The following is a 57,442-nucleotide window of genomic DNA, read 5'->3' as shown; positions in this document are numbered from 1 at the left end:
GCGGCCGGAGTCGCTGCACGCGATGACGGTGGCGGCGGGCTCGCGCTCGGCGATCTCACTGGCCAGGTTGGGCCCCGAGATCACCGCGACCTGACTGGGGTCCACTCCCGTCACCGAGACGATGACCTGGCTCATCCGCATCAGGGTCCCGAGCTCGATGCCCTTGGCCAGGCTGACCAGGGTGGCGCCGGGCGTCAGCAGCGGCGCCCACACCTCGAGGTTGGCACGCAGGGTCTGCGCCGGCACACCGAGCAGCACCGTCGTCACGCCGTCCAGCGCCTCGGCGGCGTCGGTGGTCGCGCGGATGCTCGGCGGCAGCAGCGCGCCGGGCAGGTAGTCGGGGTTGTACCGGGTCGTGTTGATCTGCTCGGCGACGTCGGCGCGGCGCGCCCACAGGACGACCTCTGAATCGGTCGCGCCCGGCCCCGCCGCGTCGGCGAGCACCCGGGCCAGCGCGGTGCCCCACGCACCGGCGCCCATCACCGCAACGGCCATACGCGCTCCCAGGTGTCGTCGGATGTGCTCCCAGCTCGGCTGCCACGATCACGTTAGCGCGACGCTGGCAGGATGACCGCATGAGCGGCACACGGGGCGAGGGGGCGCACAACCTCGACGACATCGCCCTGATCATCGCCGTCAAGCGGCTGGCCGCCGCCAAGACCCGGCTGGCGCCGGTGTTCTCGGCCCGCACCCGGGAGAGCGTCGTGCTGGCGATGCTGGCGGACACGTTGACCGCGGCGGGACGGGTTCGCTGCCTGCACTCGATCACCGTCGTCACGCCCGACGAGGCCGCCGCCGCGGCGGCCGCCGACCTCGGGGCCGACGTGCTGACCGACCCGACGCCCGACGGACACCGCGACCCGCTCAACCACGCCATCGCCGCCGCGGAGCGCGCGCTCGCCGGCAAGGTCACCAATCTCGTTGTGCTGCAAGGTGATCTGCCAGCTTTGCAGACTCAGGAACTGGACGAGGCGATCGCCGCGGCCCGCCCACACCGGCGCAGCTTCGTCACCGACCGGCTGGGCACCGGGACGTCGGCCCTCTGCGCGTTCGGCACCGCCCTGGACCCGCAGTTCGGCGCGGATTCCGCGGCGCGGCATCGTCGTTCGGGCGCCATCGAACTCACCGGGGCGTGGCCCGGCCTGCGCTGCGACGTCGACACACCCGCCGACCTGGCGGTCGCCCGCCGCCTCGGCGTCGGGGCGGCGACCGCGCGCGCCGTCGCCCACCGATGACGAACCTGTCCGGCGAGTGAACGGAACCCCAACGAAATATGGATGTGCGTCGCGCGCTAGCAGCAGCCGCAGGTGATGAGCAATGATCGCAGGGTGACTGAAATCGAAGCCGAGGCGCGGCCCGACGAGAACCTCTGGACTCCGGGCGAATCGCCCGTGGCGGCGCCGCCCGCGGCAACCCCGGCCGCGATCACCGACCAGCTGCCGGAGGACCGCTACCTCAACCGGGAACTGAGCTGGCTGGACTTCAACGCGCGGGTTCTCGCACTGGCCGACGACAACTCGCTGCCGCTACTGGAACGCGCGAAGTTCCTGGCGATCTTCGCGTCCAACCTCGACGAGTTCTACATGGTCCGGGTGGCCGGCCTGAAGCGCCGCGACGAGATGGGCCTGTCGGTGCGCTCCGCCGACGGCCTGACACCGCGTGAGCAATTGCGCCGCATCGGCGAACAGACCCAGCAGATCGCCAGCCGGCACGCGCGGGTGTTCCTCGACTCGGTGCTGCCGGCGCTCGGCGAGGAGGGCATCTCGATCGTCACGTGGGCGGACCTGGATCAGGCTGAGCGCGACCAATTGTCGACGTATTTCCACGAGCAGGTCTTCCCGGTCCTGACCCCGCTCGCCGTCGACCCGGCCCACCCGTTCCCGTTCGTGAGCGGGCTGAGCCTGAACCTCGCGGTCACCGTGACGCAGCCCGAGGACGGCGGCCAGCACTTCGCCCGGGTCAAGGTGCCCGACAACGTCGATCGCTTCGTGGAGCTGGACGGCCCCGCGGGCGACACGGAAGAGGGCTCGCAATTCGAAGGTCCGGTTCGGGTGCGCTTCCTACCGATGGAGGAGTTGATCGCCGCGTTCCTTCCGGTGCTGTTCCCGGGCATGGAGATCGTCGAACACCATGCGTTCCGCATTACCCGCAACGCGGATTTCGAGGTCGAGGAGGACCGCGACGAGGACCTTTTGCAGGCGATGGAGCGGGAATTGGCGCGGCGGCGGTTCGGTAAGCCGGTGCGCCTCGAGGTCGCCGACGACATGACCGAAAGCATGCTCGAGCTGCTGCTGCGGGAGCTCGACGTGGATCCCGGCGACGTCATCGAGGTGCCCGGCCTGCTGGACCTTTCGTCGTTGTGGCAGGTCTACGGCCTGGACCGGCCGGCGCTTAAGGACCGGACCTTCGTTCCCGCAACCAATCCCGCTTTCGCCGACCGGGAATCGCCCCGCAGCATCTTCGCGACGCTGCGCGAAGGCGATGTGTTGCTTCATCATCCGTACGACTCGTTCTCCACCAGCGTGCAGCGCTTCATCGAACACGCGGCCGCCGACCCCAACGTGCTGGCGATCAAGCAGACGTTGTACCGCACGTCGGGTGACTCGCCGATAGTCCGCGCGCTGATCGACGCCGCCGAAGCCGGAAAGCAGGTGGTGGCAATGGTCGAGATCAAAGCGCGTTTCGACGAGCAGGCCAACATCCGGTGGGCCCGCACACTGGAGCAAGCGGGCGTGCACGTGGTCTACGGCTACGTCGGGCTCAAGACCCATTGCAAGACCTGCCTGGTGGTGCGCCGCGAGGGTCCGGCGATCCGGCGCTACTGCCACATCGGGACCGGCAACTACAACGGCAAGACCGCGCGGCTCTACGAGGATGTCGGCCTGCTGACCGCCAACCCCGACCTCGGCGCGGACCTGACCGACCTGTTCAACTCGCTCACCGGCTACTCGCGCAAGGTGTCCTACCGCAACATCCTGGTGGCGCCGCACAGCATTCGGACCGGGATCATCGAGCGCGTCGAGCGCGAGGCCGCCGCCCACCGCGAGAACGGCACGGGCCGAATCCGGCTGAAGATGAACGCGCTCGTCGACGAACAGGTCATCGACGCGCTCTACCGCGCCTCGCAGGAGGGCGTGCGGGTGGAGATCGTGGTGCGCGGCATCTGCGCCCTGCGTCCCGGCGCGGAAGGCTTCTCGGAGAACATCTCCGTCCGCTCGATTCTCGGCCGCTTCCTGGAACACTCGCGGATCATCCACTTCAGCGCGCTCGACGAGTTCTGGATCGGCAGCGCCGACATGATGCACCGCAATCTCGACCGCCGCGTAGAGGTGATGGCTCAGGTCAAGGACCCGAGGCTCACCGCGCAACTGGACGAGTTGTTCGAATCCGCACTGGATCCCGCTACCCGGTGCTGGGAGCTGGGGTCCGACGGACAGTGGACCGCGGCGCCTCAGGAGGGCGAGAACGTGCGCGATCACCAGGCGTCGCTGATGGAGCGGCATAGCAGCCCCTGACACGAGCCGCTCCCGACCGTCCCACCAAGCACGAGCCGACCTGCCCGAATTGACCTGCAGGAGTTAAGGTGTCGCCCCAGAACTCGTCCGCCCGACGGCGCTCGGGGAACCGGACCGTCTACGCCGCCGGTGCGGTGTTGTGGCGACCCGCCGGCACCAAGTCGGCCAAAGCCAAGAGCGCCAAGGGCGCTCCCGAGATCGCGGTGATCCACCGGCCGCGCTACGACGACTGGTCGCTGCCCAAGGGAAAGGTGGACCCCGGCGAGACCACACCGGTGGCGGCCGCGCGGGAGGTGCTCGAGGAGACCGGTCACCACGCCGTACTCGGCAGGCGGCTGGTCGCGGTGAGCTACCCGATCGAGCAAGGCGTCAAGAAGGTGTACTACTGGGCGGCGCGCAGCACCGGTGGGGAGTTCACCCCCGGAAACGAGGTCGACGAGCTGGTCTGGCTGCCGATCCCCGAGGCGATGAAGAAGCTGCAGTATGCGCAGGATCGAAAGGTCTTGCGCCTGTTCACCAAATACCCGCCGGACACGCACACCGTGCTGGTGGTCCGGCACGGAACGGCGGGCAGCAAGGCGCGCTACCACGGCGACGACACAAAACGGCCGCTGGACAAGAAGGGCCGCGCGCAGGCCGAGGCGCTGGTTGCGCAACTGCTGGCGTTCGGCGCCAGCCACGTGCATGCAGCCGACCGAGCGCGCTGCCAGCAGACGGTGCAGCCCCTCGCCGAGGAGCTGGGGGTGCGCATCCGCGACGAACCCAGCCTCAGCGAGGAGGCCTACGCCAAGAATCCCAAGCGCGGCCGAAACCGGATGCTGCAGATCGCCGCGCGGTCGGGCACACCGGTGATCTGCTCGCAGGGCAAGGTGATTCCCGACTTGATCGCTTGGTGGTGTGAACGCGACGGGGTGGTTGCCGACAAGGCCCGCAATCACAAGGGCAGCACGTGGGTGCTGTCGTTCGCCGCGGGGCGACTGGTGGCGGCCGACCACATCGGCGGCGCGCTGGCCGCCAACGTGCGGGCTTAACGCACAGATACCCTTCGGGGGCAGCTGCCGCCCGAAGGGTATCTGCGGTGAGATCTACTGCGTTACTTGCGGCCCCGACGTGCGGTCGTCGCCTTCTTGGCCGGAGCCTTCTTGGCCGGAGCCTTGGACGCGGCCTTGCGCACCGGCGCCTTGGCGGCCGCCTTCTTCACGGGCGCCTTGGTCGCGGCCTTCTTGGCCGGAGCCTTGGTGGCCGCCTTCTTGGCCGGAGCCTTGGTCGCGGCCTTCTTGGCCGGGGCCTTGGTGGCCGCCTTCTTGGCCGGAGCCTTGGTCGCGGCCTTCTTGGCCGGAGCCTTGGTGGCGGCCTTCTTGGCCGGAGCCTTGGTGGCCGCCTTCTTGGCGGGAGCCCGCTTCGACGCGGTCTTCTTGGCTGCGCTTGTCGCGACGCCTCGCTTCACCGCGGGACCTTCCGCCGGAAGCTTCTGTGCGCCAGAGACAACGGCTTTGAATTGAGCACCCGGACGGAATGCCGGGACGGAAGTCGGCTTCACCTTCACCGTCTCGCCGGTACGCGGATTGCGGGCCACCCGGGCCGCGCGGCGCCGCTGCTCGAACACACCGAACCCGGTAATGGTGACGCTGTCACCCTTGTGCACCGCACGCACAATGGTGTCGACGACATGCTCGACGGCGTTGGTCGCCTGCCGCCGATCCGAGCCCAATTTCTGTGTGAGCACATCTATGAGCTCTGCTTTGTTCATCCAAACCCTCCAGGCCAGTGGTCCACGTTTTGGAACCGACTAGCAGACACGGTAAACCCTCACCTGGCAAATTGCCAAGAGCCACGCGCAATTTCAGGCCTCAGCAACCGGCATTTCCGCAATCCGGTTGCCGCCCTTGCCCGGTGGCGCGGCCGGGAAATTGACCCGGCTCGACCGCGTCGTCGGCGGCGAAATTCCGCTTTTCGACGCGTCAGGAGGTGGGCAGGGTCCGCGGTTTCCAGAACGGATAAGTCGCCTCGAACGCCTCAATTTTGTCGAGTTTCCGCAGCGTAAGGCCTATATCGTCAAATCCCTCGAGCAGTCGCCACGCGGTGTGATCGTCAATGTTGAACGGCAGCACCACCGTTCCCGCGGTGATATTTCGATCTTGAAGATTGACAGTGATTTCCAATCCCGGACTCTGCTCGATGAGCTTCCAAAGCAGTTCCACGTCATCTTGGGCAACTTCGGCGGCCAACAGCCCCGCCTTGCCCGCGTTGCCCCGAAATATGTCGCCGAACCGGGCTGAGATAACCACTCGGAATCCGTAGTCCATGAGCGCCCAGACGGCATGCTCACGCGACGAGCCGGTGCCGAAATCGGGTCCCGCGACCAGAACCGAGCCCCTGTCAAAGGGGCTGAGGTTTAGCACAAATGACGGATCTGACCGCCAGGTCGCGAACAATCCGTCCTCGAAACCGGTTCGGGTGACGCGCTTCAAGAAGACCGCGGGAATGATCTGGTCGGTGTCGACATTCGACCGCCGCAGCGGTACTCCGATGCCGGTGTGGGTGCGAAAGGCTTCCATGGCTTGTCCCGTCCTCAAGGTCTGGCGTGGGCGTGAATTCAATTCAAATCCGCCGGAGCGGATAGCGTGCCGCGTACCGCGGTGGCTGCGGCGACGGACGGGGAAACCAGATGCGTGCGGCCCCCCTTGCCCTGTCGCCCTTCGAAGTTGCGGTTGGACGTGGCGGCGCACCGCTCACCCGGCGAAAGCTGATCGGGGTTCATACCCAGGCACATTGAGCAACCCGCCTGGCGCCATTCGGCGCCCGCGGCCGTGAAAACCTCACCGAGGCCTTCGGCTTCGGCCTGCGCGCGGACGCGCATCGAGCCCGGAACGACCAGCATCCGCACTCCCGGCGCCACCCTGCGGCCGCGCAGGATTCCGGCCACCACCCGCAGATCCTCGATGCGCCCATTGGTGCACGAGCCGACGAACACGGCGTCGACCGCGATGTCGCGCATCGCCATGCCGGGCCGAAGGTCCATGTATGCCAATGCTTTCTCGGCGGCTTGGCGCTCGGCGTCGTCGGTCATCAGCTCGGGATCCGGGACCTCCGCCGCCAGCGGCACCCCCTGGCCGGGGTTGGTGCCCCAGGTGACGAAGGGGCTCAACGCGGCGGCGTCGAGGTAGACCTCGGTGTCGAACACGGCTCCGTCGTCGGTGCGCAACTGCTGCCAGTAGGCCAGGGCCTCGTCCCACTGGGCGCCCGTCGGCGCGTGCGGGCGACCGCGCAGAAACTCGTAGGTGGTGTCGTCCGGCGCCACCATGCCGGCCCGGGCGCCGGCCTCGATGCTCATGTTGCAGACCGTCATCCGGCCTTCCATGGACAGCGATTCGATGGCGCTGCCCCGGTATTCGATGACGTGACCCTGCCCGCCGCCGGTGCCGATCTTGGCGATCAGCGCCAAGATGATGTCCTTGGCCGTGACGCCGGGGGGCAGCACGCCGTCGACGTTGACCGCCATGGTCTTGAACGGCCTTAAAGGCAACGTCTGGGTTGCGAGAACATGCTCGACTTCCGAGGTGCCGATACCCATTGCCAGCGCACCGAATGCGCCGTGGGTGGACGTGTGACTGTCGCCACAGACGATCGTCATGCCGGGCTGTGTGAGGCCCAGCTGCGGGCCGACGACATGCACGATGCCCTGCTCGATGTCGCCCATCGGATACAGCCGCACACCGAATTCCGCGCAGTTGCGGCGCAATGTTTCCACCTGGGTGCGCGACACCTCGTCGGCGATGGGCTTGTCGATGTCGAGGGTCGGCACGTTGTGGTCCTCGGTGGCCAGCGTCAGGTCTGGGCGGCGCACCGGACGGCCCGCCAGCCGCAGGCCGTCGAAGGCCTGCGGGCTGGTCACCTCGTGCACCAGATGCAGGTCGATGTAGATCAGGTCGGGCTCCTGGCCCGTCTTCGAGGCCTCGCCGCGGACCACAACGTGGTCGTCCCAAACCTTCTCGGCCAGCGTGCGCGGCGTGCCGGTAGTGGATTCCATCTCGAAGTCGCCTCTGTTCGGTCGTTCGCGGCTCGCCGAGCATCCGGGCTGTTATCTCAGAATGCGAGACGCTAGTATCTCTCTGTGAGACAGTCTAGCGGTATCGGCGTGCTCGACAAAGCCGTCGACATACTCCACACGATCGCGGAATCTCCGTGCGGTCTGGCCGAATTGTGTGAGCGAACCGGATTGCCCAGGGCCACCGCACACCGATTGGCCGCCGCCTGCGAGTTTCACCGCCTGCTGGGCCGCGACGACGAGGGCCGCTGGTGTTTGGGGCCCGCGGTCACCGAACTCGCGGCGCGTGTCGACGATCCGCTGGTGGCCGCGAGTACGGCAGTGCTGCCGCAACTGGGCCAGACCACCGGCGAGAGCGTGCAGTTGTACCGCCGCGAGGGCATTTCGCGGGTCTGCATCGCCGCCGTGGAACCGCCTGCGGGCCTTCGCGATACGGTTCCCGTCGGCGCGCGGTTGCCGATGACGGCCGGGTCGGGGGCCAAAGTGTTGCTGGCCCACAGCGACGCGGCCACCCAGGCCGCAGTGCTGCCGTCGGCGAAATTCAGCGGGCGGGTGCTGGCCGACGTGCGCCGCCGCGGGTGGGCGCAGAGCGTGGCCGAGCGCGAGCCCGGTGTCGCGAGCGTGTCGGCGCCGGTGCGCGACGGCCGCGGCGCGGTGATCGCCGCGATCTCCGTGTCGGGACCCATCGACCGGATGGGTCGACGCCCCGGCGCGCGGTGGGCCGCCGACCTGCTGGCCGCCTCCGACGCGCTCACCCGCCGGCTGTAACGCGGCATTGACTCTGCGCTGCCCCGGCGCGCCACACGCGGCCCGCCACACGCGGCATCGACTCTGCGCCCACCGCGGCGCCTTCTCGCACTTTCGCCGAGCAGACGCAGACTCAACACGCGCCCCGCCACACGCCGCATCGACTCTGCGCCCACCGCGGCGGCTTCTCGCACTTTCGCGCAGCAGACGCAGACTCAACACGCGCCCCGCCACACGCCGCATTGACTCTGCGCCCACCGCGGCGGCTTCTCGCACTTTCGCGCGGCAGACGCAGACTCAACACGCGCCCCGCCACACGCGGCATCGACTCTGCGCTCACCGCGGCGGCTTCTCGCACTTTCGCGCAGCAGACGCAGACTCAACACGCGCCCCGCCACACGCGGCATTGACTCTGCGCCCACGACGTGGATTTCAAACGTCCACACGCCCTCACCGCAGGCTCGACGCCACCACCGCAGACTCGACGCGAGCGGGCCTGACAGACTGACGCCCATGGGAACCAACCAGCGCGCGAGCATCGTCATGTCCGAGGCGGAAATTGCCGATTTCGTCGTCAAGAGCCGCACCGGGACCCTGGCCACCATCGGACCCGACGGCCAACCGCACCTGACGGCGATGTGGTACGCCGTCGTCGACGACGAGATTTGGCTGGAGACCAAGGCGAAGTCGCAGAAGGCGGTCAATCTGAAGCGCGACCCGCGGGTGACGTTTTTGATCGAGGACGGCGACACCTACGACACCCTGCGCGGGGTCGCGTTCGAGGGCGTGGCCGAGATCGTCGACGATCCCGACGCTCTGCACCGGGTCGGGGTCAGCGTGTGGGAGCGCTACACCGGCCCCTATACGGATGACGTGAAGCCGCTGGTGGACCAGATGATGAACAAGCGGGTCGGCGTGCGCATCGTCCGCCGGCGCGCGCGGTCCTGGGACCACCGCAAGCTGGGCATGCCGGCGATGCCGGTGGGCGGGTCCACCGCGCCCGCCGCAAGCCGCTAGCCGCGTCCCCGCGACCAGACGCAAAAGCACCCATTTCGGCACGAAATTGGGTGCTTTTGCGTCTGCTCGGCGGTTTTGTAGCCCCGATGGGATTCGAACCCACGCTACCGCCGTGAGAGGGCGGCGTCCTAGGCCGCTAGACGACGGGGCCAGAACCGAACCGAGCAGTCAGCATATCTCACCCCCGAAGGGCCGCCTAATCGCTGACCTTGCTGGGGTACCAGGACTCGAACCTAGAATGGCTGAACCAGAATCAGCTGTGTTGCCAATTACACCATACCCCATTGGCTGCCTATAACCGCTGGTCAGACCGCTTTCGCAGACCTCGTACACGTCCTGCGAACGCCGCTACCCGCCGTTGTGGGCCTTTAAGAGCCGGTGTGCACACTACCAAAGACTCGACGCGCAATCGTCATCAGTCGCCGGCACGGGCGGCGCGCAGCCGCTGCAGGCTGCGGTCACGGCCCAACAGCTCGAGCGACTCGAACAGCGGCGGGCTGATCGTCGTTCCGGTGGCGGCAACCCGGATCGGGCCGAACGCCTTGCGCGGCTTGAGACCCTGCCCCTCGATGAGCGCGGACTTGAGCGCTTCCTCGATGTGTGCCGTGGTCCACTCCGCCACGCTATCCAGCGCGGCCAGCGCGGCCGCCAGAACCGCCTGCCCGTCGGGCCCGAGCTCCTTGGCCGCCGCTTTCTCGTCGATCGCGTAGGCGTCGTCGTTGAGGAACTTCAGCAGGTCCCACGCGTCGCCGAGGACGACGATGCGGGTCTGCACCAGCTCGGCCGCAACGGCGAATCGCGCGTCATCCAACTCGATGTGGTGGCTATGCGTGTCCAGGTAGGCGCGCAGCCGTCCGGTGAAGTCTTCAAGGCCGAGCATCCGGATGTGCTCGGCGTTGAGCGCGTCGGCTTTCTTCTGGTCGAACCGGGCCGGGTTGGAGTTCACGTCGACGACGTCGAACGCGGCCACCATCTCGTCGAGGCTGAACAGGTCGTGGTCGTCGGCGATCGCCCAGCCCAGCAGCGCAAGGTAATTCAGCAGCCCCTCGGGGATGAACCCGCGGTCGCGGTGCGCGAACAGGTTCGACTGCGGGTCGCGCTTCGAGAGCTTCTTGGTGCCCTCCCCCAACACCGTTGGCAGGTGCGCGAATTGCGGGACGCGCTCGGCGACCCCGATTCGGATCAACGCCTCATACAGCGCGAGCTGGCGCGGCGTCGACGGCAGCAGGTCCTCGCCGCGCAGCACGTGCGTAATCTTCATCAGCGCGTCGTCGCACGGGTTGACCAACGTGTACAACGGATCTCCACTGGCACGGGTCAGCGCAAAATCGGGCACCGAACCGGCCGTGAACGTGGTGGTGCCCCGCACCAGGTCATCCCAGGCCAGGTCCGCGTCGGGCATCCGGAGCCGCACCACCGGCTTGCGCCCCTCGGCGAGGTACGCCGCGCGCTGCGAGTCCGTCAGCTGACGATCGAAATTGTCGTAGCCCAGCTTGGGATTGCGGCCGGCCGCGACGTGGCGCGCCTCCACCTCGTCCGGCGTCGAAAACGCGTAGTAGGCCTCCCCCGCCGCCAGCAGCCGCTCGACCACGTCGCGGTAGATCTCGGTGCGCTGCGACTGCCGGTACGGCCCATACGGTCCGCCGACCTCCGGCCCCTCGTCCCAGTCGAGGCCGAGCCAGCGCAGCGCGTCGAGCAACGCCAGATAGCTTTCCTCGCTGTCGCGTTCGGCGTCGGTGTCCTCGATGCGGAACACGAAAGTGCCGCCGGTGTGACGTGCGTACGCCCAGTTGAACAGCGCGGTGCGGACCATCCCGACATGTGGCGTGCCCGTCGGCGACGGGCAGAAGCGTACCCGGACGGGTGCGAGTTCGGTCACGGCTTTCCTTTGCGCACTACGGGATTGGCGAGGGTACCGATGCCCTGCACGGTCACCGAGACGCTGTCGCCGTCCTCGATCGGACCGACGCCCGCGGGCGTTCCGGTGAGAATCAGGTCGCCCGGCAGCAATGTCATTACCGCCGAGATCCATTCGACGATAGCGCCGACGTCGTGAATCATCAGCGAGGTGCGGCTGTCCTGCTTGACCGCGCCGTTGACCTCGGTGCGCAGCGCGAGGTCGGCGGGGTCCAGATCGGTGACGATCCAGGGGCCGATCGGGCAGAACGTGTCGTGGCCTTTCGCGCGGGTCCACTGGCCGTCAGCCTTCTGCTGGTCCCGGGCCGACACGTCGTTGCCGATGGTGTAGCCGAGGATGCTCTCGGCGGCCCGCGCGGCCGGGACGTCCTTGCACGCCCGGCCGATCACGATCGCCAGCTCACCCTCGAAGTGCACGGGTGATGCGTTGGCGGGCAGGCGAATCGGCACGTTCGGTCCGATGATCGCGGTGTTGGGCTTCAGGAAGATCACCGGGTCCGCCGGTACCGGGCCGGTGGCGCCGCCCATCTCGGCGATGTGGTCGGCGTAGTTCTTGCCGACGCAGACCACCTTGCTGGCCAGTATCGGGGCGAGCAGCCGGACGTCCGCCAGCGGCCAGGAGCGGCCGGTGAACGTCGGCGTCCCGAACGGGTGCTCGGCGATCTCCCGGGCGGTCATGTCGGTGGGGCTGTCCAGGTCGCCTTCGATGCTGACGAAAGCGACTCCGTCAGGGCTGGCGATTCGACCAAGGCGCATTCGGATGAGCCTAAAGCGTGTCGGCGTCGGGCAGCGGATCGGGCCGGACACCGTGCGTCGGTGAACTGGGAGATAACTGGGCGCTAACAGAAAATGGCCGGGTCGGTCCGTTTCTGTGCAAGCATGGCGTGATGTCGACGGAGGCGGTCGGCGCGACGACGCGCTGGTCGATGGTCGCCGTCACGCTCCTGGTGACGGCAAGTTCGTTCGCCTTCATCAATGCGGTCGCGTTCTTGATACCCGCACTCGACTCTCAGCGCGGCACCCCGCTGGGGCAATCGGGCCTGCTATCGGCGATGCCGAGCATGGGCATGGTGGTGACGCTCTTCGTCTGGGGCTACGTGGTGGACCGCCTCGGGGAGCGATTCGTGCTTGCGGTCGGGTCGGCACTGACCGCCGCAGCGGCCTACGCGGCGGCCGCGTCCGATTCGTTGCTGGTGATAGGGACGTTCCTTTTCCTGGGCGGCATGGCCGCGGCAAGCAGCCTCCCGGCCGGCGGCCGGCTGGTCGCAGGCTGGTTCCCACCGCACCAGCGCGGCCTGGCGATGGGAGTCCGCCAGACGGCGCAGCCACTCGGCATCGGCATGGGAGCCTTGGTAATTCCCCGACTGGCCGAAAATCGCCCGCCCTCGGGCTTGTGGTTCCCGGCGCTGGCGTGCGCCGTGTCGGCGGTGGCCGCCGTCGCCATCGTGCGCGACCCGCCGCGCAATCACCGCGGGCCGATCGGTCACACGGAGCTGGTCAACCCGTATCTGGGTAATGGCGTGCTGTATCGAATCCACGCGGTGTCGGCGCTGATGACGATGCCGCAATACGTGACGGTGACCTTCCTGCTGGTGTGGCTGGTGAAGGGTCAGGGTTGGTCGGCGTCTTCGGCCGGCACGCTGGTCATGGTCACCCAGCTCCTCGGCGCGCTGAGCCGTATCGCGGCCGGCCGTTGGTCGGACCGCGTCGGCTCCCGGATGCGCCCGGTCCGGACCATCGCGCGCGCCACCGGCCTGGGCATGCTGGCGCTGGCGCTCAGCGATCAGCTGAACTCCCCGGCCACCGTGCCGATCATGGTCGCGGTTTCGGTAATCACAGTGATGGACAACGGGTTAGAGGCCACCGCCATCACCGAATTCGCCGGGCAGTTCTGGAGTGGACGCGCGCTGGGCGTCCAGAACACCGCTCAACGGGTCATGTACCTGGCCGGTCCACCGGTATTCGGTGCCCTGATCAGCATGACCGGCTATCCGCTGGCCTTCGCGCTGTGCGGGCTGTTCCCGCTGGCGGCCGCCCCGCTGGTGCCGACCGCTCTCGTCCCGCCCGGGCTCGAGGACCGAGCGCAGGCGCATGCCGTTGGCCGGAATCGCTGACGGCGAACCGTAGCATGAGCGGAATGCCGAAGGACCCGACCGACGCGGGTTCGTCAAGCGCGACTAGGCGCTGGCTGATCGTGGCCATCTCGCTGGTGGTGACGGCAAGTTCGTTCCTATTCATCAACGGCGTCGCCTTCCTGATCCCCGCCCTGGAGATGGAGCGCAAAACCCCGCTGACCCAAGCCAGTCTGCTGGCCTCCATGCCCAGCTGGGGCATGGTGGTCACGCTGGTCGCGTGGGGCTACGTGCTGGACCGCATCGGCGAGCGGATCGTGATGACGGTGGGCTCGGCGCTGACCGCGGCCGCCGCCTACGCCGCGGCGTCGATGCATTCGCTGGTGTGGATCGGCGTATTTCTGTTTCTGGGTGGCATGGCCGCGGCCAGCTGCAACGCCGCCGGCGGCCGCCTGGTTTCCGGCTGGTTCCCGCCCAGACAGCGCGGGCTGGCGATGGGGATCCGCCAGACGGCGCAACCGCTGGGCATCGCCCTGGGCGCGCTGGTCATGCCTGAGCTCGCCAAGGACAGCCCGCACACAGGTCTGCTGTTTCCTGCGACGGCGTGCACCGTGGCCGCGCTCATTGCCGTCGTCGGCATCAAGGACCCGGCACGCAAATCCCGCGAGACGGCCACGGAACTGGAGCTGGCCAGCCCGTATCGAGGATCGTCGGTGCTGTGGCGAATCCACGTGGCATCCGCCCTGCTGATGATGCCGCAGACGGTGACGGTGACGTTCATGCTCGTCTGGCTGATCAGAAACGACGGCTGGTCGATCGCGGCCGCCGGCGCCATCATGACGGTCTCGCAGCTACTCGGCGCGCTCGGCCGCATCCTGGTCGGCCGCTGGTCGGATCGGATCGGGTCGCGATTGCGGCCCGTAGCGCTCATCGCCGCCGCGGCCGCATGCACGCTGTTCCTGCTGGCGTATGCGGATCACCGGGGGTCGCGGTACGAGGTGCCACTGATGATCGTCATCTCGGTGATCGCGGTGCTCGACAACGGGTTGGAAGCCACCGCGATCACCGAGTACGCGGGACCGTTCTGGAGCGGTCGCGCGCTCGGCATCCAGAACACCACGCAGCGACTGATGGCGGCCGCCGGGCCGCCCCTCTTCGGCGCCCTGATCAGCGCCGCCAAGTATCCGCCGGCGTGGGCGCTGTGCGGGCTGTTCCCGCTGGTGGCGGTGCCGTTTGTGCCGATCCGCGTGGTCCCGCCGGGCTTGGAAACTACAGCGCGGCTGCAATCCGTTCGCCGATGGCGGTTGTGGAGAGCCGTTCGTCCCCGCGACTAGCCAGATAGGCCGCGACGGCCCGGTCCACGCGAGCCGCCGCCTCGTTCTCGCCGAGATGGGACAACAGCAGCGCCACCGACATGATCGCCGCCGTCGGGTCCGCGATGCCCTGACCGGCGATGTCCGGGGCGCTGCCGTGCACCGGCTCGAACATCGACGGATTCGTTCGGGTCGCGTCGATGTTTCCGCTGGCGGCCAAGCCGATTCCGCCGCAGACCGCGGCGGCCAGGTCGGTGATGATGTCGCCGAACAGGTTGTCGGTGACGATCACGTCGAAGCGTCCGGGGTCGGTGACCAGGAAGATGGTCGCGGCGTCGACGTGCTGGTAGGCCACCTCCACGTCGGGATAGTCCGCGCCGACCTCGGCGACGACCCGCGACCACAGCTTGCCGGCGAAGCTCAGCACGTTCGTCTTGTGCACCAGCGTCAGGTGCTTGCGGCGCTGCTGCGCCCGCGCGAACGCGTCGACGACCACGCGGCGCACCCCGAACGCGGTGTTCACGCTGACCTCGGTCGCGACCTCGTGGGGGGTGCCGACGCGGATCGCGCCGCCGTTGCCGGTGTAGGGACCCTCGGTGCCCTCGCGAACTACGACGAAGTCGATGTCCGGGTTCCCCGCGAGCGGGCTGCTCACCCCGGGATAGAGCCGGCCGGGCCGCAGGTTGACGTGGTGGTCGAGCTCGAAGCGCAGGCGCAGCAGCAGACCTCGCTCCAGCACGCCGCTGGGGACCGACGGGTCGCCGATCGCGCCGAGCAGGATCGCGTCGTGCTGGCGCAGTTCCGGGACGACGGACTCGGGCAGCACCTCGCCGGTCGCGTGGAAACGCCGCGCTCCCAGGTCATAATCGGTCTTTTCCACGCCGGGCAGGACGGCGTCGAGCACCTTGAGCGCCTCGGCGATCACCTCGGGCCCGATGCCGTCGCCGGCGATGACGGCCAGCTTTGTCATGGGCGCCACTCCTTCTCATAGTCAGGCTTCGCGAGCGTAACGGGGCCGCGAAAAACGGCGCCGCAACTCGCAACGGCGTTACGCTCGCGAACTACCTGGTTAGCTCGCGGGCGCACGTCATGACAGGTCGACCACTTCGAGCTTGTTGGCGCCCACCGCGGACCCGATCTCGGAGCGCACGTCGGCCGGCACGTCGCGGTCGAGCCGCAGCAGTATGGTCGCGCTGGGGCCCTCGGCATCCTCGGACAGCTGCGCTGCCTGGATGTTCACCCCCGCCGCGCCCAACAGGGTGCCGATCTTGCCCAGCGCGCCGGGCTGGTCGGCGTAGTTGATCGCCAGGTTGGTGCCCTGGGCGCGCAGATCGAAGTTGCGGCCGTTGATCTGGACGATCTTCTCCACGAAATGCGGCCCGGACAGCGTGCCGGCGACATTGACCACCGACCCGTCGGCGGCGACGGCCCGCACGTCGACGACGCTGCGGTGGTTGGGGCTCTCGGTGGCCTTGGTGATCTCGGCGGTGACGCCGCGCTCGGCGGCCAGCGCCGGCGCGTTGACAAACGTCACGGCGTCCTCGATGACCGCCGAGAACAGGCCGCGCAGAGCCGAAAGCTTCAGCACCTCAACCTCTTCGGCGGCCAGTTCGCCGAGCACCGCCACGGTGACCGAGACGGGCAGCTCGTCGGACAGGGCGGCGGCCAGCAGGCCCAGCTTGCGCACCAGGTCCAGCCAGGGCGCCACCTCCTCGCTGACGTGCCCGCCGCCCACGTTGACCGCGTCCGGCACGAACTCGCCGGCGAGCGCCAACCGCACGCTCTCGGCGACGTCGGTGCCCGCCCGGTCCTGGGCCTCGGCCGTCGACGCGCCCAAGTGCGGGGTGACGACGACCTGCGGCAGCTCGAACAGCGGGCTGTCGGTGCAGGGTTCGGAGGAGAACACGTCGAGGCCGGCGGCGCGGACGTGGCCGCTGGTGATGGCCTCGGCCAGCGCGGCCTCGTCGACCAGGCCGCCGCGCGCGGCGTTGACGATGATGACGCCTGGCTTCGTCTTGGCCAGCGCCTCCTTGCCGATCAGGCCGGCCGTTTCGGGCGTCTTGGGCAGGTGTACCGAGATGAAGTCGGCGCGGCCCAGCAGTTCGTCCAGCGACAGCAGCTCGATGCCCAGCTGGGCGGCGCGGGCCGCCGACACGTAGGGGTCGTAGGCGACGATGTGGGTGCCGAACGCGGCCAGCCGCTGGGCCACGAGCTGCCCGATCCGGCCCAGGCCCACCACACCGACGGTCTTGCCGAAGATCTCCGTGCCGGAGAACTTTGACCGCTTCCAGGTGTGTTCGCGCAGGGTGGCGTCGGCGGCGGCGATCTCGCGGGATGCGGCCAGCAGCAACGCGATTGCGTGCTCGGCGGCGCTGTGGATATTCGACGTGGGGGCGTTGACCACCAGCACGCCGCGCGCGGTGGCGGCGTCCACGTCCACGTTGTCCAGCCCGACGCCGGCGCGGGCGACGATCTTCAGCTTGGGGGCGGCCGCCAGCACCTCGGCGTCGACTGTGGTGGCCGAGCGCACCAGCAGCGCGTCGGCCTCGGGCACCGCGGCCAGCAGCTTCTCCCGGTCGGGACCGTCTACCCAGCGCACCTCGACCTGGTCACCCAGGGCTGCGACGGTTGATTGGGCGAGTTTGTCGGCGATCAATACAACAGGCAAGTTCACGCGGACAGCGTAGTCGGGGATCGCGAGCGCGGCGGAGTCGGGCGAAGCGGGTCGCCGCCATCGGACAAGTCGGGTGTAATCAGAGCGTGGACGTCACCATCGTCGGCAGCGGACCCAACGGGCTGTCCGCGGCCGTTATCTGTGCTCGCGCGGGATTGAAAGTCCAGGTCATCGAGGCGCAGCCCACGTTCGGCGGCGGCGCCCGCAGCCATGCCGACTTCGAATTTCCCGGAGTCTTGCACGACGTGTGCTCCGCGGTGCACCCGCTGGCGCTGGCGTCACCGTTCTTCGCGGAGTTCGACCTGCCCGCGCGGGGCGTCCAACTGGCGGTGCCCGAGATCTCCTACGCGAACCCGCTGGCGGGCCGCCCCGCGGCGATCGCCTATCGGGATCTGGACCGCACCTGCTCCGAATTGGGCGACGGCGCGTCCTGGCGGCGCTTCCTCGGTCCGCTGGTGCCGCGCGCCGACGACGTGGTTGATTTCCTGCTCGGTGACAAGCGCTCGGTTCCGGGTTCGGTGCTGACCCCGGCGCGGCTGGGCCTGCGGATGCTGGCCCAGGGCACCCCGGCGTGGGGGTCGCTGGGCGGCGACGACGCCCGCGCGCTGTTCACCGGCGTTGCGGCCCATGCGATTACGCCGTTGCCGTCGCTGGCGTCGGCCGGCGCCGGGCTGATGCTGGCCACCCTGGCCCATTCGGTCGGCTGGCCCATTCCGGTGGGTGGCACCCAGGCGATCTCCGACGCGCTGATCGCGGACCTGCGCGCGCACGGCGGCGAATTGATCGCCGGCACCGAGGTCACTTCCCCGCCAGCCGGTGTCGCCGTCTTCGACACCGCCCCGACCGCGCTGCTTTCGATATACCGCGAGTCGATCCCGTCGAACTACGCTAAAGCATTGCGCCGCTACACGTTTGGGTCAGGCGTCGCGAAGGTTGACTTCGTGCTCAGCGACGACATCCCGTGGTCGGACCCGCGGCTTTTGCGCGCGCCGACGCTGCATCTCGGCGGCAGCCGCGCGCAGATGGCGCGCGCGGAGGCGGACATCGCGGCCGGGCGGCACGCCGAGTGGCCGATGGTGCTGGCCTCCTCACCGCACGTCGCCGATCCCGGCCGCATCGACGACGCGGGCCGACGACCGTTCTGGACCTACGCCCACGTGCCGTCGGGTTCCACGCTGGACGCGACCGAGGCAGTCACCGGCGTCGTCGAGCGGTTCGCGCCCGGCTTCCGCGACGTCGTCGTCGCGGCCCGCGCCGTGCCCGCCGCGCGGATGAGCGACCACAACGCCAACTACGTCGGCGGCGACATCGGCGTGGGCGGGGCCTCGGTGCTGCGCGCGACCTTAGGACCGACACCGCGGTTAAACCCTTGGAGTACACCGATTCCCAAGGTGTACCTGTGTTCGGCCGCCACACCACCCGGCGCCGGGGTGCACGGGATGGCCGGGTATTACGCCGCCCGAACGGTGTTGCGTCGCGAGTTCGGCATCACCGAGATGCCTAGGCTGGCGTCATGACGAAACTCGCGATCATCTACTACTCCGCCACCGGCCACGGCACATCGATGGCCAAGCGCGTCGCCGCGGCGGCCAAGGCGGCCGGCGCCGAGGTCCGGGTGCGCCACGTCGCGGAGACGCGCGACCCGGCGTCGTTCGCGAAAAACCCCGCCTGGACGGCGAACTACGAAGCCACCAAGGAACTTCCGGTGGCCACCGGCGACGACATTGTCTGGGCCGACGCGGTGATCTTCGGCTCGCCCACCCGATTCGGCTCGGTGGCCGCGCAGTTGCGCGACTTTCTCGACGGGCTGGGCGGGCTGTGGTCGGAGGGCAAGCTGGCCGACAAGGTGTACGCGGCGTTCACGTCGAGCAACACGCTGCACGGCGGTCAGGAAACCACGCTGCTCACGCTGTATGTCACGTTGATGCATTTCGGCGGCATCATCGTGCCGCCGGGATACACGGATCCGCTGAAGTTCGTCGACGGCAATCCCTACGGCGCCAGCCTGGTGTCCACCCACGACAACATCGCCGAATTCGATGAGCCGACGGCCGACGCGTTGGACCACCTGGCCCGTCGCGTCGTCGAGGTCGCCGGCCGGCTCGCGAGCTAAGTCGTATCTGACAAACGGATTGTGTATGTTCCGCTGTCACCTGCTCCGCGGTCGGCAGGCATGTGCGAGTTTGCCCGTCTATATGGGATTTGAGACCAATGCAGGACCGCGGCAGTTGCGGCGAGGCCGTCTGTCAGACACGACCTAGCCCGACACTTAAACCACGCACACGACACGCCGTAAAGCAGCGCCATGGTTTAAGTTTCGACGAAAGCCGACGAAAGCCGACGAAAGCCGCCGCCACAGCCCCCCGCGAGCAGACGGCAGGGAAACTAGGCAGTCTCGGTGATCGGGCGGTCCACCCAGCTCATCAGGTCGCGCAGCTTCTTGCCGGTGACCTCGATGGGGTGCTCGGCGTTCTCCTTGCGCAGCTGCTCGAGCTGCTTGTTGCCGCCCTCGACGTTGGCGACCAGCTTCTTGGTGAAGGTGCCGTCCTGGATGTCGCGCAGGATGTCGCGCATCCGCTGCTTGGTGTCGGCGTCGATGACCCGCGGGCCGGACAGGTACCCGCCGAACTCCGCGGTGTCGGACACCGAGTAGTTCATCCGCGCGATGCCGCCCTCATACATCAGGTCGACGATCAGCTTCAGCTCGTGCAGGACCTCGAAGTACGCCATCTCCGGCGGGTAGCCGGCCTCGACCATGACGTCGAACCCGGTCTTCACCAATTCCTCTGTGCCACCGCACAGCACGGCCTGCTCACCGAAAAGGTCGGTCTCCGTCTCGTCCTTGAAGGTGGTCTTGATGACGCCGGCGCGGGCACCGCCGATGGCCTTGGCGTAGGACAATGCCAGCGCCTGCCCCTCCCCCTTGGGGTCCTGGTCGATCGCGATCAGACACGGAACGCCCTTGCCGTCGACGAACTGGCGGCGCACCAGGTGGCCGGGGCCCTTCGGCGCGACCATGCCGATGGTGACGTTGGCGGGCGGCTTGATCAGGCCGAAATGGATGTTGAGGCCGTGGCCGAAAAACAGCGCGTTGCCGTCTTCCAGGTTCGGCTCGATGTCGTTGGCAAAGATTTCGGCCTGCGCGGTGTCGGGCGCCAGCAGCATGATCACGTCGGCCCACTTGGCGACCTCGGCAGGGGTGTCGACGTCCAGGCCCTGCTCGGAGACCTTGGCCCGCGACTTCGACCCCTCCTTCAAGCCGACCTTCACCTCGACACCGGAGTCGCGCAGGCTCAGCGAGTGCGCATGCCCCTGGCTGCCGTATCCGATCACACCGACCTTGCGGCCCTGGATGATCGAGAGGTCGGCGTCGTCGTCGTAGAACATCTCTAATGACACGGTTGAATCTCTCCTCGTTGTTTCTTGCTGCTGCTTATTTGGGTGCGATGCCGCGGCCGCCGCGGGACACCGACACCATCCCGGACTGGGCGATCTCGCGAATGCCGAAAGGTTCCAGCACCCGCAGGAACGCCTCGAGCTTGCCGCGGTCACCGGTGGCCTCGATGGTGAGCGCCTCCACCGATACGTCGATCACCTTGGCGCGGAACAGATTCACCGCTTCGATCACCTGGCTGCGGGTCCCGGCGTCGGCGCGCACCTTGATCAGCGCCAGCTCGCGCGACACCGAGTTGTCGTCGTCCTGCTCGACGATCTTGATGACGTTGATCAGCTTGTTGAGCTGCTTGGTGATCTGCTCGAGCGGCGTCTCCTCGGCGGACACCACGATCGTCATCCGCGACATGTCCTTCTGCTCGGTGGCACCCACCGCCAACGACTCGATGTTGAATCCGCGCCGCGAGAACAGCGCCGCCACGCGCGCGAGGACACCGGGCTTGTCTTCGACCAGCACTGACAGGGTGTGGGTCTTTTGCGCACCAATGCTCATCAGGCGTGTCCCTCGGTGATGTCGTCGAACAGCGGCCGGATGCCGCGGGCGTGCTGGATCTCGTCGTTGCTGGTGCCGGCGGCCACCATCGGCCACACCTGCGCGTCGGCACCGACGATGAAGTCGATCACCACCGGGCGGTCGTTGATGGCGCGCGCCTGGTTGATCACGTCGACGACATCTTCCTCACGCTCGCAACGCAATCCGACGCAGCCCAGCGCCTCGGCCAGCTTGACGAAGTCCGGGATGCGGTGCGAGTGCGTGGCGAGGTCGGTCTGCGAATAGCGCTCCTGATAGAACAGGCTCTGCCACTGCCGCACCATGCCCAGGTTGCCGTTGTTGATCAACGCCACCTTGATGGGCGCGCCCTCGATGGCGCAGGTGGCCAACTCCTGGTTGGTCATCTGGAAGCAGCCGTCGCCGTCGATCGCCCAGACCTCGGTGTCGGGGCGCGCCAGCTTGGCGCCCATGGCCGCCGGGATGGCGAAGCCCATGGTGCCCAGACCGCCGGAATTCAGCCAGGTGCGCGGGTTTTCGTACTTGATGAACTGCGCGGCCCACATCTGGTGCTGACCGACACCGGCGACGTAGACGGCGTCCGGCCCGGCGATCTCGCCGAGCTTCTCGATCACGTACTCGGGGCTGAGGCTGCCGTCGCTCTGCGGGCCGTAACTCAGCGGGTAGGTGGACCGGACGCTCTCCAGGTAGGCCCACCACTCCGCCATGTCCGGCTTAGTGGGGCTGCCGGTTTCGGCGTAGTGGCGCAGCATCGCGATCAGGTCGACGATCACGTTGCGGACGTCGCCGACGATCGGCACGTCGGCGTGCCGGTTCTTGCCGATCTCCGCCGGGTCGATGTCGGCGTGGATGACCTTGGCCTCCGGCGCGAACGATTCGAGCTTGCCGGTCACCCGGTCGTCGAAGCGGGTGCCCAGCGCGATCAGCAGGTCGCTGCGTTGCAGCGCCGCCACCGCGGCCACCGTGCCGTGCATGCCCGGCATGCCCAGGTTCTGCGGATGGCTGTCCGGGAAGGCGCCGCGCGCCATCAGCGTGGTGACCACCGGGATGCCGGTCAGCTCGGCCAGCTCGGCCAGCTGCTCGGTCGCCTCGCCGCGGATGACGCCGCCACCGACGTAGAGCACCGGCTTGTGGGCGGCCGCGATCAGCTTGGCGGCCTCGCGCACCTGCCGGCTGTGCGGCTTGGTGTTCGGCTTGTAGCCGGGCAGGTCCATCCGCGGCGGCCAGGTGAACGTGCACTGCCCCTGCAGCACGTCTTTGGGGATGTCGACGAGAACAGCGCCGGGACGTCCGCTCGCCGCGATGTGGAACGCCTCGGCCATGACCCGGGGGATCTCGTCGCCGGTGCGGACCAGGAAGTTGTGCTTGGTGATCGGCATCGTGATGCCGGAGATGTCGGCCTCCTGGAAGGCGTCGGTCCCGATCAGCCCGCGACCGACCTGGCCGGTGATGGCGACCACCGGCACGGAGTCCATCTGCGCGTCGGCGAGCGGTGTCACCAGGTTGGTGGCGCCGGGCCCCGAGGTTGCCATGCACACGCCGACCCGACCGGTGACGTGCGCGTAGCCGCTGGCGGCGTGTCCGGCGCCCTGCTCGTGCCGGACCAGCACATGGCGCAGCTTCTGCGAGTCGAACAGCGGGTCATACACGGGCAGCACCGCGCCACCCGGGATCCCGAAGATGACGTCGACGTCGAGTTCCTCCAGCGACCGGATTACCGCCTGCGCGCCGGTGAGTTGTTCGGGCCCAACGCGTTTCGGCGCAGCCACGCCTTTTTGGGCTGATTTCGCAGCGCTTGGCGCGCCATTGGCCCCGTGCGACTGGGCGGCTGGCTTGGTGGGTGCGCTCACTTGTCTGTTCGTCCTTTTTATTCTTCGGGTCTCATGGCAACAAAAAACCCCCGTCAGCTTTGGTGCTGCACGAGGGTCGCGTTGGTGCTCGATCGAGCTAGTCAGGCACCAACGCGCCGACTAATTACTACGAGCAGTCCGGTCTCCATAGCGTCCGACGGTAGCCTTCGCACTGCTCAGCCGTCAAATCCGGTGCCGCGCGCGAGATGCCGCAGTGCGATGATGCCAGCGTGGTTACCGAATCTCGGGTGGTGCTGCGGGTCTCGCCGATCGCGCACATCGCCGTCGCGTTCTTCACCCTCGGGCTGCTCATCCCGGTGCTGGCGTGGTCGCCGAGCGCGCCGCTGCTGATCATTCCGGTGCTGTTGTCGACGCTGATCGTGCGCCTGCGCACGGTCGCCGACGAACAGGGCGTGACCGTGCGCAACGTGCTGGGCAGCCGGAGGGTGAGCTGGGACGACATCGAAGGGTTGCGCTTCCATCGGGGTTCCTGGGCTCGGGCGCGGCTGAAGAACGGCCCCGATGGCGGCAAAGAGCTGCGGCTGCCCGCGGTGACGTTCGCGACCCTGCCGCAGCTCACCGAGATCAGCGCGGGACGGGTGCCCAACCCCTACGACTGACGGCCGTCACGAGACCCGCTGAAAACATTCGTCGCTCTTCTCCATGACGCCGGCCCGGAAGGCGAGCGCGCGGGTGAAGCCGGCGGGCATGTTCGCGCCGTTGACGTCGCTGGAGGCCACGCCGTTGACCAGCAGTCCGGTCAGCGCCTTGTCGAGGTCGCCACCGGTGAGCACGAGTTGCTTGCCCGACGGGATGCTGACGGGGTCGGCCATGCCGCGCTGACCGGCCCCGGTCAGGCACGCTGTCAGCACGCCCGTCGTCGGCGCGGTCAGTGACAGCCCGCGCTCCTTCTGGATCGCCAACACATACCTCGACGTGACGATGGACATCGCGGTGTTGTCGCCCTGCAGCATCTGCGGGTCGGTCATGCCCTTTCGGCCACCGGGTTTGCCGAGCTCTTGCAGGGTGGGCAGGTCGGCGATCACGGTGTTGGTCGACGGGCAGTACGAAGCGCCCCTGGTGGCCTTGGCGTCCGGGCACGAGGTGTTGTCGAACGACAGTTTGGGCGGCGACTTCGGGGAGAAGATCACGCCGAGGATGTCGACCAGCGTGGTGATGTTCTCGTTGTTGATCGGCACCTCGCCCGCGTCCGACCCGCCCGACGAATCTTCCTGCAGGGCCAGCGGCTCACCGGCCCGCCGCTGCTTGATTTCGTTCATGTCGATCTTGGCGCACGTCCCCGATCCGCTGACGAAGCCCATTTGGAACGCGCTGACGCGGTCCAGGCCGGTGCCATGGGCCGAGTTTTCCGCCTCTTGCAGCTCTTCCTCGGTCATGATCGGGTCGGAGATCTTGAGCATCCCGGCGATCACGTGGCTCAGGCCGTCCCCGGTGTTCAGCGTGAAGCGCGAAGAGTGCCCCTCGGCGACCCACTTGAGATAGACGCCGGCAAAACAGTCCGCTTGCTGCTCCATGACCAGGGTCGGCGTCGTCTTGGGGTTGACGAGTCCCCCGTTGAACTGCAACGAATGCCCGAACTCGTGGGCCAGAATCCCCACCACGGCCATGTCCCCGAAATACTTCTGCGCGGAGGCAAACAGCTGTCCCCGGTCCCAGTCGACGAGGTTGCAGCCGAAGAAGTACGCGGCGTTGATCACCCGGTAGGTCTTGGTGCGGCACACGTTCGGGCTCTGCGGATCGGTCGAGTCGTAGGACACGAAGGTGCTGACGGCCTTGAATGGCTTCTTGGTTGCCTCGGGCCAATTCTGCTTCCAGAATTCCTCGATGTCGTTCATCGCCAGCAGCGACAATTTGTCGATCGGGCCGTTGTTGGTGTTTTCGATCTTGCCGTTTGGCTGCGGCGCGTTGGGCCGGGGACCGCTGGGGCCGTCGGTCACGGGCAGCCCGCCCGCGTCGGCCGGGTCGAACAGCACCGACACCGCCCGACCGGGCACCACGCTCGTCGTTCCGCCGCCACCGCTGCTGCAGCCGGCCAGCGTCGTGAGCGTCAGCGCGGCGCAGGCGGCAACGACGAGCGCCTTGAGGGCGCGCGGCTTCACTTGCCACCGCTCAGTTGAGGCATGCCGACGACGTAGGTCCCGTTGTCGTCCCGGAAGGTCACCGTCAACTGGTGTTGCTTGCCCCGGACGGAGACGTCGCAGGTGAAGCTGCCACCCTTGCTGACCGTCGGGTCCTGACCCTTGTTGCATTTGACGTTCTTGATGTCGTCGGCGCTGTAGCCGGTGACCCGGTCCACCAGGATCTGCTGGACCTGGGTCTGGATGCCGGCGACGGCGACCTTCTTGGTGTCGTGCTTGATGGCTCCTGACATCAGCAGCACCGCGGCGGCCACCGCGAGCACCGCGACACCCAGCGCCACCCCGATCAGCAGCGGCTTGCGATTCGAGCCCTTCGACTTTGCCGGAGCCGGCTGCGGCGTCGACGGAGTCGGACTCGGCTGGGCCCACTGCGTCTGCGGCTGCCGATACTGATCCGCGCCGTAGGACGGCGCTGGGCGCTGCGGCGGCGGCTGCGATGGCCGGTAGACCGGCAGCTCATACCACGGTGTGCCGCCCTGCCTGGGAGTTTCGGCCGGCCGCGTCGGGTCCGGCCCATTCGGCCACTGCCCGCGTGGAGGCTGATTGAAGTCGCGGGGATTGCTCACAGTATGCCCCCTGGTCGAACAACGCCGACGGCGCCGATTGGACGCCTCTCAGGCTAGGTTATTCGGCCTGGTAGTGGCGACAAATATGGCAAAAGTCGCCCGCGCCCGAGCGAACGTCAGCTGACCGGATTCACACCGTTGAGCAGCATCCACACGGCCACCCCGCCCGCGATGCCGCACACCAGCGCCACGAACGACCCGATGAAGGGCCGGTGAGCCCAGCCCCTGCCGGCGTCCAGACCGTACCGGCCGGGCCCGCACAGGATCACGGCGACGGCGACGACGATCAGGGTGATCTGGTATTCGTGCCCGTCGGGCAGGAAGAACGCGTAATTGTGCGAATGCGGCTTGATGGAGCTGCTGGCGAGCAGGCCGTTGATCAGGAATGCCAGCGCTCCCGCGGCGGCCACCGGGGTGAACAGGCCGAGCACCAGCAGCACGCCCGAGACGATCTCGCCGCCGGCGCTGACGTAGGCCAGGACGTCGGCGTGCTGGTAGCCGGCGTCGGTCAGGGAGTTCTTGAACCCGGTCATGCCGTGGCCGCCCCACCAGCCGAACAGCTTCTGCAGCCCGTGCGCGCCCAGCACCACGCCGAGGCCGATGCGTAGCACCAGCAAACCCAGGTGCTGGGTGCCGCGGCGGCCGACCGCGTCGCGGTCTTCGTCGAGGTCGGGTTCGGTGGCGACGGGCTGGGCCTGCGGGACCACCGGCTGCGGCGGGTTGAAGGCGTACGGCAGCGGCTCCTGGGAGTCCATCAGGTTGTGCACCGAGCCGGCGGCCGTGCTGTTGTACGTCGGGATATCGGTCGTGGTGCCGAACTCACCCGGGTAACCGACCGGCGTCAGGTCGTCCTCCGGGTCGATCAGGCTTGCCGTGGCGGGTCGTCCCGGGATTGGTTCCGGGCTGGCACCCGGCCGCCGCCAACTCGAGTCATGCGATTGAGTGGTCACCCGTGCCAGGGTAAGGGCAATTTCGCCTGAATCTGGGATTTGAGCGGCGCTTTCGCCCGACAAATCCGCAGTTCGCCCGACGGACGCGGATCGCGGGGCCGCGGGGGCCGCCACACGGGTGCGAGACGGGTGCGAGACGGGTGCGAGACGGGTGCGAGACGGGTATGTGGCGGCTCCGTCGGCAATGTCCGTAGCCTGTCGGTCATGCGGTTACGGCGGTCGGTTCGGTGCGGACTCGCCGCGCTGTGTGCAGCAGCGCTGGTCCTGAGTGGTTGCGCACGGTTCAACAACGCCCAGTCGCAGCCGTTCACCACCAATCCGGTGCTTAAGCCCCAGCCCAGCTCGACGCCTCCGGTACCGCCGCCGCTGCCCGGCACGCCGTTCCCGAAGGCATGTCCGGCGCCGGGGGTCATGCAGGGCTGCCTGGAGAGCACCAGCGGCCTGATCATGGGGGTCGACAGCAAGACCGCGCTGGTCGCCGAGCGGACCACGGGTGCGATCAAGGAGATCGCCGTCAACGCCGAGCCGAAGGTGAAGATGGTCATCCCGGTCGACCCGTCCGGGGACGGCGGTCTGATGGACATCGTGCTGTCGCCCACCTACAAGCAGGACCGACTGATGTACGCCTACATCAGCACGCCCACCGACAACCGGGTGATCCGGATCGCCGACGGCGACATCCCGAAGGACATCCTGACCGGAATTCCCAAGGGCGCCACCGGCAACACGGGTGCGTTGATCTTCACCAGCCCCACCACGCTGGTGGTGCTGACCGGCGACGCGGGCAACCCGGCGCAGGCCGGCGATCCCAAGTCGCTGGCCGGCAAGGTGCTGCGCATCGAGCAGCCGACGACGGTCGGGCAGGCCCCGCCGACGACGGCGCTGTCCGGCGTGGGCGCCGGCGGCGGCCTGTGCACCGACCCCGTTGACGGCACGCTGTATGTCGTCGACCGGACCCCCACCGCGGACCGCTTGCAGCGCATCACCAAGAAGTCGGAGGTCTCCACGGTGTGGACCTGGCCGGACAAGCCGGGCGTGGCCGGTTGCGCGGCGATGGACGGCGTGGTGCTGGTAAACCTGGTCAACACCAAGCTGACCGTGGCGGTCCGCCTCGCGAAGGGGACGGGCGCGGTCACCGGCGACCCGGACGTCGTCCGCAAAGAGACACACGGTCACGCGTGGGCGTTGAAGATGTCGCCGGACGGCAACGTCTGGGGTGCGACGGTCAACAAGACCGCCGGTGACGCCGAGAAGCTGGACGACGTGGTGTTCCCGCTGTTCCCGTCGGGCGGCGGGTTCCCGCGCAGCAACGACGACAAGACCTGATCAGAAACGGTCGAGTGTGAACCTGGGCACACCGTAGCGGCGCGGCGTGTCGGCCGGTTGGCGGTCGAACAACCGCTGCGGATCCCGGTGGCCGCCGTCGTCGTCAACGTCATCGTCGTCGTCGCCGTCGCCGTCGAGGTCGGACAGGTAGAGCAGGTCCTCGGGGGTTTCGGGGGCCCAGACGCCGGCGGGTTCCAGCAGGTAGCCCAGGTGGTCGCCGAAGTCGGCCCGATCCAGCGTCCGGCCGACGAACCAGGCGGCCGCCTCGTCGAGAATCGGCATGCCCTGCGGGCCGGCGCGCCATGAGCAACGCGCGAATCTGTTGGCCTCGTCCTGGCTCTCGAAGAGGTCGGCCAGCCGGCGTTGGCGCTGCGAGAGCACGTGCACCGCGAGATAGTCGGTCCGGCTCGCCACGGCGGCGACCTGGTAGGACCTGGCGATCGAGACCATGAACCTCGGGGGCCGCACGCTCACCTGGGTCGCGAAGCTGACCACACACCCCGACGGCTGCCCGTCGGCCTGGGTGGTCACCACGAACACAGGTGAGTCCAGGATCGACATCAGCTCTTCGAACGCTTCGTTGCTCACATCACCCATGATGGATCGGCCCGCCGCCGTCTGACGGTCGTTCGGTGCGATTGGTCAGCTCTGGCCGCAAGCGGCCAGCACGAGCTCGCGGACCCGCGCCGCATCGGCCTGCCCGCGGGTGGCCTTCATCACCGCGCCGACGATCGCGCCCGCCGCGGCCACCTTGCCCCCGCGAATCTTTTCCGCCACATCGGGATTGGCGGCCAGGGCAGCGTCGACGGCGGCCTGGGTCACCGAGTCGTCGCGCACCAGTTCGAGGCCGCGGGCGGCCATCACCTGCTCGGGCTCGCCCTCCCCGGCCAGCACGCCCTCCACGACCTGGCGGGCAAGCTTGTTGGACAGCTTGCCGTCGTCGACCAGGGCCACCACGGCGGCGACCTGGGCGGGGGTGATGGCCAGTTCGTCCAGGGCGACGCCGGCCTCGTTGGCCTTCTGCACCAGGAAGTTTCCCCACCAGGCCCGGGCCGATTCGCTGGACGCCCCGTGCGTGACGGTCTCGGCGACCAGTTCGATGGCGCCGGCGTTTACGAGGTCGCGCATCACCTCGTCCGAGATGCCCCACTCCTGCTGGATCCGCTTGCGGCTCAACCACGGTAGCTCGGGGATGGTTTCGCGCAGTCGCTCGACGAGCTCACGGCTGGGCGCGACCGGCTCCAGATCCGGCTCGGGGAAGTAGCGGTAGTCCTGCGCGGTCTCCTTGGCGCGGCCGGGACTGGTGTAGCCGGCCTCGTGGAAGTGCCGGGTCTCCTGGATGATCTGGCCACCCGAGGTTAGGACGGCGGCCTGGCGCTGCATCTCGTAACGCACCGCGACCTCAACGCTTTTCAGCGAGTTGACGTTCTTGGTCTCAGTCCGGGTGCCGAATTCGGTTGCGCCGCTGGGCTTCAGCGACACGTTGGCGTCACACCGCATCGACCCCTGGTCCATGCGGACGTCGGATACGTCCAGCCCGCGCAACAGGTCTCGCAGCGCGGTCACGTACGCGCGCGCGATCTGCGGAGCCCGTTCGCCGGCTCCCTCGATGGGCTTGGTGACGATCTCGATCAGCGGAACGCCGGCCCGGTTGTAGTCGATCAGCGAATTCGTCGCGCCGTGGATGCGGCCCGTTTCGCTGCCGATGTGGGTGAGCTTGCCGGTGTCCTCCTCCATGTGTGCGCGCTCGATGTCCACCCGCCAGGTGGTGCCGTCGTCCAGCGGCGCGTCGAGGTAGCCGTTGATGGCGATCGGCTCGTCGTACTGCGAGATCTGGTAGTTCTTCGGCATGTCGGGGTAGAAGTAGTTCTTCCGCGCAAAGCGGCACCAGGGCACGATGTCGCAGTTCAGCGCCAGCCCGATGCGGATCGCCGACTCGACCGCGACGCGGTTGAGCACCGGCAGCGAACCCGGCAGGCCCAGACAGACCGGGCACACCTGCGTGTTGGGCTCGGCGCCGAATGCGGTGGAGCAGCCGCAGAACATCTTGGTGACGGTGTTCAATTCGACGTGCACTTCGAGCCCGAGCACTGGGTCGAAGCGCGCGATGACCTCGTCGTATTCCAGTAGGTCCGCGTGGGTGGCCGTCATGTTCGTCGATCCTAGTGGGCGGCCGGCCGTGGGCTTGCGCCGCTTGCGGGGCCCGACGGCGCTGCCTCGACGGCGTTCACTCTGCGTCCACTGCGAACTATTACGAGTAGGCAGCGCACTCACCGCAGAATCAACGCCAGGCGCAGCGCCCGACGGCGCCCGACGGCGTTCACTCTGCGTCCACTGCGAACTATTACGAGTAAGCGGCGCACTCACCGCAGAATCAACGCGAAGCGCCAGGCGCGGCGCGCCAAACGCGAAACGCCAAGCGCGAAGCGCGTCGGTGCTAACCGAAGAAGGCGGCGGCGTCGTCGTAGCGGGTCTGGGGCACCAGTTTGAGCTGACGCACCGCGTCGGCCAGCGGCACCCGGCCGATGTCCTGCCCGCGCAGCGACACCATCTGGCCGTACTCGCCGGCATGCGCGGCGTCGGCAGCGTTGACGCCGAACCGGGTGGCCAGCACGCGGTCATACGCCGTCGGCGAACCCCCACGCTGAACATGGCCCAGCACCGTCACGCGGACGTCCTTATTGATCCGCTTCTCCACCTCGCTGCCCAGCTGGGCGGCGACGCCGGTGAATTTTTCGTGGCCGAACTCGTCAATCCCGCCTTCCCGCAGGGCGATCGACCCCTCGACGGGCTTGGCGCCCTCGGCCACCACGCAGATGAAGTGCGAGTCTCCGCGCTGGAAACGACGTTTAACCAGCCGGCACACCTCCTCGACGTCGAAGGGCTGCTCGGGGATCAGCGTCATGTGGGCGCCGGACGCCAGGCCCGCGTTCAGTGCGATCCAGCCGGCGTGGCGGCCCATCACCTCCACCAGCATCACCCGCTGGTGGGATTCGGCGGTGCTGTGCAGCCTGTCGATGGCGTCGGTGGCCACCGTCAGCGCGGTGTCGTGGCCGAAAGTCACGTCGGTGCAGTCGATGTCGTTGTCGATGGTCTTCGGGACGCCGACGACGGGCACGTTCTCCTCCGACAGCCAGTGCGCCGCGGTCAGCGTGCCCTCGCCGCCGATCGGGATGAGCACGTCGATGCCGTTGTCATCCAGGGTCTGCTTCACCTGGTCCAGCCCGGCGCGCAGCTTGTCGGGATGCACGCGGGCGGTACCGAGCATGGTGCCGCCCTTGGCCAGCAGCCGGTCGTTGCGGTCGTCGTTCTTCAGCTGCATCCGCCGGTTTTCCAGCAGACCGCGCCACCCGTCCTGAAATCCGACCACCGACGAGCCGTACCGGGAGTCGCAGGTACGCACCACCGCTCGGATGACGGCATTGAGGCCGGGACAGTCGCCGCCTCCGGTGAGAATTCCGATCCGCATGACCTCAATCTTGCCCTGAGCCCACCTAGATGGCGCGAGCAGACGCAAAATCCCCCCAAACGGCCCGTTTTGGGGTGCTTTTGCGTCTGCTCGCGGAAGCTAAATCGCGGTAGGCAGCGGGCCGCGGGCGGCCTCGTACGCCGCGCCGACCCGGTACAGCCGGTCGTCGGCCAGAGCGGGGGCCATGATCTGCAGCCCCACCGGCAGCTGGTCGTCGGGTGACAGACCCGACGGCACCGACATGCCGCAGTGACCGGCCAGATTCAGCGGCAGCGTGCACAGGTCGAACAGGTACATCGCCAGCGGATCGTCGACCTTCTCCCCCAGCGCGAACGCGGTCGTCGGCGTCGCGGGCGACACCAGGACGTCGACGCTCCGGTAGGCCTCGTCCAGGTCGCGCGCGATCAGCGTGCGCACCTTCTGCGCCTGGTTGTAGTAGGCGTCGTAGTAGCCCGCCGAGAGCGCGTAGGCGCCAATCATGATGCGCCGCTTGACTTCCGGCCCGAAACCGGCGGCCCGGGTCAGCGCCATCACCTCCTCGGCGCTGTGCGTGCCGTCGTCACCGACGCGCAGCCCGTAGCGCATCGCGTCGAACCGGGCCAGGTTGCTGGACACCTCCGACGGCAGGATCAGGTAGTAGGCGGGCAGGGCGTAGTCGAAGTGCGGGCAGTCGACCTCGCTCACCTGCGCACCCAGGGCCGTGAGCTGCTCGACGGCCGCCTCGAACGACGCCAGCACCCCCGGTTGATAGCCCTCGCCGCGGTGCAGCTGGCGCACCACCCCGACGCGCACGCCTTTCAGGTCACCGGCCGCCCCGGCCCTGGCGGCGGCGACGACGTCGGGCACCTCGGCGTCGATGGACGTGGAGTCCCGTGGGTCGTGACCGGCGATCACCTGGTGCAGCAGCGCGGTGTCCAGCACCGTGCGTGCGCACGGGCCGCCCTGGTCCAGCGACGACGCGCAGGCCACCAGCCCGTAGCGCGACACCGTGCCGTAGGTGGGCTTGACGCCGACCGTCGCGGTCAGGGCCGCCGGCTGACGGATCGAGCCGCCCGTGTCCGACCCGATGGCCAGCGGCGCCTGGAACGCGGCCAACGCCGCCGCGCTGCCCCCGCCCGAGCCGCCGGGCACCCGGTCGACATTCCACGGGTTGCGGGTGGGGCCGTAGGCCGAGTTCTCGGTCGAGCTGCCCATCGCGAACTCGTCCATGTTGGTCTTGCCCAGGATCGGGATGCCGGCCTTGCGCAGCCGCGCGGTCAACGTCGCGTCATACGGCGACCGCCAGCCCTGCAGGATCTTGGAGCCGCAGGTCGTCGGCATGTCGAGCGTGGTGAACACGTCCTTGAGCGCCAGCGGCACCCCGGCCAGCGCCGACGGTGTCTCCCCCGCGGCCAGCGCCTTGTCGACGGCAGCCGCGGCGGCCAGCGCCTCGTCGGCGGCCACATGCAAGAAGGCGTGGTAGCGGTCGTCGGTGGCTGCGATCTGGTCCAGGCAGGCCTGGGTGACCTCGACCGACGACAGCTCCCCGGCGGCGATCTGCGCGGCCAGCGTCGCCGCGGACAGGCGGATGACCTCGTCGGGAGGAGCAGTCACTGGCTCTCCCCGAGGATCTGGGGGACGACGAAGCGGCCCTCGGCGGCTTCGGGTGCCTGCGACAACGCCTCGGCCTGCGTCAGGCACGGCGCCGCCTCGTCCGGACGGGTGACGTTGACGTCCTTCAGGGGGTTGTCGGTGGCCTCGACGCCGGTGACGTCGACGGCCTGGATCTGGCTGACGTGGGTAAGGATGGCGTCGAGTTGGCCGGCGAAGCTGTCCAACTCGGCATCGGTCAGCGCCAGCCGGGCCAGCCTGGCCAGGTGCGCTACCTCGTCACGGGAGATCTGGGACACGAGCGAAAAGCCTAGCCCGGCGCCTCGGCGGGCAGGGTCGGCGGGCGTGCAGACCCGCCGAGCGTGCGGCTGGCGTCACATTCGGCGACGAGTGTGCGGCCAGCGCCACGCTCGGCGCCGACGGCGGCGGACCGCGCCGGCCCGCACAGCCGGACGGCGGCCAGGCGCGAAATGCCGTCGCAACCTCGCTGTGCAACAGTGTTGGCCGTGCCTTCCTATCTGTTGCGCATCGAGCTGGTCGACCGCCCAGGCAGCCTGGGTTCGCTGGCCGTGGCGCTCGGCTCGGTGGGCGGCGACATCCTCTCGCTGGACGTGGTGGAGCGCAGCGGGGGCTATGCGATCGACGACCTCGTCATCGAAATCCCCCCGGGCGCGATGCCCGACGCATTGCTGACCGCCGCCGAGTCGCTGCCGGGCGTCCGGGTGGACAGCGTGCGTCCGCACACCGGCCTGCTCGACGCCCACCGCGAGCTGGAATTGCTCGACCACGTCGCCGCGGCCCGCGACAACGAGTCCAAGCTGCAGGTTCTGGTCGACGAGGCGCCGCGGGTGCTGCGGGTGGCGTGGTGCACGGTGCTGCGCGCCGCCGGGGCCGGGCTGCAGCGCCTGGCGGGCAGCCCGGGCGCGCCCGAGACGCGGGCCGACTCGGCGCCGTGGCTGCCGATCGAGCAGGCCGTGCCGCTGGACGGGGGCGCCGACTGGGTGCCGCAGGCCTGGCGCGACATGAACACCACCATGGTCGCGGCGCCGCTGGGCGACTCGCAGACGGCGGTGGTGCTGGGCCGGCCGGGCCCCGAATTCCGCCCGTCGGAGGTGGCTCGGTTGGGCTACCTGGCCGGAATCATGGCGACCATGCTGCGCTAATCGCGCACCGCAATTGACGCGCCCAGAAATGACCGTCTGACCAGAATTCGTCGCCTATATTGAGGGTTCACCGGACGGGCCGGTCGCGACCTGATCGACACTTAATATTCCAGAGCAAAATGTCATTCCAGAGCAAAACCTCCCATGCCGAGTAAGTCTTCCGCAAGAAATTTGCACACCATTGTCACCGCCGTGGCAACCAAACTCATGGGCGCCACGGTCGACACCATTGCCGCGACCAGCACTGAGGCTTTGGCCGAGTTGGTGGCTTTCCTCGACGTCGACGTCAGCTTTCTGCGGCACAACGACCACAGCATGCACGCCACGATTTTGGTGGCCGAATGGCCGCCGCGGCCCGATAAACCCGACCCGGACCCGTTGCACACCATCTATTTCGCCGACGCCGATCCGGTGTTCGCCCTGTGCGAAAACATCAAAGAACCGGTTTTTCTGCGCCCCGAATCCACTGACGAACAATACCGGCGCACCCTCTGCGACGCCGGCCGCGGCGAGGTCAGCTCCATGGCCGCGGTCCCGTTGGTGGCCGGGGACGTCACCACCGGGGTCCTCGGTTTCGTAAAGTTCGGCGATCGGAAGTGGAGCGACGACGAGATCAACGCGCTCACCGTCGTCGCCACCATGTTTGCCCAGGTGCAGGCCCGGATGACCGTCGAGGACCGGTTGCACTACCAAGCCAGGCACGACGACCTGACCGCCCTGCCCAATCGTCGGACCCTGTTAAGTCACCTCGACGAACGCCTCGCCGGCGACCAGGTGGGGCCGGTGGCGGTGCTGCTCTTCGACCTCAACCGGCTCAAGGCCATCAATGACTATCTCGGGCACGACGCGGGCGATCAGTACATCCGCGACTTCGCGGCGGAGACCAGAGCGGCGATGGAAGCCCAGGGCCTGATCGCCCGCGTGGGCGGTGACGGGTTCGTCGTCGTACCGGCGAAGGCGACGGACCTCGCCGGCGCCACCCTGCTGGCCGAAAATCTCAGCGCGCGGCTGACCGATCAGGTGACCGTCGGCGGCGAGGTGCTCAACCGCACTGTGAGCGTCGGTGTCGCGGTCGGCACGCCCGGCAAGGAATCGGGCCTCGATCTGCTTCGCCACGCCGACGAGGCGCGGCGCTACGCCAAGGCGAGCGGAACGGAAAGAATAGGCGTCTTTTCCACCGAGATGGCCACCCAGCGCAAGAGCCGGGCCGACATCGAACTGCGGTTGGCGGACGCCATCGAGACGGGCGCGCTCACCGTCCTCTACCTGCCCGAGGTCGACATGCGGACCGGCGCGGTGCTGGCCGTCGAGGCGCTGGTGCGCTGGCAGCACCCGACACGGGGCCTGCTGGAGCCGGATATGTTCATCCCCGCCGCCGAATCGCTGCACCTCGCGGGCGAGCTGGGCAGGTGGGTGCTCCGCGCGGCGTGCGCCGACCTGGCGCAGTGGCGGGCCGACGGCGTGGGACTCGACACCATGTTGCGCGTCAACGTGTCTCCGGCCCAGCTCGTCGCGCACGACCTGGTGGGCACCGTACGGCGCACGATCGAGGAGTTCGGTCTCGACGGATCCGCGATGGGGCTGGAGATCACCGAGAGCATGCTCATCCGGGATCTGGTGACCACCCGGGCCACCCTGAGCGGGCTGACCGACCTCGGCATCGACATCGCCATCGACGACTTCGGCACCGGGTTCAGCGCGATGGGGCTGCTGCGGACGCTGCCGGTGAGCACCCTGAAAATCGACCGCGGGTTCGTCCACGATCTCGACACCGACGACGACGACCTGGCGATCGTGCGTGCGGTCATCGGGCTCGCGGAGGCGCTCGGCCTGAACGTGGTCGCCGAGGGCGTCGAGTCCGCGGATGCGGCCCGGGCCCTGCTGCGCGAGCGGTGCTTTCGCGCGCAGGGGTTCCTGTTCTGCCGCCCGCTGACGGCGGAGGCGACGCGACGGCTGCTGACCGACGGCTCGGTCGGCACCACCATCACCCTCTGAGCCGGCCCCGGGTTAACGCGTCTTGGACGCGGCGCCTGGGGCCGCCGGGTCACCGTCCTCCCACAACAGCAGTTGGCGCACCGCCGCGCGCGGGCCGTACGGCCGCAGCATGGTGCTCGCGGGCCGCGGCCGCACCCGTTGGGGCCACCAGAACCACCGTCCCAGCAGCGTGGCGATGGACGGCGTCATGAAGGACCGCACGATCAGCGTGTCGAACATCAGCCCCAGGCCGATCGTCGTCCCGATCTGACCGAGCACCTGGAAGCCGCTGAACAGGAACGCGCACATCGTGACGGCGAAGACGAGGCCCGCGGAGGTGACCACCGAACCCGACCCGGCCATCGCGCGGATGATGCCGGTCTTCAGGCCGGCGCCGATCTCCTCCTTGAAGCGGGAGATCAGCAGCAGGTTGTAGTCGGATCCCACTGCCAGCAGCAGGATTACGGCCAACGCCAGCACGACCCAGTACAGCTGGATGCCGAAAAGGTACTGCCAGACCAGCACCGACAGCCCGAACGAGGCGCCCAGCGACAGCGCCACCGTGCCGACGATCACCAGCGCGGCCACCAGACTTCGCGTGATGATCATCATGATCAGCAGGATCAGCGAGATCGCCGCGATCCCCGCGATCATCAGGTCCCACAGGGCGCCGTCCTGGACGTCTTTATAGGTGGCCGCAGTCCCGCCGATGTAGACGTTCGCTTCGGCCATCGGGGTGCCCTTGAGGGCTTCGTGCGCGGCGATGCGCATCGGCTCGATGTGCGAGATGCCTTGCGGGGTCGCGGGATCGCCCTCATGCGTGACGATCATGCGGGCGGCCTTGCCGTCGGGCGACAAGAACAATTTCAGGCCGCGTTTGAAGTCGGGGTTGGTGAACACCTCGGGCGGCAGGTAGAAGGTGTCGTCGTTCTTCGCGACGTCGAAGGCCCGGCCCAGGGCGGTCGCGTTCTCGATCGCCGCCGCCGTCTGGGCGTAAATGCCGGACAGGGTGGCGTAATTCGCCATCACCAGGTCGCGATTCGTCTGCTGGCTGTTGATCTGGGGCGGTATCAGCCCCACCAGTTTGGGCTGCAGCGCATCGAGCTGGTCCAGGGTGGCCGTCAGGTCGGAGAATTTCTGGGCGAGCTGGTCGATGCCGTCGAGCGCGTCCAACACCGACCTGATGGCATAGCAGACCGGGATGTCGTAGCAGTGCCGGTCCCAGTAGAAGTAGCTACGGATCGGCCGGAAGAAGTCGTCGAAGTTGGCGATCTTGTCGCGCAGGTCGTTGATGGTGGTGATGGTGTCGCGGAAGCTCTGGGCCTCGCTGTGCGTGGTGGCGGCGAGCTGCTGCTGCAGGGTGTACTGCTGCTTGAGCAGGTCGATCGTCTTGGACAGCTCGCCGGACTGCTTGAGCAGGTCGTTCGCCCGATCCCGTTGATAGGTCAGGTTTTCGGTCTGGTTGGCGCTTTGCGCGCTGATCTGGAACGCGAGCGAGCTGTGCACCAGCGGGGTGCCCAGCGGCCGGGTGATCGACTGCACCTGCGCGATGCCACGGGTATGGAACACCGCCTTGGCCACCCGGTCCAGGATGAGCATGTCGGCGGGGTTGCGCATGTCGTGGTCGGTCTCGACCATCAGCAGCTCGGGCTCCAGCCGGGCCCGGGAGAAGTGGTGCTCGGCGGCGGTGAAGCCGACGTTGGCCGGCGCGTCGGCGGGCATGTAGGGGCGCGTGTCGTAGCTCGTCTTGTAGCCCGGCAGGGCGAGCAGGCCGATGAAGGCCAGCGCGCACGACACCGCGAGTACCGGGCCGGGCCAGCGGACGATGGCGGTGCCGATCCGCCGCCAGCCGCGGGTCCGCATCGCACGCTTGGGTTCGAAGCACCCCAGAGCGGCGCCCAGGGTCAGCACGGCCGGCGACAGGGTCAGCGCAGCGGCGAGCGCGACGAGGATGCCCAGCGCGGCGGGGATGCCCAGGCTCTGGAAATACGGCAGCCGGGTGAAGCCCAGACAGGCCACTGCGCCGGCAACGGTCAGTCCGGAGCCCAACACGATGTGGGCCGTCCCGTGAAACATGGTGTAATAGGCGGTTTCTCGATCTTCTCCGGCGCCGCGCGCCTCCTGATAGCGCCCGACGAGAAAGATCGCGTAGTCCGTCCCGGCGGCGATCACCAGCAGCGTGAGTAGATTCGTCGCGTACGTCGAGAGCCCGATGATCCCCGCGTTGCCCAGCACCGCCACGATGCCGCGGGCGGCGGACATCTCGATGAGCACCGTGATGAGCACGAGCAGCATCGTGACGAACGACCGGTAGACGAAGAGCAGCATCACCGCGATCACCCCGATGGTGATTGCGGTGACCTTCGCCGTCCCCTTGCTGCCGACGTCGAACTGGTCCGAGATGAGCGGCGCCGCGCCCGTCACATAAACCTTGATGCCCTGTGGCGGTTGGGTCTTCGCGATGATGTCGCGCACCGCGCCGACGGACTCGTTGGCCACCGCCGAGCCTTGGTTGCCGACGAGGTTGAGTTGCACGTAGGCGGCCTTGCCGTCGTTGCTCTGCGATCCCGCCGCGGTCAACGAGTCGCCCCAGAAGTCCTGCACGTGCTCGACGTGCTTGCGGTCCGCCTCGAGCTTGCGGACCAGGCCGTCGTAGTAGTGGTGGGCGTCCGCGCCGAGCGGTTTGTCACCTTCCAGCACGACCATGGCCGAACTGTCGGTGTCGAACTCATGGAACGCCTGACCGATGCGTTTGGTGGCGATCAGCGCCGGCGAATCCGGCGAACTCAGCGCCACGTTGTGGGTCTTGCCCACCTCTTCCAGTTGCGGCACCAGGGCGTTGGTGACCGCGGCCAGGGCCACCCACAACAGCAGGATGGGCACCGCAAGCGTGCGGATGAGGTGCGGGATGCGCGCCCGTTGTCCGTCGCTCATCCGGACTTGTCCAGGCAGAAGGTGTAGGCGCTGGGTGTGTTGACGGTGCGTTCGTCCTTGACTTCGCCGTTGACGGTGATGCGGCAGCCGAGCATGCCGCCGTCGCCCTGCGCCACGACGTTGCCGAGCACCGCGGGCTCGGTGGTGGTGATCGTGAACGACCACGGCAACGGGGCGTTGCGTACCTCCTGCGGCTGAGCGTTGACGTCAAGGTAGTTGATGGTCGCCACCGCCCCGGGGTCGCCGAAAACCTCCAGCACCACGCTCTTGGGGTTGAACGGGACGATCTGGTCGGACAGGCCCCTGTTGGCCGACGTGTTGTTGTGCGAGCCGAAAATTCCGTGCAGGCGATAGATGGCGAAACCCGCGGCCGCGAGCACGACCACCGCCACCAGCACCATCCATCCCCGCCTGACGACGGTGGCTGGCGAAAATCCTGAAATCCCCTTCACCGGTTGGCCTTTCGATGATCGGGCGAAACGGCCACGCTCGGCCGGCTAACAGACAGCGCGATCGATGGATCTGACAGTACGGTACCGGACCGTACTTCACAAGAGACGGGACCGTACACTTTCACCGCGTTACCCGGCGGATCGGGTCAGGCCGGGGATGAGGAAATCGTCCACCAACCGCTGCACGGTCCGACGGGTCGGCGGACGGTCGGGAAGGATGGAGCGGAAGATCAGATACCCCGGCAGCAGGTCCCACAGATCGTCGGTGAGCGCGTCCGCGGTGATCTCACCCCGGTCCACGGCTTCGCGAAGTACCTGCTTGATCAACGCTTTTCGCTGATCGAGGAATTGATGCTGCAGGGCGTCGTTGAGCGCGGGGTGGCGCGACACCTCGACGAGCACCGCGCGGATGGTGCTGGCGTGCTGGTTGCCCTGCAGGCAGCAGATCTCGCCGAGCTTGATCAGGTCGCCCCGCAGCGTGCCGGTGTTCGGCGCGACCGCGGCCTGCCGCACTCCCTCGATGAACGCGGCGAGCACCAGCTCGTCCTTGGTCTGCCAGCGGCGGTACACCGTGGCCTTGCTGGCACGGGCGGTGTTGGCCACGGCGTCCACCGTCAGTCGGTCATAGCCGTGTTGCTGCAACAACTGCAAAGTCACCGCGAGCAATTCAGCCTCGCGGGGTGACCACGGTGATACGTCCGCGGAGTCGGTCGCCGTCTGGGCCATAGAGCACACGATAGGGCCACGGCGTCCGCTGCGGCGCCCCGGTCACGAGAATCGTGGCACTATGGGCCCATACGGCTTGCCCGCCAACTCGATTGCAGCCGTAGTCCCCTGGCCAGAGGTGGGAGCAGTATGTTGAGAAAAATCGCGTCGTTGGTGCCCCAGGTGGCGCAGGGGGCCGGCTCCATCGTCGGTGTTCGGGCGGGGACCGAAGAGCCGCCCTTCGAGATCGTCGAGCGCGTCAACGGAGTGGAGATCCGGCGCTACGGGGCTCGCATCGCGGCACAGACCACGGTCACCGGTGACGAGGACAGCGCCCGCACCCAGGGCTTCCGCCGGCTGGCCGGCTACATTTTCGGCGGCAATCACCAGAAGTCGAAGATCGCCATGACTGCTCCGGTCAGCCAGGGCGCGAACGTCACCACGAGGGGCGATCGAATCGCCATGACAGCGCCCGTCTCTCAGACCACAGGCCAGGACGGCTCCTGGGTGATTCGATTCTTCATGCCCGCCAAGTGGACGCTCGAGACCCTGCCCGAGCCCGATGACGCGGACGTGCAACTGGTCGCCGTGCCGGGTGAGACCGTCGCGGTGCTGCGCTTTGCCGGCGGCTACGAGCCTGAGGTGATCGCCGCACGCACCGATGAGCTGCGGCGCGCGCTGGACGATACCGAATTCGAGCCGTCGGGTGACCCACAGGCATGGTTTTACGACCCGCCGTGGACGCTGCCGTTCCGCCGCCGCAACGAGATCGCCGTCCCGGTGACCGGGCGTTGACGACGGGCGCCCCCGCCGGCTACCACCCCGTCGACCCCGGAATTCCCTTGAACGGCCCGACAATCCAGCTGGTCACCCAACCGCCGTAGAAGCCGCCCGGTTGAGCGATGACCCCCTCGCCGTTGACGGTGCAGCGGTCGACCTGGGCGGCCATCACCGCGATGGCGCCTGCGAGCGGCGAGAATCGGGCCGTGGGCGCGAGATAGGTCCAGGCGGCGCGCGGCGCAGTCGCGGCCGGGACGACCAGGTCGTAGTAGCTGGCCCGACCCTTCCATTCACACCATGACGTGCCGGATGCCGGTCGCAGCACACCATCGCGGAAGGCTTCCCGGGGCAGGTAATAGGTGGGCGGATGACTGGTTTCCAGCACTCGCCAGGCGCTGGTTGTCCGCGCGATGATCTGGCCGCCCAACTCGACCGTTATCGAGCCGGCGAACTCCTCCAACCGCGGCGGCCGGGGATAATCCCAGACCGACTCTTGTCCGGGTCCGACCGGATCGGGTGTGGGCCACGGATTCACGCCGGCCCCGCCTGTCGGCCTACTGGCTCGCGAGTAACTCCCCGAGCGCGTCGGCGTTGCTCTCGAGCCACTGCGCCTCCTCGCCCGGGGCGGGCATGATCAGCCCCGCCTCCATGATCGACGTGGGGTCGATGTCGTTCAAACCGATCAGCAGCGATCGAGCGTCCTGGCCGGTGATCGACGTCCACGCCGCGGACAGCTCGGTGAGCAGCCGCGCCCGGGTCTCGCGATCGCGGCCGGCGCGGATGCTGCCGTTGATCGCCGAACAGGTGTTGGGCTTGCCGGCCGTGAAGTACGTTCCGGGCTGGTACTCGAGGAACAAGACGTTGACGAACCCGCGGGGCGCACCCGTGACGCTGCAATGAATTTCGGTGATGGCCCCGGCCAGGGCGGAACGCTTGTCGGCGTCCAGCGAGCCCGCGGGAACGACGCATTGATAGAACGGCATACGCCTACTCTCCCCCTTCGGACGCGGCTTCGATACCGGGCGGCCCCTCTTCGATGAGGCGGCGGAACCCGTCCTCGTCGAGGATGGGCACGCCGAGTTCGACGGCCTTGTCGTACTTGGACCCCGGCGAGTCGCCGGCGACGACATAGGAGGTCTTCTTCGACACCGAACCGGCGGCCTTGCCGCCCCGCGACACGATCGCCTCCTTGGCGTCGTCGCGCGAGAACCCCGCCAGCGAGCCGGTGACCACGATCGTCAGCCCGGCCAGCGTGCGCGGGATGCTGTCGTCGCGCTCGTCGGCCATGCGCACCCCGGCGGCCTTCCACTTGTCGACGATCTCGCGGTGCCAGTCGACGGTGAACCACTCGGTGACCGCGGCCGCGATGGTGGCCCCCACCCCCTCGACCGCGGCCAGCTGCTCGGTGGACGCGTCGCGGATGGCGTCGATGTCGCCGAACTCGGTGGCCAGCGCCCGCGCGGCCGTCGGCCCGACGTGGCGGATCGACAGCGCCACCAGCACCCGCCACAGCGGTGCGGCCTTGGCCTTGCCCAGGTTGGCCAGCAGTCGCTTGCCGTTGGCGGACAGCTCGCCGGCCTTGGTCGTGAACAGCTCGGTGCGCAGCAGGCTTTCCTCGTCGAGGGCGAAGAGGTCGCCCTCGTCGGCGATGACACCCGCCTGCAGCAGCGCGACACCCGCCTCATAGCCCAGCACCTCGATGTCCAGGGCGTTGCGGCTGGCGACGTGAAATACCCGCTCCCGCAACTGCGCCGGGCAGTGCCGGGCGTTGGGGCAGCGGATGTCGGCATCGCCCTCCTTCTCCGGCGCCAGCGTGGTGCCACATTCGGGACACGTTGTGGGCATGGCGAATTCGCGCTCGGAGCCGTCGCGCAGGTCGACGACGGGGCCCAGCACCTCGGGGATCACGTCGCCGGCCTTGCGGATCACCACGGTGTCGCCAATCAGCACGCCCTTGCGCCGCACCTCCGAGCCGTTGTGCAGCGTGGCCTGGGCGACGGTGGACCCCGCCACCTTGACCGGGGTCATGAACGCGAACGGGGTGACGCGCCCGGTCCGGCCGACGTTGACGCGGATGTCCAGCAGCGTGGTCTGCGCCTCCTCCGGCGGGTACTTGTAGGCGATGGCCCAGCGCGGCGCCCGCGAGGTGGAACCCAGCCTGCGCTGCAGCGTCACCTCGTCGATCTTGACGACCACGCCGTCGATTTCGTGGTCCACCTCGTGGCGGTGCTCGCCCCAGTAGTCGATGCGCTCCTGCACGCCGGCGATGTCGTCCACCAGGGTGGTGTGCGCGGAAACCGGTAGCCCCCAGGCCCCTAGCGCCAGGTATGCGTCGTGCTGGGTGACCGGCCGAAAACCCTCGGTGTGCCCCAGCCCGTGGCAGATCATCCGCAGCTTGCGGCGGGCCGTGACGGCCGGGTCCTTCTGGCGCAGCGACCCCGCGGCGCTGTTGCGCGGGTTGGCGAACGGCGCCTTGCCCGCCTCGACCAGGCTCGCGTTGAGGGCCTGGAAATCGTCGACGCGGAAGAACACCTCGCCACGAACCTCGAGCACGTCGGGCACCGGGTAATCGTCGCTGGCGGTGAGCCGTTCGGGGATGTCGTCGATGGTGCGGGCGTTCAGCGTGACGTCTTCGCCGGTGCGGCCGTCTCCCCTGGTCGCCGCCCGGGTCAGGCGGCCGTTGCGGTAGACCAGCGACAGCGCGACGCCGTCGATTTTCAGCTCGCACAGGAAGTGCGCCGCGTCCCCCACCTCGGCGTGGATGCGCGCGGCCCAGGCGTTGAGCTCGTCGCTGCTGAACGCGTTGTCCAGGCTGAGCATCCGCTCGAGGTGCTCGGCCGACTCGAAATCGGTGGCGAACCCGGCCCCGCCGACCAACTGCGTGGGCGAGTCCGGCGTGCGCAGTTCGGGGTGCTCGGCCTCCAGCGACTCCAGCCTGCGCAGCAGCGTGTCGAACTCCGCGTCGGTGATGATCGGCGCGTCACGCACGTAGTACCGGAACTGGTGTTCGCGGACCTCCTCGGCCAGGTCCTGCCACTCGCGCATTACGCCGGGGGGCAGTGGTTGAGCCGAAGTCACCCTGGCAGGTTATCGAAGGCCTCCGACACCTCCGGCTGTGGTCGCCGCCGAAAGGACGCTTCAAGAGCAGGCAATTTGCCGACGCATTGAGCCGGGCGCGCGTAGCGTCATAGGCCGATTTCGCAGTTCCCACGCTGTCTGATGGCCTGCGGAGCACCTGAGGTGATGGGAGCAGACGATGTCGTCATACGTGGTCGCGGCACCCGAGACGCTGGCAGCGGTGTCGGCGGATTTGGGTGGGATCGGCGAAGCGATCAGGACGGCCGCCGCCGCGGCCGCGCGGCCGACCACGTCGATCATGGCCGCGGCGGCCGATGAGGTGTCGACGGCCATCACGCAGGTATTCAGCAGCCACGCGGCGGAATTTCAGGCGCTCAACCTGAAGACGCTGCTGTTTCATAACGCGTTCGTGCAGAACGTGCTGCAGAGCGCCAACAGCTATGTGGGCACCGAGCTGCTCAATTTGGTGGACATGGGCCAGCAACTGACGCTGGTTTCCCCGGTCAAGGCGCTGACGGGACGCCCGGCGATCGGCAACGGCACCGACGGGGCGCCGGGCACCGGGCAGGCCGGCACCGACGGCGGGTGGTTCATGGGCAACGGCGGCAACGGCGGCTCGGGGGTGGCCGGCGTCAACGGCGGGGCCGGCGGCAACGGCGGGAACGGCGGGGCCGGCGGGAGCCTCGTCGGGCACGGCGGAAACGGTGGCACCGGAGGTAAAGGCGGCGACGCCACCAGCCCCGGCGGGGCCGGCGGGAAGGGCGGCAACGGCGGAAACGGCGGGGCGGGCTACGCCGAAGGCAACGGCGGTGACGGTGGGGCCGGTGGGGCCGGCGCCGCCTCGGACTTCGGTAAGGCCGGCACCGGCGGGGCCGGCGGAAACGGCGGCAACGCCTACCAGGCGGTGGCGACCGGTGTCAGCGGCAACGGCGGCAACGGCGGGGCCGGCGGGGGCGGTGGAGCCGGCGTGGAGGGTTCCCCCGGCGGGGACGGTGGGGGCGGTGGCAGGGGCGGCATCGGCAGCCCGGGTGGCTTCAACCCCGGCGGCCTCGCCGGCAACGGAGGCGACGGCGGCAACGGCGGGGTCGGCGGCAATAGCGGGCCCAACATCGGGCAGGACGGCGCCAACGGCGGCAACGGCGGTGCCGGCGGCGACGGCGGCGTGGCCAGCGGCGGCGGCCCCAACGCAAACGCCCCCGGCGGCGGCATGGGTGGCAACGGCGGCAACGGCGGGGCCGGCGGCGAAGGGTTCATGGAGTCCGAAGGCGCGACCTCCGGCGGTAACGGCGGGGTGGGCGGTGCGGGCGGCGCCGGGGGCAGCGGGATTCCCCTCACGGCCGGCCTGTCCGGCGGCCCCGGTGGGGCCGGTGGCCACGGCGGTACCGGCGGCAACGGCGGCAAAGGCGTCATCGCAGGCGGCGACGCCGGCAACGGCGGTGCGGGCGGCGCCGGCGGTGGCGGCGGCGCCGACCCGGGATTCGGCGGCCACACCGCCATGGCCGGCGGCGCGGGCGGCGACGGCGGAGACGCAGGTGCGGCCGGCGCCGGCTTCGACCCGAGTTCCAACGGCCACGGCGGCACCGGCGGGGACGGCGGGGCCGGGGGCGCCGGCGGCAACGGCAGTGCCGGCAGCCAGACAAACGGCTTCGTCGGCGACAACGGCGGCGCCGGTGGGGCCGGCGGCAACGGCGGCGCCGGCGGCGCCACCGGCCACGGCGGCAAGGCCGGATCCGGCGGCGCCGGCGGGGCGGGCGGCAACGCCGCCGCCAACTCAGGGGCCGTCGGGTATGCCGGCGGCAATGGCGGCGCCGGCGGCGCCGCGGGCGTCGCGGGCACCGGCGCCACCGCGGGCGCCGGCGGAACCGGCGGCAACGGCGGGGCCGGCGGCAACGGCAGTGCCGGCGCCAACGGCGCCCCCAACACCGTCGGCTTCACTGGCGGCGCCGGGGGTGCCGGCGGCGATGCCGGCGACGGCGGCGCCACCGGCGTCGGCGGCATCGGGGGGCACGGCGGCATGGGCGGCCAAGGCGGCGCCGGCGGCAACGCATCCGGACCCGGAAACAACCCGGGCGCCGGCGGTATCGGCGGCGTCGGCGGGGCAGGCGGCGCGGCGAGCGCCAACGGAACCAACGGCAACGGCGGCCAGGGCGGCGCCGGCGGCACCGGCGGCGTCGGCGCGACGGGCGCGAACGATCCCGCCCAAGGCAAGCCCGGCTACCTCGGCGGCACCGGCGGCGCGGGCGGCGTCGGCGGCGCCGCCGGCAACGGGGCCGGCGGTGCGGGCACCGGCGGCACGGGTGGCACGGGTGGCGTCGGCGGCCGAGGCGGCGACGGCGGCAAGGCGACCACGGACAGCCCGACCATCGGCTACCACCACTTCAGCGGCGCCGGTGGCACCGGCGGCGTCGGCGGCGTCGGGGGCGCGGGCGGCTCCGGCGGCGCTACCGGCATCGGCGGCGACGGCGGCCAGGGCGGCCTCGCGGGCACGGGCGGCGGCGGCGGCGCGGGCTACATCGGTACCTCCTCGATCGGCGTCGGCGGCGGCGCCGGCGGCACCGGCGGCACCGGCGGCGCGGGCGGGAGTGGCGCCACCGGCGGCCTCGGCGGCGGGGCCGGCGGCGTCGGGGGCGGCGGCGGTTACGGCGGCCTCGGCGGTCCCGGCGACCGGGGCGGTGCGGGCGGCAACGGCGGGCTCGGCGGCCACGGCGGCAGCGGTTTCAGTGCCCCCGGCGGCGCCGGCGGCGGCGGCGGCCACGGCGGCAACGGCGGCGGCGGCCTGTCCGGCGGCAACGGCGGCAACGGCGGCAACGGCGGGGCCGGTGGCTTCGGGCCGCCTGGCGGCGTCGGCGGCGCCGGCGGCACCCACGGCAGCGGAGCTTCCATCGCCGGCTCGGACGGCCACGACGGCACCAAGGGCCCGGACACCCCCTAACCAGCCGAATTGCCCACGTACCCGCTCGGCCCCGCGTAGCGTCGTACTCCGATTTCGCAGTTCCCGGGCTCTCGGGCGGGCCCACAATCTGTGGATCACCGGACGTGAGGGGAGCCGCGATGTCGTCACATCTGACCGCCGTACCGGAGGTGCTGGCCGCGGCGTCGGCTGACTTGGGCAGCATCGGCGAGGCGATCAGGACGGCGGCCGCGGCGGCGGCACCGTCGACGACAGCGATCGCGCCCGCGGCGGCCGACGAGGTGTCGGGGGCCATCACGCGGCTATTCAGCAGCCACGCGGCGGAATTTCAAGCGCTCAACCTGCGCACGCTGCTGTTCCACGACGGGTTCGTGGGGAACCTGCTGGGTGGCGCCGTCCGCTATGTGGGCACCGAGCTGGCGTCCACCCAGCTGCTGGATGTGGTGGGCGAGGCCCAGAAGTATGCGCTGTTCTCGCCGGTCAAGATGCTGACGGGGCGCCCGGCGATCGGCAACGGCACCGACGGGGCGCCGGGGACCGGGCAGAACGGCACCGACGGCGGGATCCTCATCGGCAATGGCGGCAACGGCGGCTCGGGCGTGGCCGGCGTCAACGGCGGAAACGGCGGGAACGGCGGGTCCGGCGGGCTGGGCGGCATTCTCACGGGCCACGGCGGGAACGGCGGTGCCGGGGGTAAGGGCGGCGACGCCGTCATCCCCGGCGGCAACGGCGGCAACGGCGGCAACGGCGGAAACGGCGGGGCGGGCGCGCAGACCGACGGTAACGGCGGCGCCGGGGGCGCCGGTGGCGCCGGCGCTCAGGGGGCGGCCGGCCACGCCGGCGGCAAGGGCGGCGCCGGCGGGGCGGGCGGCAGCTCCTACCCCGTCCCCGCCCAGGGCGCCAACGGTCACGGCGGCGACGGCGGCGACGGCGGGGCCGGCGGGGCCGGCGGGCTGAACGCGGCCGGCGGGGCCGGCGGGACCGGCGGTATGGGCGGTTCCGGCACCCCCGGCGGCATCAACCCGGGCGGAGCCGCCGGCAACGGCGGCAACGGCGGGGCCGGCGGCCACGGCGGGGATGACACCGGGTCCGGCGGGCAGAGCGGCGGCGCCGGCGGGGCCGGCGGCACCGGCGGCACGGGCAGCGGCGGCCCCAACGGCAACGCCGGCGGGGGCGGCACCGGCGGCCTCGGCGGCAGGGGCGGTGACGGCAGCGACAGCATCGGCGGCGTCGGTGGCGGGGCCGGCGGCGCCGGTGGCGCCGGCGGGGCCGGCGGCTTCGGCGGCGGCACCGACCCCAACCTCGCCGGCGGCGGCCCCGGCGGTACCGGCGGCAAGGGCGGTGACGGCGGCAACGGCGGTCGCAGCGATACCGGCATCGGCGGCAACGCCGGCAGCGGTGGGGCCGGCGGCGGCGGCGGGGCCGGCGGGGCAGACCAGGGAGTCGGCGGGCAGACCGCCGCTGCCGGCGGCCAGGGCGGTCACGGCGGCGATGCCGGCACGGCCGGCACCGGCACCACCGCGGGCCACGGCGCCACCGGCGGAAACGGCGGCGCCGGCGGCAACGGGGCCGGCGGCAGTCAAACAGTCGGCTTCGCCGGCGACCACGGCGGCAACGGCGGGGCGGGCGGTGACGGCGGCAGCGGCGGCCCGACCGGCACCGGCGGCAACGCCGGCCGCGGCGGCAACGGCGGGGCCGGCGGCGGCGGGACCAACGACTCCGGCCAGAACACCGGGCTGGCCGGCGGCAACGGCGGCGCCGGCGGCAACGCCGGCACCCCCGGCTCCGGCGCGACCGCGGGCCTCGGCGCCGCCGGCGGCAACGGCGGTGCCGGTGGCAACGGATCCGTCGGGTTCGACGGCGGACTGAACGCTGCCGGCGTCGCGGGCGGGGCGGGGGGCCACGGCGGCGACGGCGGCAACGGCGGCGCGACCGGCACCGGCGGCAACGCGGGCCGCGGCGGCAACGGCGGCAACGGCGGCAACGGCGGCCCCGACAACGGCGGCGGCGGGCAGAACGGCGCCGCGGGCGGCAACGGCGGCGCGGCGGGTGCCGCCGGCACCGGCGCCACCGCAGGCAGCGGCGCGGCCGGCGGCAACGGCGGCAACGGCGGCAACGGGACCATCGGCGTCAACGGCGCCCCCGGCACCGCGGGCCACAACGGCGGCAACGGCGGCGCCGGCGGCAACGGCGGCGCCGGCGGCGCGACCGGCACCGGCGGCAACGCGGGCCGCGGCGGCAACGGCGCCCATGGCGGCAACGGCGGGCTCGACAACGGCGGCGGCGGGCAGAACGGCGGCAGTGGGGGCAACGGCGGAGCGGCGGGCACCGCCGGCACCGGCGCCACCGCGGGCGTCGCCGCCGCGGGCGGCAACGGCGCAGGCGGCGCCTATGGCAGCGCCGGCGCCACCGGCAGCGGCCGCAACGGCGGCGACGGGGGCGCCGGCGGTACCGGCGGCAACTCGAGCGGAGCCGGACTCAACGGCAGCGGCGGCAATGGCGGCCTGGGCGGCGCCGGAGGCAGCGGCCGCAACGGCGCCGACGGCGGCGGGACCGGCGGGACCGGCGGCAACGGCGGTCACGGCGGGGCGGGCGGCGCCCGCGGCCAGGGCGGCACCGGCGGCACGGACGGCAACGGCGGCACCGGCGGCGCAGGCGGCGCAGGCGGAGGCGGCGGCGCCGCCTCCGGCACGCAAAGTTTTGGGCAACCCGGCGGCAACGGCGGGCGGGGCGGCGAAGGCGGCGGCGGCGGCGCGGCTGTCGGTACCGGAGTCAACGGCAACGGCGGCGCGGGCGGCGCAGGCGGCAACGGCGCCACCGGCGGCACCGGCCAAAGCACGACCGATAACGGCTACCCCGGTGGCTCCGGCGGCAATGGCGGCAATGGCGGCATCGGCGGGGCGGCGGGCAACGGCGGCGGCAACGCGGGCACCGGCGGCACCGGCGGCCGCGGCGGCTTCGGCGGCACCGGCGGCGCCGGGTCCGGCGCCGACGCCGTCTCGCTACACAACGCCGGCAACGGCGGCACCGGCGGCAATGGCGGCACCGGCGGCACCGGCGGCGTCGGTGGCCTCTTCGGATACAGCGGCGACGGCGGCGCGGGCGGCAACGCGGGCACGGGTGGCGTGGGCGGCAGCGCGGGCGTCACCGCCGGCGGCAACGGCGGCCAGGGCGGTGTCGGCGGCAACGGTGGCGACGGTGCCAGCTTCGGCATCACCGGCGGTGCCGGCGGTGGCGCCGGCGTCGGTGGAGCCGGTGGCGACGGCGGCGGCAGCGTGACCGACGCCGGCAACGGCGGCCACGGCGGCCAGGGCGGCGCCGGCGGCGTCGGCTACGGCAAGCCCGGCGGCGCCGGCGGTGCCGGCGGCAGCGGAGGCGCCGGCAGCAGCGCTTTGTCCGTCGGTCACGGCGGCGACGGCGGCAACGGCGGCAAGGGCGGCAACGGCACGAACGGCGGCACCGGCGGGGCCGGCGGCGTCGGCGGTCACAGTCCAGGACTTACCCCTAACGGCAACCCCGGCAGCAAAGGCCCGGACGGCACTAACACCTGACTCGTCCTCGACGAACGCGCGTAACCGCTCGGGCGCGACAGGCGGATGAGGCAGCCGACAGGGGCTGTCAGCCGTCGTGGTCGGCCAGCCCCTCGGCGGCCTTACGGACCAGCCCGATCGCGGTCCGCGCCCATTGCGGGGTGGCCGGCGCCAGCCCGCACGCCGGGGTGAGTCCGATGCGGTCGCGCAGGACAGACCAGCCGAAGCCGAGCCGGTCGGCCACCCCGGTCGCGGCGGCGGCCACCTCCTCCACCGACGGCCGCCGGTTCGGCGCGCTGGTCGGCACGACGCCCAGCAGGACGGTGCGGCCCGAGTCGACGAACGCGGCGACGCCGTCGAGATCCTCGGCGCGCAGCGCCCCGGCGTCCACCGATATCGCACTGATCTCGCTGCGCTGCAACAGTTCCCAGGGCAGGTTGGGCGCGCAGCTGTGCACCACCACGTCGGTGCCGACGCCCGCGACGCAGGTGTCCAGCAGCGCGCCGGCCACCGCTTCGTCGAGCGCGGCAACAGGACTCAGCGCCGTCACCCCTGTCAGCTGCCCGCCCAGCGCCGCCGGCAGCGACGGCTCGTCGAACTGCACCACCACGTCCGCCTCGAGCCGACGGGCCAGCGCCGCCCGGTGTGCCGCAACGCCTTCGGCCAGCGATGCCGCCAGATCTCGCACCGCGCCCGGGTCGGTAATCGCCCGGTGGCCGTTGGCCAGCTCCAGCCCGGCGGCCAACGTGATCGGTCCGGGTGCCTGCACTTTGACCACGCGCCCGGTGCCGCGCAGCCCGGCCGTCTCCCACGCCTCCTCGAGGGCGTCCATGTCCTCGTCGAGCAAGCTCACGGCCCGCCGGGTCACCGCGCCGGGCCGCGCGACAATCCGGTATCCGCGCGGCATGGTGTCGATGGCGACGTCGATCAGCAGCGCTCCGGCCCGTCCCAGCATGTCCGCGCCCACTCCCCGGGCAGGCAACTCGACGATGTGGGCCAGCGCATCGGCCAACTCGCCGACGACGATCTCGGCGGCCTGCCGCGGGCTGCTGCCGGGCCAGGATCCAATGCCCGTGGCCCTCACCGCCAGCTGTGCCAAAACACTCACCCGGCAACCGTATTCGACCTCACACCGACGACCGTTCGGCAGGGGTGTTTGCGGCCCGCCGGCTTGGGTAGGTTCGAAGGTCAGAAGGGTGTCAGATGTCAGGGTTGGCGCGGTCGCTGGTGTTCTGCGGCGCGGTTTTACTGACGGCGGCGTGCACGCGCGTGGTCGACGGCACCGCGCTGTCGGGATTCGGCCCCGCCGCCAGGGGCGTGCACGGCGTGAACGTCGACCAGATCTTGCTGGAACAGCCCCGCATGGGCGCGATCACCGGCGCCGGAGAGCATCTGACGATCATCCCTACGATGGACGGGCGGACGCCGATCGACATCGAGGAGCTGGCCCGGACCGCGCCGCGGGAGTGCCGGTTCATCTACGCCGAGACCGCGACCTTCGGGCCCGACATCGAGGAGTTCCACAAGACCACCTTCCAGGACCCGCCGGATGGCGCCCTGATCTCGGAGGCCGCCGCCGCCTACCGCGATCCCGACACCGCCCGGCGAGCATTCGACGCTCTGGTCAACACGGTGCGGGACTGCGCGGCCAACCCGGACGGCCACCCGTATGTGGGCAGGTGGAAAACCGAAGGCAACTCGCTGCACATGCGGCCGGGCGGCTGCGGCCGCGACTACCGGGTGCTGTCGGTGGCGTTGCTGGAAGTCACCTACTGCGGCTTCCCGCCCTCGGTATCCGAAATCGTCATGACCAACATCGCCGCGAACATACCCGGCTAGCCGGTCTCAGCGCCGGGCGGCGGAGATGGTCGCGCTGCCCAGCACCTCGTCGCCGTCGGCATCCGGCCGATACAGCACCAGCGTCTGGCCGCGCGCCACGCCGCGCAGCGGGACGCGCAGCCGGACCGTCAGCTCACCGTCGACCAATTCGGCTACCGCGCCGGCGGTTTCGCCGTGGGCCCGGACCTGGACCAGGCACTCGACGGGACCCGACGGCGCGGCTCCCCCGGTGAACACCGGCGCGCGTCCGACCAACTCGTGCACGTCGAGGTCCGCCGCGGCACCGACGTGCACGGTCGCGGTGTCGGCATCGATGGCCGTGACGTAACGCGGGCGGCCGTCCGGCCCGGGCCCGGCGATGCCCAGGCCCTTGCGCTGCCCGATCGTGAAACCGTGCACGCCGTCGTGGGCGGCCAGCACCGCCCCGTCGGCGCCGACGACAGTGCCGCGCCGTACCCCGATGCGCTCGCCCAGAAAGGCGCGGGTGTTGCCCGACGGGATGAAGCAGATGTCGTGACTGTCGGGCTTGTCGGCGACCGCGAGGCCCCGCCGAGCGGCCTCGGCCCTGATCTGCGGCTTGGGCGTGTCCCCGATGGGGAAGGCGGCGTGCCGCAGTTGCTCGGCGGTCAGCACCGCGAGCACGTAGGACTGGTCCTTGTCACGGTCGACGGCGCGGCGCAGCCGGCCCTGCGACAGCCGCGCGTAGTGGCCGGTCGCCACCGTGTCGAAGCCCAGCGCCACCGCCCGCGCGGACAGGGCGGCGAACTTGATCCGCTGATTGCAGCGCACGCACGGGTTGGGGGTTTCACCCTGCGCGTAGGACGCGACGAAGTCGTCGATCACGTCCGCCTGGAACTGCTCCGCGAAATCCCATACGTAGAACGGTATTCCGAGCACATCGGCGACCCGGCGGGCGTCCGACGCGTCCTCCTTCGAGCAGCAGCCGCGCGAGCCGGTGCGCAGCGTGCCGGGCGCGCTGGACAGGGCCAGGTGCACGCCGACGACGTCGTGGCCGGCGTCGACCATGCGGGCGGCGGCGACCGACGAGTCGACGCCACCGCTCATCGCGGCGAGAACCCTCACTTAGGCGCCCCCGCGGCGGCCAGGGCGGCCCGGCGGGCACGCTCGACCGCCCCCGGCAGCACCTGCAGCGCCGCGTCCACGTCGGCGTCGACGCTGGTGTGCCCCAACGAAAGCCGCAGCGAGCCGCGGGCGCTGGCCGGGTCCGCGCCCATCGCGACCAGCACGTGCGACGGCTGCGGCACGCCCGCGGTGCAGGCCGATCCGGTGGAGCACTCGATTCCGTTGGCGTCCAGCAACATCAGCAGCGCGTCGCCCTCGCAGCCGCGGAAGGTGAAGTGCGCGTTGCCCGGAAGTCGCATGGCGTCGCGGGCACCGTTGAGGTGGACGTCGTCGATCTCGGCCAGCACACCCTGCACGAGGCGGTCGCGCAGCGTGCGCAGCCGCGCGCTGTTGGCCTCCAGCCCGTCCACCGCGATCTGCGCGGCCGCGGCCATCCCGACGGCACCCGCGACATCGGGTGTGCCCGAACGGATGTCGCGCTCCTGCCCGCCGCCGTGGGACAACGGCACACAGGTGACGTCACGGCGCAACAGCAACGCGCCCACACCCGGCGGTCCGCCGAACTTGTGCGCTGCCACGCTCATCGCGGAGAGCCCGCTGGCGGGAAAGTCGACCGGCAGCTGCCCCACGGCCTGCACGGCATCGCTGTGCATCGGAACCTCGAATTCGGCTGCGACGGCAGCGAGTTCGGCTACCGGCAGGATGGTGCCGACCTCATTGTTGGCCCACATCACCGACACCAAAGCGACATCGTCGTGGCTGTCCAGCGCCTCGCGCAGGGCGGCCGCCGACACCGAGCCGTCCGGAGCGGTCGGCAGCCAAGTCACCTGGGCGCCTTCGTGTTCGACCAGCCACGCCACCGCGTCCAGCACCGCGTGGTGTTCCACTTCGGTGGTGATGATGCGGCGGTGGCGCGGCTCCGCGTCGCGGCGGGCCCAATAGATGCCCTTGACGGCCAGGTTGTCGCTCTCGGTGCCGCCGGCGGTGAAGAGCACCTCCGAGGGCCGCGCGCCAAGTTTGGCCGCTATCAGCTCCCGAGACTCCTCGACCCGCCGGCGCGCCGCGCGGCCGCTGGTGTGCAGCGACGACGCGTTGCCGACCGTGCCGAGCGCAGCCGTCATCGCCTCGATGGCGGCGGGGTGCATCGGGGTGGTCGCGGCGTGATCCAGGTAGACCATGACGGGCCCCAGAATACCGGGCCGGCCGTGTGGCCCAGAACTCGCGAGCGGTCGACCGGCCGTCCGCCTTCGCCGGCACCGTATCGCCGATCCACCTGGTGACGTACGATTCGCCGGTATCGCACTATTTAGCCGCACTATAAAACGGCGTCAGCAGCGTCAGGAACCCCTCGCCGGGCGCCAGAAGGGTCGTGTGTGATGTTCGATCTCTCCAAATCCGCCAGGCTGGTCGCCGGTGCCGCACTCGGCGCCGCAGCCCTTCTCGGGTCGGCCGTCAACGGCGGCACGGCCTCGGCTGACCCCAGCAAGCTGATGTCGATGCTGCCGCAGGGCTTTTCCTCGAGCAATTGCAAGGTGGTGAGTCCCACCCCGCATGCGGTGGAAACGGTGAGCTGCGACAAGAGCACCGAGTCTGACGGGCCCGCGAGTGCCGTGTTCATCCTGTACGCAAACACCGATGACTTGGGCCAGGCGTTGCAGCACGTGAAAATGACGTTGTCCTCGACATGTCCGGGTAACCAGCAATCGCCCGGGCCGTGGGGCTACGGCTCCGGCGACAAGAACGCCGGCCAGGTCCAGTGCGGAACCGGGCAGGGCGACAATTCGTCGTCCTCGATGGTCGCGTGGACGGACACGGCCAAGCTGGAGGAGGGCGTGATCCAGGGTCCGGACATCGCCAGCCTGTATCAGTGGTGGCGCACCAAGTCCTGACGGCCCTGGATTCACACTCAGGCGCCCACGGCGACACCGAATTGTCGAGTGAGGCAGGCAAAAAGACACCCGCGACCTCGCCGTGGCTGAAGTGACCGATGGGACCGTCAGCCGCACACCCGCTCAGGCCACCAGCGCGTGCCCGGCCTGGCGCGGCGGCGCCTCGTGCACCTCGGCATGGCACCGGCCGGCCAGCGCGCGCCGGTCGGTGCCCGGTAGCTGCAGGGCGGCCACCCGGACGCGGGCCAGCGTCCGGTGCGCCGAGAGCAGGCGGCACACCGACCGCAACAGGGTGTCGTCGCCGACGAAGGCCGGCGCGGTCGACACCGTGCCGTCGCCGTGGTGATACGTCAGCCGCAGCGGCTGCACCGGCCGGCCGGCGTCGATGGCGGCCTGGAACATCGCCGGATAGAACGGCCCGAACCCCGGGTGGGACGCACCGGAATGGCCGCACCGGGTGGTGCCTTCGGGGAAGACCACCACGGTGTGGCCGGCGCGCAGCCGGCGGGCCACGGCGTCGACCACCTCGGGCAGCCGGCGCAGGCTGGCCCGCTCGATCGGAATGATCTTCAGCACCCGGGCCACGATGCCGGTCGCGGTCCCGGTGAACATGTCGGCCCGGGCGACGAAGGAGCCGGGCAGCACCGCGCCGATGGCGAAGGCGTCCAGCCAGGAGATGTGGTCACTGACCACGAGGACACCGCGGAGGTTGCGAATCGGGTTGCCCGACACCGTGATCCGCACACCGAAACAGAACAGCACCAACCGGCAGTAGCCGCGCTGTACGCGGGTGCGGCCCGGCAGCGGCACGGCCAGCAGCGGCAGCCCCGGCGCCAGCAGCAGCGCCAGCACGATGCGGCGCGCAACCCGCAGATACACCAGTGACCGCCGCGACGCGGCCACTTCGCTCACACAGCTGACGTCGCACGAGGTGCGGGGCAGCCAGGCATGCCCGGTGACCGCGGGAACGCTCATCGCGCGCCGGCCGCCAGGTCGGACGCGGCCGACACCGACCGCAGCCGCTTCAGGTACCGGGTGTCGGCGTCCTGTTTTCGCAACAGCACACAGAAGTCGCCGACCCCGAAATCCGGGTCGTGTGCGGGCTCGCCGCAGACCTGCGCGCCCAGCCGCAGATAGCCCCGCATCAGCGGCGGAACCGACGGGCGTGGTGGCGGCGGAATGTCGGCCAGGTCCCTGCCGTGCACCCGCACCGGCCGGTATGGGCGCACCCCGTACTCGGGCGGGGCGGCGTGCCGGCTCAGCACGAAGTCGCGCACTCCGCGCAGCGCGCTGCCCGGACTCGGGCCGTCCTCGTCGATCGGCACCGACACGCAGCCCGTCACGTAGTCGTAGCCGCAGCGGTCCAGGTAGGCCAGGATGCCCGCCCACATGAGCAGCACCACGGCGCCGTTGCGGTGGCCGTCGCGCACCGCGGCGCGACCCATCTCGACCAGGGAGGGCCGCAGCGAATCAAAGGCGCTGACGTCGAATTCCGTCGCGGTGTAGAGGCCCCCGGCGGCGATGGCACCCGTCGGGGGCAGCATCCGGTAGCAGCCGACGAGCGCGCCGGTGTCGTCGTCGCGGACCAGCAGGTGATCGCAGTACTCGTCGAAGCGGTCTTCGTCGCGCTGGCCGTCACCCGGCAGCGTGAATCCGGGTGTGGCGCTGAACACGTCGTAGCGCAGGCGTTGCGCGGCCTCGATCATGCTCGGGTCGGTCGATAGCAACAGGGAGTAGTGCGGCCCGTCGGACGCCCCCGACACTGGGGACGTCGCCGGGCCGCCGGGTTTTTCGGCGGCTATCAGAACAGAAGCGATGCTCATGGCACCAACGTGACGCAGTCGATGTGCTAATCGGCATCGGCGCGCTGACATGTCGGTGCACGCCAGGTGACAAATCTGACGAGCAGACGTAAAAGCCCCTCATT

At 69.9% G+C, this 57,442-nt stretch carries 48 protein-coding genes and 2 tRNA genes (1 of these 50 cut by a window edge); 18 read left to right on the top strand and 32 right to left on the bottom strand.

What is annotated here, in order from left to right:
• Nucleotides 1-495 carry the 5' portion of an NAD(P)H-dependent glycerol-3-phosphate dehydrogenase gene (locus AC5Y5V_RS24255; RefSeq protein ID WP_499940478.1) on the bottom strand. Its footprint begins 510 nt before the window's first position, so 495 of the gene's 1,005 nt are visible here — the first part of the coding sequence; it begins with the start codon at nt 493-495; its stop codon lies off the left edge, out of view.
• Nucleotides 496-575: 80 nt separating this feature from the next.
• Between AC5Y5V_RS24255 and cofC the strand changes: the two genes are divergently transcribed.
• The 3 genes from cofC (at nt 576) to mutT1 (ending at nt 4,546) form a co-directional block, all read left to right on the top strand.
• Complete coding sequence (gene cofC / locus AC5Y5V_RS24250) at nt 576-1,235, top strand: 2-phospho-L-lactate guanylyltransferase (RefSeq protein ID WP_499940477.1); 660 nt, start codon at nt 576-578, stop codon at nt 1,233-1,235.
• Nucleotides 1,236-1,307: 72 nt separating this feature from the next.
• Complete coding sequence (locus tag AC5Y5V_RS24245; RefSeq protein WP_499940476.1) at nt 1,308-3,515, top strand: RNA degradosome polyphosphate kinase; 2,208 nt, start codon at nt 1,308-1,310, stop codon at nt 3,513-3,515.
• A 68-nt stretch (nt 3,516-3,583) separates the two neighbouring features.
• Nucleotides 3,584-4,546, top strand: coding sequence for an 8-oxo-(d)GTP phosphatase MutT1 (gene mutT1, locus AC5Y5V_RS24240; RefSeq protein ID WP_499940475.1), 963 nt, complete (start codon nt 3,584-3,586; stop codon nt 4,544-4,546).
• 62 nt (nt 4,547-4,608) lie between these two features.
• Here the strand turns inward: mutT1 and AC5Y5V_RS24235 are convergent, their stop codons facing one another.
• From AC5Y5V_RS24235 to leuC, 3 genes are all read right to left on the bottom strand, one after another.
• Entirely contained in the window at nt 4,609-5,265 is a 657-nt protein-coding gene (locus tag AC5Y5V_RS24235; RefSeq protein ID WP_499940473.1) for an HU family DNA-binding protein, read from the bottom strand.
• A gap of 211 nt (nt 5,266-5,476) precedes the next feature.
• Nucleotides 5,477-6,073 carry a 3-isopropylmalate dehydratase small subunit gene (gene leuD / locus AC5Y5V_RS24230; protein WP_499940471.1) on the bottom strand — a complete coding sequence of 199 codons (597 nt, stop codon included), beginning with the start codon at nt 6,071-6,073 and terminating at the stop codon, nt 5,477-5,479.
• A 38-nt stretch (nt 6,074-6,111) separates the two neighbouring features.
• The gene (gene leuC / locus AC5Y5V_RS24225; RefSeq protein ID WP_499940469.1) at nt 6,112-7,545 is read right to left on the bottom strand and encodes a 3-isopropylmalate dehydratase large subunit; all 1,434 of its coding nucleotides are present in this window, start codon (nt 7,543-7,545) and stop codon (nt 6,112-6,114) included.
• An 84-nt stretch (nt 7,546-7,629) separates the two neighbouring features.
• On the opposite strand from leuC, the gene AC5Y5V_RS24220 reads away from it, so the two are divergent.
• Nucleotides 7,630-8,331, top strand: a complete 702-nt coding sequence (locus AC5Y5V_RS24220; protein WP_499940467.1) for an IclR family transcriptional regulator — start codon at nt 7,630-7,632, stop codon at nt 8,329-8,331.
• 492 nt (nt 8,332-8,823) lie between these two features.
• On the top strand, nt 8,824-9,327 hold the full coding sequence (locus tag AC5Y5V_RS24215; RefSeq protein ID WP_499940466.1) for a PPOX class F420-dependent oxidoreductase: 504 nt from the start codon (nt 8,824-8,826) through the stop codon (nt 9,325-9,327).
• A gap of 78 nt (nt 9,328-9,405) precedes the next feature.
• On the opposite strand, the gene AC5Y5V_RS24210 is transcribed toward AC5Y5V_RS24215, so the two are convergent.
• The 4 genes from AC5Y5V_RS24210 to AC5Y5V_RS24195 form a co-directional block, all read right to left on the bottom strand.
• Nucleotides 9,406-9,478, bottom strand: a tRNA-Glu gene (locus AC5Y5V_RS24210).
• Nucleotides 9,479-9,539: 61 nt separating this feature from the next.
• Nucleotides 9,540-9,611, bottom strand: a tRNA-Gln gene (locus tag AC5Y5V_RS24205).
• A gap of 131 nt (nt 9,612-9,742) precedes the next feature.
• The gene (gltX, locus tag AC5Y5V_RS24200) at nt 9,743-11,206 is read right to left on the bottom strand and encodes a glutamate--tRNA ligase (RefSeq protein WP_499940465.1); all 1,464 of its coding nucleotides are present in this window, start codon (nt 11,204-11,206) and stop codon (nt 9,743-9,745) included.
• Nucleotides 11,203-12,000: a fumarylacetoacetate hydrolase family protein gene (locus AC5Y5V_RS24195; RefSeq protein ID WP_499940464.1), complete on the bottom strand. Its 798-nt coding sequence runs from the start codon at nt 11,998-12,000 to the stop codon at nt 11,203-11,205. The genes gltX and AC5Y5V_RS24195 overlap by 4 nt, the downstream gene beginning before the upstream one ends.
• 131 nt (nt 12,001-12,131) lie before the next feature.
• On the opposite strand from AC5Y5V_RS24195, the gene AC5Y5V_RS24190 reads away from it, so the two are divergent.
• Together AC5Y5V_RS24190 and AC5Y5V_RS24185 are read left to right on the top strand one after the other, a co-directional pair.
• Complete coding sequence (locus AC5Y5V_RS24190; RefSeq protein ID WP_499940463.1) at nt 12,132-13,358, top strand: MFS transporter; 1,227 nt, start codon at nt 12,132-12,134, stop codon at nt 13,356-13,358.
• A gap of 23 nt (nt 13,359-13,381) precedes the next feature.
• The gene (locus AC5Y5V_RS24185; RefSeq protein WP_499940462.1) at nt 13,382-14,650 is read left to right on the top strand and encodes an MFS transporter; all 1,269 of its coding nucleotides are present in this window, start codon (nt 13,382-13,384) and stop codon (nt 14,648-14,650) included.
• On the opposite strand, the gene AC5Y5V_RS24180 is transcribed toward AC5Y5V_RS24185, so the two are convergent.
• Nucleotides 14,586-15,599, bottom strand: coding sequence for a 3-isopropylmalate dehydrogenase (locus AC5Y5V_RS24180; RefSeq protein WP_499940460.1), 1,014 nt, complete (start codon nt 15,597-15,599; stop codon nt 14,586-14,588). The genes AC5Y5V_RS24185 and AC5Y5V_RS24180 overlap by 65 nt on opposite strands.
• Nucleotides 15,600-15,716: 117 nt before the next feature.
• On the bottom strand, nt 15,717-17,303 hold the full coding sequence (gene serA, locus AC5Y5V_RS24175; protein ID WP_499940458.1) for a phosphoglycerate dehydrogenase: 1,587 nt from the start codon (nt 17,301-17,303) through the stop codon (nt 15,717-15,719).
• An 86-nt stretch (nt 17,304-17,389) separates the two neighbouring features.
• On the opposite strand from serA, the gene AC5Y5V_RS24170 reads away from it, so the two are divergent.
• Together AC5Y5V_RS24170 and wrbA are read left to right on the top strand one after the other, a co-directional pair.
• A complete protein-coding gene (locus AC5Y5V_RS24170; protein ID WP_499940457.1) occupies nt 17,390-18,820 on the top strand; it encodes a phytoene desaturase family protein in 1,431 nt (476 codons plus the stop codon).
• Nucleotides 18,817-19,416: an NAD(P)H:quinone oxidoreductase gene (gene wrbA, locus AC5Y5V_RS24165; RefSeq protein ID WP_499940455.1), complete on the top strand. Its 600-nt coding sequence runs from the start codon at nt 18,817-18,819 to the stop codon at nt 19,414-19,416. Before AC5Y5V_RS24170 ends, wrbA begins: the two co-directional genes overlap by 4 nt.
• Nucleotides 19,417-19,688: 272 nt before the next feature.
• Here the strand turns inward: wrbA and ilvC are convergent, their stop codons facing one another.
• From ilvC to AC5Y5V_RS24150, 3 genes are read right to left on the bottom strand one after another with little or no spacing between them, the layout of a single operon-like run.
• Nucleotides 19,689-20,690, bottom strand: coding sequence for a ketol-acid reductoisomerase (gene ilvC, locus AC5Y5V_RS24160; RefSeq protein WP_499940502.1), 1,002 nt, complete (start codon nt 20,688-20,690; stop codon nt 19,689-19,691).
• Between the two features lie 46 nt (nt 20,691-20,736).
• A complete protein-coding gene (gene ilvN, locus AC5Y5V_RS24155; RefSeq protein ID WP_499940454.1) occupies nt 20,737-21,249 on the bottom strand; it encodes an acetolactate synthase small subunit in 513 nt (170 codons plus the stop codon).
• A complete protein-coding gene (locus AC5Y5V_RS24150; RefSeq protein WP_499940453.1) occupies nt 21,249-23,117 on the bottom strand; it encodes an acetolactate synthase large subunit in 1,869 nt (622 codons plus the stop codon). Before AC5Y5V_RS24150 ends, ilvN begins: the two co-directional genes overlap by 1 nt.
• Nucleotides 23,118-23,347: 230 nt before the next feature.
• Here AC5Y5V_RS24150 and AC5Y5V_RS24145 point away from each other — a divergent pair, with 230 nt between their 5' ends.
• The gene (locus AC5Y5V_RS24145) at nt 23,348-23,737 is read left to right on the top strand and encodes a PH domain-containing protein (protein WP_499940451.1); all 390 of its coding nucleotides are present in this window, start codon (nt 23,348-23,350) and stop codon (nt 23,735-23,737) included.
• A gap of 6 nt (nt 23,738-23,743) precedes the next feature.
• Here AC5Y5V_RS24145 and AC5Y5V_RS24140 read toward each other — a convergent pair whose 3' ends face one another.
• The 3 genes from AC5Y5V_RS24140 to AC5Y5V_RS24130 all read right to left on the bottom strand — a co-directional run bounded on the left by AC5Y5V_RS24140 (nt 23,744) and on the right by AC5Y5V_RS24130 (nt 26,792).
• On the bottom strand, nt 23,744-25,237 hold the full coding sequence (locus AC5Y5V_RS24140) for a neutral zinc metallopeptidase (protein WP_499940450.1): 1,494 nt from the start codon (nt 25,235-25,237) through the stop codon (nt 23,744-23,746).
• On the bottom strand, nt 25,234-25,842 hold the full coding sequence (locus AC5Y5V_RS24135) for a DUF4333 domain-containing protein (protein WP_499940449.1): 609 nt from the start codon (nt 25,840-25,842) through the stop codon (nt 25,234-25,236). Before AC5Y5V_RS24135 ends, AC5Y5V_RS24140 begins: the two co-directional genes overlap by 4 nt.
• Before the next feature lie 116 nt (nt 25,843-25,958).
• Nucleotides 25,959-26,792 (bottom strand): DoxX family protein, encoded by an 834-nt coding sequence (locus AC5Y5V_RS24130; RefSeq protein WP_499940448.1) that lies wholly within the window; start codon nt 26,790-26,792, stop codon nt 25,959-25,961.
• Nucleotides 26,793-26,996: 204 nt separating this feature from the next.
• Here AC5Y5V_RS24130 and AC5Y5V_RS24125 point away from each other — a divergent pair, with 204 nt between their 5' ends.
• The gene (locus tag AC5Y5V_RS24125) at nt 26,997-28,118 is read left to right on the top strand and encodes a PQQ-dependent sugar dehydrogenase (RefSeq protein WP_499940447.1); all 1,122 of its coding nucleotides are present in this window, start codon (nt 26,997-26,999) and stop codon (nt 28,116-28,118) included.
• Here the strand turns inward: AC5Y5V_RS24125 and AC5Y5V_RS24120 are convergent, their stop codons facing one another.
• From AC5Y5V_RS24120 to gatC, 5 genes are all read right to left on the bottom strand, one after another.
• Nucleotides 28,119-28,715, bottom strand: coding sequence for a flavin reductase family protein (locus AC5Y5V_RS24120; RefSeq protein WP_499940445.1), 597 nt, complete (start codon nt 28,713-28,715; stop codon nt 28,119-28,121).
• Between the two features lie 45 nt (nt 28,716-28,760).
• Complete coding sequence (gene gatB / locus AC5Y5V_RS24115; protein WP_499940444.1) at nt 28,761-30,269, bottom strand: Asp-tRNA(Asn)/Glu-tRNA(Gln) amidotransferase subunit GatB; 1,509 nt, start codon at nt 30,267-30,269, stop codon at nt 28,761-28,763.
• Between the two features lie 286 nt (nt 30,270-30,555).
• On the bottom strand, nt 30,556-31,587 hold the full coding sequence (locus AC5Y5V_RS24110) for an ATP-dependent 6-phosphofructokinase (protein ID WP_499940442.1): 1,032 nt from the start codon (nt 31,585-31,587) through the stop codon (nt 30,556-30,558).
• A gap of 99 nt (nt 31,588-31,686) precedes the next feature.
• Nucleotides 31,687-33,180 (bottom strand): Asp-tRNA(Asn)/Glu-tRNA(Gln) amidotransferase subunit GatA, encoded by a 1,494-nt coding sequence (gene gatA, locus AC5Y5V_RS24105; RefSeq protein ID WP_499940441.1) that lies wholly within the window; start codon nt 33,178-33,180, stop codon nt 31,687-31,689.
• Nucleotides 33,177-33,476, bottom strand: a complete 300-nt coding sequence (gatC, locus tag AC5Y5V_RS24100) for an Asp-tRNA(Asn)/Glu-tRNA(Gln) amidotransferase subunit GatC (protein ID WP_499940440.1) — start codon at nt 33,474-33,476, stop codon at nt 33,177-33,179. Before gatC ends, gatA begins: the two co-directional genes overlap by 4 nt.
• A 207-nt stretch (nt 33,477-33,683) precedes the next feature.
• On the opposite strand from gatC, the gene AC5Y5V_RS24095 reads away from it, so the two are divergent.
• Both AC5Y5V_RS24095 and AC5Y5V_RS24090 read left to right on the top strand, forming a co-directional pair.
• Nucleotides 33,684-34,340, top strand: coding sequence for an ACT domain-containing protein (locus AC5Y5V_RS24095; protein WP_499940439.1), 657 nt, complete (start codon nt 33,684-33,686; stop codon nt 34,338-34,340).
• Between the two features lie 144 nt (nt 34,341-34,484).
• Entirely contained in the window at nt 34,485-36,335 is a 1,851-nt protein-coding gene (locus tag AC5Y5V_RS24090) for a putative bifunctional diguanylate cyclase/phosphodiesterase (RefSeq protein ID WP_499940437.1), read from the top strand.
• Nucleotides 36,336-36,347: 12 nt separating this feature from the next.
• Here the strand turns inward: AC5Y5V_RS24090 and AC5Y5V_RS24085 are convergent, their stop codons facing one another.
• The 3 genes from AC5Y5V_RS24085 to AC5Y5V_RS24075 form a co-directional block, all read right to left on the bottom strand.
• A complete protein-coding gene (locus tag AC5Y5V_RS24085) occupies nt 36,348-39,248 on the bottom strand; it encodes an MMPL/RND family transporter (protein ID WP_499940435.1) in 2,901 nt (966 codons plus the stop codon).
• Complete coding sequence (locus tag AC5Y5V_RS24080) at nt 39,245-39,691, bottom strand: MmpS family transport accessory protein (protein WP_499940501.1); 447 nt, start codon at nt 39,689-39,691, stop codon at nt 39,245-39,247. Before AC5Y5V_RS24080 ends, AC5Y5V_RS24085 begins: the two co-directional genes overlap by 4 nt.
• A 138-nt stretch (nt 39,692-39,829) precedes the next feature.
• Nucleotides 39,830-40,426 (bottom strand): TetR/AcrR family transcriptional regulator, encoded by a 597-nt coding sequence (locus tag AC5Y5V_RS24075; protein WP_499940434.1) that lies wholly within the window; start codon nt 40,424-40,426, stop codon nt 39,830-39,832.
• Nucleotides 40,427-40,555: 129 nt separating this feature from the next.
• Here AC5Y5V_RS24075 and AC5Y5V_RS24070 point away from each other — a divergent pair, with 129 nt between their 5' ends.
• Entirely contained in the window at nt 40,556-41,200 is a 645-nt protein-coding gene (locus AC5Y5V_RS24070) for an SOUL family heme-binding protein (protein ID WP_499940433.1), read from the top strand.
• 19 nt (nt 41,201-41,219) lie between these two features.
• On the opposite strand, the gene AC5Y5V_RS24065 is transcribed toward AC5Y5V_RS24070, so the two are convergent.
• Genes AC5Y5V_RS24065 through ligA form a run of 3 tightly spaced genes read right to left on the bottom strand, consistent with a single transcriptional unit; the run spans nt 41,220 to nt 44,230 of the window.
• Nucleotides 41,220-41,720, bottom strand: a complete 501-nt coding sequence (locus AC5Y5V_RS24065) for a DUF427 domain-containing protein (protein ID WP_499940432.1) — start codon at nt 41,718-41,720, stop codon at nt 41,220-41,222.
• A 19-nt stretch (nt 41,721-41,739) separates the two neighbouring features.
• Entirely contained in the window at nt 41,740-42,168 is a 429-nt protein-coding gene (locus AC5Y5V_RS24060) for a tautomerase family protein (RefSeq protein WP_499940431.1), read from the bottom strand.
• Between the two features lie 4 nt (nt 42,169-42,172).
• A complete protein-coding gene (gene ligA / locus AC5Y5V_RS24055; RefSeq protein WP_499940499.1) occupies nt 42,173-44,230 on the bottom strand; it encodes an NAD-dependent DNA ligase LigA in 2,058 nt (685 codons plus the stop codon).
• A gap of 211 nt (nt 44,231-44,441) precedes the next feature.
• On the opposite strand from ligA, the gene AC5Y5V_RS24050 reads away from it, so the two are divergent.
• Together AC5Y5V_RS24050 and AC5Y5V_RS24045 are read left to right on the top strand one after the other, a co-directional pair.
• Nucleotides 44,442-47,195, top strand: coding sequence for a PE family protein (locus AC5Y5V_RS24050; RefSeq protein ID WP_499940430.1), 2,754 nt, complete (start codon nt 44,442-44,444; stop codon nt 47,193-47,195).
• A gap of 119 nt (nt 47,196-47,314) precedes the next feature.
• Nucleotides 47,315-50,725 (top strand): PE family protein, encoded by a 3,411-nt coding sequence (locus AC5Y5V_RS24045; RefSeq protein WP_499940429.1) that lies wholly within the window; start codon nt 47,315-47,317, stop codon nt 50,723-50,725.
• A gap of 67 nt (nt 50,726-50,792) precedes the next feature.
• Here AC5Y5V_RS24045 and AC5Y5V_RS24040 read toward each other — a convergent pair whose 3' ends face one another.
• Nucleotides 50,793-51,794, bottom strand: coding sequence for a uroporphyrinogen decarboxylase/cobalamine-independent methonine synthase family protein (locus AC5Y5V_RS24040; protein WP_499940498.1), 1,002 nt, complete (start codon nt 51,792-51,794; stop codon nt 50,793-50,795).
• Nucleotides 51,795-51,907: 113 nt separating this feature from the next.
• Here AC5Y5V_RS24040 and AC5Y5V_RS24035 point away from each other — a divergent pair, with 113 nt between their 5' ends.
• Complete coding sequence (locus AC5Y5V_RS24035) at nt 51,908-52,543, top strand: sensor domain-containing protein (RefSeq protein WP_499940428.1); 636 nt, start codon at nt 51,908-51,910, stop codon at nt 52,541-52,543.
• A gap of 6 nt (nt 52,544-52,549) precedes the next feature.
• On the opposite strand, the gene mnmA is transcribed toward AC5Y5V_RS24035, so the two are convergent.
• Complete coding sequence (gene mnmA / locus AC5Y5V_RS24030) at nt 52,550-53,626, bottom strand: tRNA 2-thiouridine(34) synthase MnmA (protein WP_499940427.1); 1,077 nt, start codon at nt 53,624-53,626, stop codon at nt 52,550-52,552.
• Entirely contained in the window at nt 53,623-54,804 is a 1,182-nt protein-coding gene (locus AC5Y5V_RS24025; RefSeq protein WP_499940426.1) for a cysteine desulfurase family protein, read from the bottom strand. Before AC5Y5V_RS24025 ends, mnmA begins: the two co-directional genes overlap by 4 nt.
• A gap of 198 nt (nt 54,805-55,002) precedes the next feature.
• Here AC5Y5V_RS24025 and AC5Y5V_RS24020 point away from each other — a divergent pair, with 198 nt between their 5' ends.
• Nucleotides 55,003-55,515, top strand: a complete 513-nt coding sequence (locus AC5Y5V_RS24020) for a hypothetical protein (RefSeq protein ID WP_499940425.1) — start codon at nt 55,003-55,005, stop codon at nt 55,513-55,515.
• Nucleotides 55,516-55,638: 123 nt separating this feature from the next.
• Here the strand turns inward: AC5Y5V_RS24020 and AC5Y5V_RS24015 are convergent, their stop codons facing one another.
• Both AC5Y5V_RS24015 and AC5Y5V_RS24010 read right to left on the bottom strand, forming a co-directional pair.
• Entirely contained in the window at nt 55,639-56,490 is an 852-nt protein-coding gene (locus tag AC5Y5V_RS24015; RefSeq protein ID WP_499940424.1) for a lysophospholipid acyltransferase family protein, read from the bottom strand.
• The gene (locus tag AC5Y5V_RS24010) at nt 56,487-57,338 is read right to left on the bottom strand and encodes a GNAT family N-acetyltransferase (protein WP_499940423.1); all 852 of its coding nucleotides are present in this window, start codon (nt 57,336-57,338) and stop codon (nt 56,487-56,489) included. The genes AC5Y5V_RS24015 and AC5Y5V_RS24010 overlap by 4 nt, the downstream gene beginning before the upstream one ends.
• Nucleotides 57,339-57,442 lie beyond the last annotated feature (104 nt).

The sequence above is a fragment of the Mycobacterium sp. NGS68 genome (genome assembly GCF_059812195.1).
This window is presented reverse-complemented; position numbering and strand designations above follow the sequence as displayed.

Bases quoted from the DNA above. Each gene is read 5' to 3' on its own strand.
- cofC (WP_499940477.1), top strand. From the start codon at position 576: ATGAGCGGCACACGGGGCGAGGGGGCGCACAACCTCGACGACATCGCC.
- AC5Y5V_RS24235 (WP_499940473.1), bottom strand. From the start codon at position 5,265: ATGAACAAAGCAGAGCTCATAGATGTGCTCACACAGAAATTGGGCTCG.
- leuD (WP_499940471.1), bottom strand. From the start codon at position 6,073: ATGGAAGCCTTTCGCACCCACACCGGCATCGGAGTACCGCTGCGGCGG.
- leuC (WP_499940469.1), bottom strand. From the start codon at position 7,545: ATGGAATCCACTACCGGCACGCCGCGCACGCTGGCCGAGAAGGTTTGG.
- AC5Y5V_RS24215 (WP_499940466.1), top strand. From the start codon at position 8,824: ATGGGAACCAACCAGCGCGCGAGCATCGTCATGTCCGAGGCGGAAATT.
- AC5Y5V_RS24195 (WP_499940464.1), bottom strand. From the start codon at position 12,000: ATGCGCCTTGGTCGAATCGCCAGCCCTGACGGAGTCGCTTTCGTCAGC.
- AC5Y5V_RS24190 (WP_499940463.1), top strand. From the start codon at position 12,132: ATGTCGACGGAGGCGGTCGGCGCGACGACGCGCTGGTCGATGGTCGCC.
- AC5Y5V_RS24185 (WP_499940462.1), top strand. From the start codon at position 13,382: ATGCCGAAGGACCCGACCGACGCGGGTTCGTCAAGCGCGACTAGGCGC.
- AC5Y5V_RS24180 (WP_499940460.1), bottom strand. From the start codon at position 15,599: ATGACAAAGCTGGCCGTCATCGCCGGCGACGGCATCGGGCCCGAGGTG.
- wrbA (WP_499940455.1), top strand. From the start codon at position 18,817: ATGACGAAACTCGCGATCATCTACTACTCCGCCACCGGCCACGGCACA.
- ilvC (WP_499940502.1), bottom strand. From the start codon at position 20,690: ATGTTCTACGACGACGACGCCGACCTCTCGATCATCCAGGGCCGCAAG.
- ilvN (WP_499940454.1), bottom strand. From the start codon at position 21,249: ATGAGCATTGGTGCGCAAAAGACCCACACCCTGTCAGTGCTGGTCGAA.
- AC5Y5V_RS24125 (WP_499940447.1), top strand. From the start codon at position 26,997: ATGCGGTTACGGCGGTCGGTTCGGTGCGGACTCGCCGCGCTGTGTGCA.
- AC5Y5V_RS24120 (WP_499940445.1), bottom strand. From the start codon at position 28,715: ATGGGTGATGTGAGCAACGAAGCGTTCGAAGAGCTGATGTCGATCCTG.
- gatB (WP_499940444.1), bottom strand. From the start codon at position 30,269: ATGACGGCCACCCACGCGGACCTACTGGAATACGACGAGGTCATCGCG.
- AC5Y5V_RS24110 (WP_499940442.1), bottom strand. From the start codon at position 31,587: ATGCGGATCGGAATTCTCACCGGAGGCGGCGACTGTCCCGGCCTCAAT.
- AC5Y5V_RS24090 (WP_499940437.1), top strand. From the start codon at position 34,485: ATGCCGAGTAAGTCTTCCGCAAGAAATTTGCACACCATTGTCACCGCC.
- AC5Y5V_RS24085 (WP_499940435.1), bottom strand. From the start codon at position 39,248: ATGAGCGACGGACAACGGGCGCGCATCCCGCACCTCATCCGCACGCTT.
- AC5Y5V_RS24075 (WP_499940434.1), bottom strand. From the start codon at position 40,426: ATGGCCCAGACGGCGACCGACTCCGCGGACGTATCACCGTGGTCACCC.
- AC5Y5V_RS24070 (WP_499940433.1), top strand. From the start codon at position 40,556: ATGTTGAGAAAAATCGCGTCGTTGGTGCCCCAGGTGGCGCAGGGGGCC.
- AC5Y5V_RS24060 (WP_499940431.1), bottom strand. From the start codon at position 42,168: ATGCCGTTCTATCAATGCGTCGTTCCCGCGGGCTCGCTGGACGCCGAC.
- ligA (WP_499940499.1), bottom strand. From the start codon at position 44,230: ATGCGCGAGTGGCAGGACCTGGCCGAGGAGGTCCGCGAACACCAGTTC.
- AC5Y5V_RS24050 (WP_499940430.1), top strand. From the start codon at position 44,442: ATGTCGTCATACGTGGTCGCGGCACCCGAGACGCTGGCAGCGGTGTCG.
- AC5Y5V_RS24045 (WP_499940429.1), top strand. From the start codon at position 47,315: ATGTCGTCACATCTGACCGCCGTACCGGAGGTGCTGGCCGCGGCGTCG.
- AC5Y5V_RS24035 (WP_499940428.1), top strand. From the start codon at position 51,908: ATGTCAGGGTTGGCGCGGTCGCTGGTGTTCTGCGGCGCGGTTTTACTG.
- AC5Y5V_RS24025 (WP_499940426.1), bottom strand. From the start codon at position 54,804: ATGGTCTACCTGGATCACGCCGCGACCACCCCGATGCACCCCGCCGCC.
- AC5Y5V_RS24020 (WP_499940425.1), top strand. From the start codon at position 55,003: ATGTTCGATCTCTCCAAATCCGCCAGGCTGGTCGCCGGTGCCGCACTC.
- AC5Y5V_RS24015 (WP_499940424.1), bottom strand. From the start codon at position 56,490: ATGAGCGTTCCCGCGGTCACCGGGCATGCCTGGCTGCCCCGCACCTCG.
- AC5Y5V_RS24010 (WP_499940423.1), bottom strand. From the start codon at position 57,338: ATGAGCATCGCTTCTGTTCTGATAGCCGCCGAAAAACCCGGCGGCCCG.